Origin of the sequence: Nonomuraea sp. 3-1Str, assembly GCF_031570565.1 — a bacterium.
In the GTDB taxonomy this organism is placed as follows: domain Bacteria; phylum Actinomycetota; class Actinomycetes; order Streptosporangiales; family Streptosporangiaceae; genus Nonomuraea.
Genome location: NZ_JALHBK010000046.1, coordinates 1 through 44,997 on the forward strand (window position 1 = coordinate 1; position 44,997 = coordinate 44,997).

At 70.3% G+C, this 44,997-nt stretch carries 39 protein-coding genes and 1 pseudogene; 23 read left to right on the plus strand and 17 right to left on the minus strand.

Going from position 1 to position 44,997, the window contains the following annotated elements:
* Positions 1-307 precede the first annotated feature (307 nt).
* Both MTP10_RS40195 and MTP10_RS40200 read left to right on the plus strand, forming a co-directional pair.
* The gene (locus MTP10_RS40195) at positions 308-1,336 is read left to right on the plus strand and encodes a hypothetical protein (RefSeq protein ID WP_310717022.1); all 1,029 of its coding nucleotides are present in this window, start codon (positions 308-310) and stop codon (positions 1,334-1,336) included.
* 85 nt (positions 1,337-1,421) lie between these two features.
* Positions 1,422-1,565, plus strand: coding sequence for a hypothetical protein (locus MTP10_RS40200; RefSeq protein WP_310717024.1), 144 nt, complete (start codon positions 1,422-1,424; stop codon positions 1,563-1,565).
* 104 nt (positions 1,566-1,669) lie between these two features.
* On the opposite strand, the gene MTP10_RS40205 is transcribed toward MTP10_RS40200, so the two are convergent.
* The 7 genes from MTP10_RS40205 to MTP10_RS40235 form a co-directional block, all read right to left on the minus strand.
* Positions 1,670-2,083 (minus strand): hypothetical protein, encoded by a 414-nt coding sequence (locus MTP10_RS40205; RefSeq protein ID WP_310717026.1) that lies wholly within the window; start codon positions 2,081-2,083, stop codon positions 1,670-1,672.
* Between the two features lie 93 nt (positions 2,084-2,176).
* Positions 2,177-3,097: a sigma-70 family RNA polymerase sigma factor gene (locus MTP10_RS40210; RefSeq protein ID WP_310717028.1), complete on the minus strand. Its 921-nt coding sequence runs from the start codon at positions 3,095-3,097 to the stop codon at positions 2,177-2,179.
* A gap of 10 nt (positions 3,098-3,107) precedes the next feature.
* Entirely contained in the window at positions 3,108-3,494 is a 387-nt protein-coding gene (locus tag MTP10_RS40215; RefSeq protein WP_310717030.1) for an STAS domain-containing protein, read from the minus strand.
* A gap of 41 nt (positions 3,495-3,535) precedes the next feature.
* A complete protein-coding gene (locus tag MTP10_RS40220) occupies positions 3,536-4,510 on the minus strand; it encodes a phosphotriesterase-related protein (protein WP_310717032.1) in 975 nt (324 codons plus the stop codon).
* A 77-nt stretch (positions 4,511-4,587) separates the two neighbouring features.
* Complete coding sequence (locus MTP10_RS40225) at positions 4,588-6,060, minus strand: methionine--tRNA ligase (protein WP_310717033.1); 1,473 nt, start codon at positions 6,058-6,060, stop codon at positions 4,588-4,590.
* Between the two features lie 185 nt (positions 6,061-6,245).
* Positions 6,246-7,478 (minus strand): APC family permease, encoded by a 1,233-nt coding sequence (locus MTP10_RS40230; protein WP_310717035.1) that lies wholly within the window; start codon positions 7,476-7,478, stop codon positions 6,246-6,248.
* Between the two features lie 112 nt (positions 7,479-7,590).
* Positions 7,591-8,049 (minus strand): universal stress protein, encoded by a 459-nt coding sequence (locus MTP10_RS40235; protein WP_310717037.1) that lies wholly within the window; start codon positions 8,047-8,049, stop codon positions 7,591-7,593.
* 91 nt (positions 8,050-8,140) lie between these two features.
* Here MTP10_RS40235 and MTP10_RS40240 point away from each other — a divergent pair, with 91 nt between their 5' ends.
* The gene (locus MTP10_RS40240) at positions 8,141-8,506 is read left to right on the plus strand and encodes a hypothetical protein (RefSeq protein WP_310717040.1); all 366 of its coding nucleotides are present in this window, start codon (positions 8,141-8,143) and stop codon (positions 8,504-8,506) included.
* On the opposite strand, the gene MTP10_RS40245 is transcribed toward MTP10_RS40240, so the two are convergent.
* Together MTP10_RS40245 and MTP10_RS40250 are read right to left on the minus strand one after the other, a co-directional pair.
* On the minus strand, positions 8,467-9,132 hold the full coding sequence (locus tag MTP10_RS40245; protein WP_310717042.1) for a DUF998 domain-containing protein: 666 nt from the start codon (positions 9,130-9,132) through the stop codon (positions 8,467-8,469). The two genes, MTP10_RS40240 and MTP10_RS40245, sit on opposite strands and share 40 nt — an antisense overlap.
* Positions 9,133-9,324: 192 nt before the next feature.
* Positions 9,325-10,251, minus strand: coding sequence for an anti-sigma factor RsbA family regulatory protein (locus tag MTP10_RS40250; protein ID WP_310717044.1), 927 nt, complete (start codon positions 10,249-10,251; stop codon positions 9,325-9,327).
* A gap of 274 nt (positions 10,252-10,525) precedes the next feature.
* Between MTP10_RS40250 and MTP10_RS40255 the strand changes: the two genes are divergently transcribed.
* From MTP10_RS40255 to MTP10_RS40265, 3 genes are all read left to right on the plus strand, one after another.
* A complete protein-coding gene (locus MTP10_RS40255) occupies positions 10,526-10,906 on the plus strand; it encodes a hypothetical protein (protein ID WP_310717046.1) in 381 nt (126 codons plus the stop codon).
* A 127-nt stretch (positions 10,907-11,033) separates the two neighbouring features.
* Positions 11,034-12,521, plus strand: a complete 1,488-nt coding sequence (locus MTP10_RS40260) for a DUF2079 domain-containing protein (RefSeq protein ID WP_310717048.1) — start codon at positions 11,034-11,036, stop codon at positions 12,519-12,521.
* A gap of 136 nt (positions 12,522-12,657) precedes the next feature.
* On the plus strand, positions 12,658-13,725 hold the full coding sequence (locus MTP10_RS40265) for a transposase (RefSeq protein ID WP_310717099.1): 1,068 nt from the start codon (positions 12,658-12,660) through the stop codon (positions 13,723-13,725).
* 48 nt (positions 13,726-13,773) lie between these two features.
* Here the strand turns inward: MTP10_RS40265 and MTP10_RS40270 are convergent, their stop codons facing one another.
* Positions 13,774-14,910: a glycosyltransferase family 4 protein gene (locus MTP10_RS40270; protein ID WP_310717050.1), complete on the minus strand. Its 1,137-nt coding sequence runs from the start codon at positions 14,908-14,910 to the stop codon at positions 13,774-13,776.
* Between the two features lie 38 nt (positions 14,911-14,948).
* On the opposite strand from MTP10_RS40270, the gene MTP10_RS40275 reads away from it, so the two are divergent.
* Genes MTP10_RS40275 through MTP10_RS40285 form a run of 3 tightly spaced genes read left to right on the plus strand, consistent with a single transcriptional unit; the run spans position 14,949 to position 20,364 of the window.
* Entirely contained in the window at positions 14,949-15,767 is an 819-nt protein-coding gene (locus MTP10_RS40275) for a PIG-L family deacetylase (RefSeq protein ID WP_310717051.1), read from the plus strand.
* Between the two features lie 49 nt (positions 15,768-15,816).
* On the plus strand, positions 15,817-16,878 hold the full coding sequence (locus MTP10_RS40280) for a lysylphosphatidylglycerol synthase domain-containing protein (RefSeq protein ID WP_310717053.1): 1,062 nt from the start codon (positions 15,817-15,819) through the stop codon (positions 16,876-16,878).
* Positions 16,879-16,929: 51 nt separating this feature from the next.
* Positions 16,930-20,364 carry a BTAD domain-containing putative transcriptional regulator gene (locus tag MTP10_RS40285; protein ID WP_310717055.1) on the plus strand — a complete coding sequence of 1,145 codons (3,435 nt, stop codon included), beginning with the start codon at positions 16,930-16,932 and terminating at the stop codon, positions 20,362-20,364.
* An 8-nt stretch (positions 20,365-20,372) separates the two neighbouring features.
* On the opposite strand, the gene MTP10_RS40290 is transcribed toward MTP10_RS40285, so the two are convergent.
* Positions 20,373-20,639 (minus strand): hypothetical protein, encoded by a 267-nt coding sequence (locus MTP10_RS40290; protein ID WP_310717057.1) that lies wholly within the window; start codon positions 20,637-20,639, stop codon positions 20,373-20,375.
* Positions 20,640-20,847: 208 nt separating this feature from the next.
* Here MTP10_RS40290 and MTP10_RS40295 point away from each other — a divergent pair, with 208 nt between their 5' ends.
* Entirely contained in the window at positions 20,848-21,366 is a 519-nt protein-coding gene (locus MTP10_RS40295) for a VTT domain-containing protein (protein WP_310717060.1), read from the plus strand.
* A 91-nt stretch (positions 21,367-21,457) separates the two neighbouring features.
* On the opposite strand, the gene MTP10_RS40300 is transcribed toward MTP10_RS40295, so the two are convergent.
* Positions 21,458-21,649 (minus strand): DUF1508 domain-containing protein, encoded by a 192-nt coding sequence (locus MTP10_RS40300; protein WP_310717062.1) that lies wholly within the window; start codon positions 21,647-21,649, stop codon positions 21,458-21,460.
* Positions 21,650-21,765: 116 nt separating this feature from the next.
* Here MTP10_RS40300 and MTP10_RS40305 point away from each other — a divergent pair, with 116 nt between their 5' ends.
* The 4 genes from MTP10_RS40305 to MTP10_RS40320 all read left to right on the plus strand — a co-directional run bounded on the left by MTP10_RS40305 (position 21,766) and on the right by MTP10_RS40320 (position 26,498).
* The gene (locus MTP10_RS40305; RefSeq protein WP_310717065.1) at positions 21,766-22,656 is read left to right on the plus strand and encodes a serine hydrolase; all 891 of its coding nucleotides are present in this window, start codon (positions 21,766-21,768) and stop codon (positions 22,654-22,656) included.
* A gap of 107 nt (positions 22,657-22,763) precedes the next feature.
* Complete coding sequence (locus tag MTP10_RS40310; protein ID WP_310717066.1) at positions 22,764-24,152, plus strand: ATP-binding protein; 1,389 nt, start codon at positions 22,764-22,766, stop codon at positions 24,150-24,152.
* A complete protein-coding gene (locus MTP10_RS40315) occupies positions 24,149-25,345 on the plus strand; it encodes a tetratricopeptide repeat protein (protein ID WP_310717068.1) in 1,197 nt (398 codons plus the stop codon). The genes MTP10_RS40310 and MTP10_RS40315 overlap by 4 nt, the downstream gene beginning before the upstream one ends.
* 310 nt (positions 25,346-25,655) lie before the next feature.
* Positions 25,656-26,498 carry a hypothetical protein gene (locus tag MTP10_RS40320; RefSeq protein ID WP_310717069.1) on the plus strand — a complete coding sequence of 281 codons (843 nt, stop codon included), beginning with the start codon at positions 25,656-25,658 and terminating at the stop codon, positions 26,496-26,498.
* A gap of 60 nt (positions 26,499-26,558) precedes the next feature.
* Here the strand turns inward: MTP10_RS40320 and MTP10_RS40325 are convergent, their stop codons facing one another.
* On the minus strand, positions 26,559-26,816 hold the full coding sequence (locus MTP10_RS40325; protein ID WP_310717071.1) for a DUF4235 domain-containing protein: 258 nt from the start codon (positions 26,814-26,816) through the stop codon (positions 26,559-26,561).
* Between the two features lie 361 nt (positions 26,817-27,177).
* On the opposite strand from MTP10_RS40325, the gene MTP10_RS40330 reads away from it, so the two are divergent.
* From MTP10_RS40330 to MTP10_RS40350, 5 genes are all read left to right on the plus strand, one after another.
* On the plus strand, positions 27,178-28,641 hold the full coding sequence (locus tag MTP10_RS40330; RefSeq protein ID WP_310717072.1) for a multicopper oxidase family protein: 1,464 nt from the start codon (positions 27,178-27,180) through the stop codon (positions 28,639-28,641).
* A 43-nt stretch (positions 28,642-28,684) separates the two neighbouring features.
* Positions 28,685-29,335 (plus strand): NAD(P)-binding oxidoreductase, encoded by a 651-nt coding sequence (locus MTP10_RS40335; protein ID WP_310717075.1) that lies wholly within the window; start codon positions 28,685-28,687, stop codon positions 29,333-29,335.
* Positions 29,336-29,476: 141 nt separating this feature from the next.
* Entirely contained in the window at positions 29,477-29,977 is a 501-nt protein-coding gene (locus MTP10_RS40340) for a sigma-70 family RNA polymerase sigma factor (protein WP_310717077.1), read from the plus strand.
* Positions 29,970-30,971, plus strand: coding sequence for a hypothetical protein (locus MTP10_RS40345; protein ID WP_310717078.1), 1,002 nt, complete (start codon positions 29,970-29,972; stop codon positions 30,969-30,971). Before MTP10_RS40340 ends, MTP10_RS40345 begins: the two co-directional genes overlap by 8 nt.
* Before the next feature lie 90 nt (positions 30,972-31,061).
* Complete coding sequence (locus tag MTP10_RS40350) at positions 31,062-32,672, plus strand: hypothetical protein (protein WP_310717080.1); 1,611 nt, start codon at positions 31,062-31,064, stop codon at positions 32,670-32,672.
* A gap of 49 nt (positions 32,673-32,721) precedes the next feature.
* Here the strand turns inward: MTP10_RS40350 and MTP10_RS40355 are convergent, their stop codons facing one another.
* Positions 32,722-33,669 (minus strand): helix-turn-helix domain-containing protein, encoded by a 948-nt coding sequence (locus MTP10_RS40355; protein ID WP_310717082.1) that lies wholly within the window; start codon positions 33,667-33,669, stop codon positions 32,722-32,724.
* 102 nt (positions 33,670-33,771) lie between these two features.
* Between MTP10_RS40355 and MTP10_RS40360 the strand changes: the two genes are divergently transcribed.
* Positions 33,772-34,815 carry a saccharopine dehydrogenase NADP-binding domain-containing protein gene (locus tag MTP10_RS40360; RefSeq protein ID WP_310717084.1) on the plus strand — a complete coding sequence of 348 codons (1,044 nt, stop codon included), beginning with the start codon at positions 33,772-33,774 and terminating at the stop codon, positions 34,813-34,815.
* 147 nt (positions 34,816-34,962) lie between these two features.
* Here the strand turns inward: MTP10_RS40360 and MTP10_RS40365 are convergent, their stop codons facing one another.
* On the minus strand, positions 34,963-36,003 hold the full coding sequence (locus tag MTP10_RS40365; RefSeq protein WP_310717086.1) for an epimerase: 1,041 nt from the start codon (positions 36,001-36,003) through the stop codon (positions 34,963-34,965).
* Between the two features lie 159 nt (positions 36,004-36,162).
* Here MTP10_RS40365 and MTP10_RS40370 point away from each other — a divergent pair, with 159 nt between their 5' ends.
* On the plus strand, positions 36,163-36,870 hold the full coding sequence (locus MTP10_RS40370; protein ID WP_310717089.1) for a carbonic anhydrase: 708 nt from the start codon (positions 36,163-36,165) through the stop codon (positions 36,868-36,870).
* A 117-nt stretch (positions 36,871-36,987) separates the two neighbouring features.
* Here the strand turns inward: MTP10_RS40370 and MTP10_RS40375 are convergent.
* Positions 36,988-37,410, minus strand: a pseudogene (locus MTP10_RS40375) (TrmH family RNA methyltransferase); the annotation flags it as partial.
* A 52-nt stretch (positions 37,411-37,462) separates the two neighbouring features.
* On the opposite strand from MTP10_RS40375, the gene MTP10_RS40380 reads away from it, so the two are divergent.
* Together MTP10_RS40380 and MTP10_RS40385 are read left to right on the plus strand one after the other, a co-directional pair.
* On the plus strand, positions 37,463-38,944 hold the full coding sequence (locus tag MTP10_RS40380) for a recombinase family protein (protein WP_310717092.1): 1,482 nt from the start codon (positions 37,463-37,465) through the stop codon (positions 38,942-38,944).
* A gap of 551 nt (positions 38,945-39,495) precedes the next feature.
* Entirely contained in the window at positions 39,496-43,566 is a 4,071-nt protein-coding gene (locus MTP10_RS40385) for a hypothetical protein (RefSeq protein WP_310717095.1), read from the plus strand.
* 675 nt (positions 43,567-44,241) lie between these two features.
* Here the strand turns inward: MTP10_RS40385 and MTP10_RS40390 are convergent.
* A complete protein-coding gene (locus MTP10_RS40390; RefSeq protein WP_310717097.1) occupies positions 44,242-44,859 on the minus strand; it encodes a hypothetical protein in 618 nt (205 codons plus the stop codon).
* Between the last annotated feature and the right edge of the window lie 138 nt (positions 44,860-44,997).

Sequence of the window (44,997 nt, forward strand, 5' to 3'; positions counted from 1 at the left end):
CCAGGCCCGTGACGGGCGTGACGGCGGCGCTCGCGGCCGCGACGCCGGCCAGCGTGGCCGCGGCGGCCAGCGCCAGGACCGCCCCGCCCCCTCGGGCGCCATGGCCGAGGCCCTCCGCAAGGCCGGCCTCACGGGCGACAACCGCTGATGTACGGCCGGGGGCGGGTCCGACCACCCCCGGCCGGCCGTCCCGTACGAGCGGGCGGCCGAGACCCTCGCGCGACTGGTGGACCTCGCGCGACGGTCTCAGCCTGACCGTGGCCCCGCCCCGCGTCGGCCATGGAGATCCGTGGACTACGGTCGGAGGGTGAGCACTCCAGCGTTTACGACGGCGGTCACCCAGGCGCGTGATCTGCTCAGATGGCGTTCTCCCCTGCGCACCGAGCTGTGGGCGTCACGGCTCATGGGCGGGCTGGACCCCGCCGACGCGCGCGGGCTCGTGCGGGAGCTGGTGGAGGCGGGCACCCCGGAGGGCCGCCTCACGCTGGCCGCCCTCGCCGCCGTCGCGACCCCCGACGCCGTGGACGCGCAGGCGGATGCCGCGCCCGCCGGCGAGCCGCCCCTCGCCGACCTGTACGCCGCGCACGGCGCCGAGGCCAGGGACGCGTTGCCCGGCTGGGTGGCGCGGATGGGGCAGGTCGAGTGCGACGGAGCCTGGTACGGCAAAGCGGATCGCCACGGCCTGCAGGCGCTCGCCGCCCTGTCCTTCCACTACCGCTCCGGCAAGGAGCCGCACCTGCTCGTCGTCGCCGTCGACCAGGTCAACGGCGGCCTGGCGGTGGACGCGCTGGTGGAGGAGCGCAAGTTCCTCGACGACCTGAGCCTCGAACCGTCCGAGCCCCGCGCCGTGGCCGGGCGGATCCTGGACGCGGTGGAGCTCACGGACCGCGTCATGGGGGCGGCGGTCGCCGGCACGTTCCCGGGCATGCGGCCGTTCGCGCTGGCCCGCGCCCGTTCTGTCCCCGATCCGGTACGGCCGGCTCCCGACGACACGCTCTCCCGCTTCCACGACCTGCCCGCCCTGCCGGGAGCCGAGGAGGCGTTCGCGAAGCTGGTGGAGTTCATCGGGGATCGTCCCCTGTGGTGGAGTCCGGGGAGGGTGTCGCAGTTCCTCACGTCGTGGCTGCCCCGGGAGGCGATCCTGTCGCCTGACGCGATCGCCGCCATGCCGGACGTGGTGCGCGCCTGGAGCCGCTTCGCCGGCGCGGACCCGGAGGTCCTGCGCCAGGTGGACGCCGACGCCCCGCGTCTGGCGGCGCTGATGGCCGACGAGTCCCTGGCCGGACTGGGCAAGCGCCTGGCCCGGAGCCGTCCGCGCGACGACGACGAGGGCTGACCCCGGCCCTGTGGTCCGGTCCCCGTCTCCTCCCACCGGGCAGGCGCGGGGGCGGTGCTGGACGGAGTGGCGGGCGTGGGCGGCTATGCTGCGCAGTGACGTGTACGCCGCCCCCCGGGGCGTGATGAGGGAGATCCGCGCGATGTACAAGGAGTTCGCTGCCGAGGCCGTGGTCTGGGTGGTGCCGATCGTGGTGCTGATCGGCCTGGCCCTGCTCGTCACCTCCTGACATGACGGCCAGGGGCCGAGCCGGTCTCGGACCCCTGGCTTTCCCGCCCGGCCCTCGGACCAGGCCGGCGATATGGCCGGTCGGCCGCAGCGGTAGCACGCCTATCAGCGGTAGTACTCGTAGTGGACGACCGTGCCGGCGCGGGTGTCCCAGCGGATCTCGCCGTCGAGCCACCGGTTCCACATCGACGTCAGCTTGGCGGAGCGCACCGTGCAGCCCGCCCAGCGCTCGCGCTTGGCGCGGATGGTGCCCACATAGTCGTGGCACGAGCCGACCTTGGTCTTGTTGACCTTGAGCCGGGCGGTGAGCGAGACGTCGTACAGGGTCTTGCGCGAGATGTTGGTGATCTGGACCTTGATGCGGCATGTGTCCTTGCATCTGCCGAAGAAGATCTTGTAGCGGATCAGGTGCGCACTGGCGCCCGCATCCGCGGCCGCGGCCGGGACCGGTGCGGCGGACAGGAGCGTGGCGGACAGCAGCGTGGCCGATAAGAGCGTGGCCGAGAGACGGTTGCGCATGGCGCCCCCAGAGGCGACGAGCCCTCGCTTCCCCCGTCAGAAGCGACCTCAGGCCCTTCGATTAACCGTCACGGTCTCGACCGGGTCAACGCCTCACGACGCCCACGCCGTCACCGGGCTCCTCCGCCTGAGCCGCTTCAGCGCCTGCCGCTCCAGCTGGCGGACACGCTCGCGGGTCAGCCCCAGGTGGTCCGCGATCGTCCCGTACGTGGCGGCCTCGCTGCCCGCCAGGCCGTACCGCTGCCGGATGACGAACGCCTCACGGGGCGGGAGCGCGGTGACCAGCGCGCGCAGCTCCGCGCTGAGCGCCCGTTGCTCGGTGAGCTCCTGCACCTGCGGGCCGTTCTCGTCGACGATCATGTCGCCGAGGCTGCTCTCGCTGTTCTCGCCGACCGGCAGGTCGAGGCTGACGGTGTCCCGGGCCAGGCGGCGCAGCGTGGTGACCTCGGCCACCGTGCGCCCGGCGACCTCGGCCAGCTCGGCGTCGCGCGGCTCGCGGCCCAGCTCGACGGCGAGCCGCCGGTCCAGCCGGGCCAGGCGCGACAGCTCCTCGCCGACGTGCGTGGGCAGCCGGACGGTACGACCCTTGTCGTGGATGCCGCGCTCGATGGCCTGACGGATCCACCACATCCCGTACGTCGAGAACTTGTAGCCGCGCCTGTAGTCGAACTTCTCCACGGCCCGGATCAGCCCGACATTGCCCTCCTGGATGACGTCGAGGAGGGGCAGCCCGCGCTGGGCGTAACGCCGGGCGGCCGCCACCACGAGGCGCAGGTTGGACCGGATGAGCACGTCCTTGGCGCGCAGCCCCTCGTCCCGGATCTCGCACAGCTCGGCGAGGCTCACCGCCTCGTACGCGCCGTCCCGGTGCGGGCGACGGGTGATGAGGTACCCGGCGTACAGGCCGGCCTCGACGCGCCGGGCGAGCTCGACCTCGTCGGCGGCGGTCAGCAGCGGGATACCGCCGATCTGCTCCAGGTAGACACCAAGAAGGTCGGGCTCATGGGCCGGCATGCCATCGCGACTACCCCGTGAACGGCGGTGAATTCCCCGGTTCGCTGAGTTCGGCGATGGCCAGCTCGGCCGTGCTGCGGATGTCGAAGAACTTGTCCAGCGCGGTGATCGCGAACAGGTGCTTGCACCTGCCGTTCAGCCCGGCCAGCAGCAGCCGGCCGCCGGACGCGGTGACGGCCTTGTGCACGTAGACGAGCACCGACAGGCCGGACGAGTCGCACACCTCGACGCCCTGCATGTCGATGACCAGCATCGGCGGCTGCGTGAGATCGAGCGCCTTGGTGACGCGATCGCGCACTTCGGCGGCTGAGGCGAAATCGAAGTCTCCTGTGAGCCTCGCGATGACGCATGGGCCTTGGAGCCCCAAGCTGATCGACAAGGCTTGCTCCGAGGTCACCCAGCTCCACCTACCCGCGTTGTGGTACCAATCCCGCTACTTTACGCAAAGTAGCTTCTCGGGTTATACACCAGCATTTGGTCGATATGCCGCTGCGCCACGCCCGATTCCAGCAACATTGCCAAGACCTGATCGTGAATGTGATCGTATCGCCAGTTCGGGGCGATGGTGGCCAGGGCGTCGTCCCAGGCCGCGCCGAAGTAGTCCATGAAGCACGCCGTGTCGTGGCTGAGCACCATCCGGTCGGCGTACCCGCGACGGCACAGCTCCGCGATGGTGGCCACGCGCTGCTCGGTCGAGTTGTACAGGTCCAGGCCGAACCGGTCCATGCCGAGCGTGGCGCCCGTGTCGGCCAGGCTCATGAGGTGGTCGAGGTCGTTGGAGTCGCCGGCGTGGCCCACGACCACCTTCGTCAGGTCCACGCCCTCCTTGGCGAACAGGTCGAGCGCGATCGTCCCGGTGCGCGCCCCGGCGTTCGTGTGCACGGTGATCGGCGCGCCCGTGCGCAGGTGCGCCTGGGCGACGGCCCGGCAGATGCGCTCGACGCCGGGCGTCAGCCCCTTCTCCTCGACCACGCACTTGAGGAACGCCGCCCGCACCCCGGTGTCGGCGATGCCCACGGTCAGGTCGCGCACGAAGTCGTCCACCATCGGGTCCGGGCCGTCCAGGAGCAGGCCGGGGCCGCGGTGCTCGTACTGGTGCGGCAGCTCCTCGAAGCAGTAGAGGCCGGTGGCGACGACGATGTGCAGGTCCGGCACGCCGGCGGCGACGCGCTGGATGCGCGGGATGTACCGGCCGAGGCCCCACACGGTCGGATCGACGATGGTCCGCACGCCCTTCGCGGCCAGCGCGTTGAGCTTGCGGATCGCGTCGGCCACGCGGAACTCCTCGTCCCACCAGACGCCCCGGCCGTAGTTCTCCAGGTGCTCGGGCGAGAGGACGAACACGTGCTCGTGCATCAGCGTCTGCCCGAGATCGACAGCCTCGACGGGGCCCCGCACGGTGGGGACGGGCATGGTCACCTCCATGCCGGCCGGCCGGTACGCGCTCACCCGAGCGCCGCCCACACCGTCCAGGCCGTGCAGGCGCCAACCTAGGCGCGTCCCGGGAGCCGGTCAACGTCCGAACCGGCGAGGCGGGGGAACAGCGGGCGGGGGGCGGGCAGCCGCTCGCCGCTCACGGCCGCCGCCACGCGCGCCGCCGCCGAGGGCAGGAAGGGCTCCAGCCGTACGGCCAGCGTCCGGCAGGCGGCCACCAGCGCGGCCAGCGACGCCTCCCGATCGGCCGGCTCCTGCTGCCACGGCCTGACCCGCTCGACGTACGCGTTCGCCGCCGCCACGATCTCCTGAACCGCCGCGGCGGCCCGCCGGAAGTCGAAGTCCTCCAGCGCCTCGTCCACGAGCGCGCCCGTCCGCTCCTCGACCTCCGCCAGCGTGCGCTCCGCCTCCCCGGCCAGGCCCGGCAGATCTTCCCGATCGGTCACGTGGCCGTCCTGGAAGCGATGGACCATCGTGACGACCCGGTTGACCAGGTTGCCGACGCCGTTGGCCAGGTCCTCGTCCGCGCGGGCGACCAGCCGTTCCTCGGTGAAGTCGGCGTCACCCACGCGCGGCACCTCCCGCAGCAGCCACCACCGCACGGCGTCGACGCCATAGGCCCGCACGAGCGCCACCGGGTCCACGGTGACCCCGGACGACTTGCTGATCTTGCGCCCGCCGGCCGTCAGGTAGTCGTGGACGACGATGTCGCTCGGCAGCGGCAACCCCGCCGACAGCAGCATCGCGGGCCAGTACACCGCGTGGAACCGGATGACGCCCTTGCCCACCAGGTGGATCTTGCGGGGCTCCCGCACCCACCAGCGGTCGTAGTCGTCCTCCAGGGCGGTGACGTAGTTGGCCAGGGCGTCCCACCACACGTACACCACCTGACCGGGATCGCCCGGCACGGGGATGCCCCAGCCGCGGGCGCGGGCGGCGGAGCGCGAGACGCTGAGGTCCTCCAGGCCGCCCCGCAGGAACGCCAGCACCTCGTTGCGCCGCGCGGCCGGCTCGACCCGCAGCCGCCCGCTCTCGACGAGGTCGATCAGCCGCTCGCCGTAACGGGACAGGCGGAAGAACCAGTTCTCCTCCGCCACCCGCTGCAACGGCGCCTCGTGCCCCTCCGGGCAGGGCCCTTCCGGGTAGAACTGCTCGCAGCCCACGCAGTAGAGGCCCTCGTAGGAGCGCCGGTAGAGGTCGTGGGAGACGGCCTTCCAGATCCGCTCGACGCCCGCCCGATGGCCGGGATGGCGGCTGGTCCTGACGAAGGCGTCGAACGACAGCTCCAGTGGCTCGCGCAGCGCCTCGAAGGCCGCCGCGTTGCGGTCCACCAGCTCCCGTACCGGCACCCCTTCGGCCTCGGCGGCCAGGACGTTCTTGAGCGAGTTGTCGTCGGTGCCGGTCTGGAACCGCACGGGCTCGCCCCGCCCGCGACGGTGGCGGGCGAGCACATCCGCCTGCACGATCTCCAGGGCGAACCCCAGGTGCGGGCGGGCGTTGACGTAGGGAATCGTGGTCGTGACGTACATCCGGAACCTCCCATGGGGCCGGACATGACGAAGGCCCCGGTCAGCGGGGCCTCGACAGGACGCGGACGATGGACCCCCTAGGGGGCGGTCATCACCGTGCGCAGCGTCATGCCGCCGATCCTAACGCCCCGCCCGCCGCGCCGGCTCGCCCTTTTTCCGGCCCGTGTACGTCGCGCGTCTCAGGCTCACGTGCGGCGGTGGACGAGCGCCCGGACGCCTGCCCCCACGGCGAAGACCGCCAGGCCCGCCGCCACGGAGACCGGCGGCAGGGTGGCGGCGAGCAGCAGGCACAGGAGGAGACCCGCCACGGGGACGATCCTGGGCGGGGCGCCCTCCTCCCGCGACAGGGTGAGGGCGGCGGCGTTGGCGATCGCGTAGTACACCAACACCCCGAACGAGGAGAAGCCGATCGCCCCGCGCAGGTCCGCCACCAGCACCAGCAGGACCACCGCGACGCCCACGGCGAGCTCGGCGCGCCGGGGCACCCGCCGTACCGGGTCGACCGCGGACAGCACGTGCGGCAGGTCGCGCTCGCGCGCCATGGCCAGCACCGTGCGGGAGACGCCGAGCACGAGGGCGAGCAGCGCCCCGAGCGCCGCCACCGCCGCGCCGGCCGTCACCACGGGCCGCAGCCCGCCGAAGCCCGCCGCCGTCACCACCTCCGCCAGCGGGGCGCCGGAGGCCGCCAGCCGCGCGTGGCCCAGGACGTGGAGGGCGGCCACGGCCACCAGGACGTAGACGGCGAGCGTGATGCCGAGGGCGATCCCGATCGCGCGGGGGATGGTCCGGCCCGGGTCGCGTACCTCCTCGCCCAGGGTGGCGATCCGGGCGTACCCGGCGAACGCGAAGAACAGCAGCCCGGCCCCCTGGAGCACCCCCCACAGGCCGGGCGTCATCGGGCTCTGCCCGCCCGGGGCAGGTGGGGCGGCGAGCAGGCCGGTGGCGATGACCGCCGCCAGGACGGCCAGCACGAACGCCACCATCACCCGCGCCGCCACGGCGGATCGTTGCACGCCGTACAGGTTGAGCACGGTGACCGCCACGACGGCGGCGACGGCGAGCGGTCTGGCGAGGCCCGGCGCCACGTAGGCGCCGAAGGTCAGCGCCATCGCGGCGCAGGAGGCCGTCTTGCCGACCGTGAAACCCCAACCGGCCAGGTAGCCCCACAGCGGGCCGAGCCGCCGCCGGCCGTAGACGTAGGTGCCCCCGGACTCGGGATGGAGGGCGGCCAGGCGGGCCGAGGACGTGGCGTTGCAATAGGCGACGACGGCGGCCAGAGCCAGCGCGGCGAGCAGCCACGGCCCGGCGGCGGCGGCCGCCGGCGCGAACGCGGCGAACACCCCCGCGCCGATCATCGCGCTCAGCCCGACGACGACCGCGTCCCCGGTGCCGAGCCGCCGCGCCAGCCCTTCCGCCACGTCGCTCCTCCCTCGACGGGAGCCGCTCCGCCCCACGCCGCCTCCGGCCCACGCCGCCTCCAGCCCACGCCGCCGACATTCTCGCATCGGCACAGGACCGGCGGCGGGCGGGTCAGGAGTCCGTGTGCGGGGACGGGACCACCAGGACGGGCCTGGTGGCGTGGTGCAGCACGCGGTCCGACGTGCTGCCCAGCAGCAGCGACCGGATCCCGCCCATGCCCCGCGTGCCCGTCACGATGAGCGTGGCGCCGATGTCCTCGGCCACGTCCACGATCGCCGACCACACGGACAGCGCGTCGGTCGCCACCCGGTGCGTGGCCTCCAGTCCCGCCTCCCGCGCGAGCCTGGCCCCCTCGGCCGCCAGCTCCGTCATGGACTGCTCGATCGCGTCGTCCTCGGCGCTCGTGTCTCCCACCGCGACCACAAGCCCCGCCGACGCGCGCGCCGACGTCATCGCCGCCCGCTCCCACACGGTCAGCACCACGGCCGGCTGCCCCTTCAGCAACGTCCCGGCGAAGGCGATCGCGGCCTTGGCGTCCTCGGACCCGTCATAGGCGATCAGCACGCTCATCTCGACATCTCCTCATCAGATCCGTTCGGTCGGACCGTGCTTCTACCGCTGGGCGGCCGTTTCACGCCTGCCGGGCGGGTAGCTCCTCGTCATGACGGTGACGAGGTTCCAGGATCTGCCGCTGGCCGACCGCGACCGCGCGTGGGACGCCGCCGCGGCCGAGAAGCGGGTGCGGAAGTGGGCGGGCGCGGAGGACGCGCCGACCGACAAGTACCGGCAGGCGCACATCTGGTACGACGGCGACGACGCCGACGAGTTCGGCGCCTACAAGCTGCCGATCGCCGACGTCGTCGGGGGTGAGCTGAAGGTGGTGCCGCGGGCCGTCATCGCCGCGGCCGGGGTCGTGGACGGCGCCAGGGGCGGGGTCCGCCTGCCCGAGGAGGAGGTGTCCCGGGTCAAGGCGCACCTCGCCAAGTACTACGCCAAGATGGGCGACACGCCGCCCTGGGACCGCTGAACCGCCTGCTGGGCCGCCGTCCGGGCCGCCTGCTGGGGCAGTGCCCGCAGCATCGACAGGCCGGCCAGGGCGAGCACTCCCAGCTCGGAGACGACCACCACGCGCTGGGTCAGCCCGGCCGGGACCTCGTCGTCGGCCAGCGGGATCCCGCACATCCGCACCACGTAGGGGATCACGACGAGCAGGAGCGCGCCGAGCGCGATCGCGCTCAGCACCCGCACCGCCACCGCGTACCGGGCGCGGGTCCTGGCCCACAGCATCCCGGCCGCCGGCATGGCGAGGAACGCGGCGAAGGCGGCGTACCGGTGGATGCCGCCCGACAGCGACAGCGGCACGCCCGGCCGGTCCGTCGGGAACGCCCCGATGAGGAACATGCTGACCGCCCACGCCACCACCAGCACCACGACGCCGCCGTTAGCGCCGGCCCGGCGCAACCCTTCGGCGGTGAGCGCGCCGCCCACGGCGAACAGCGTCAGCGACGTGGGCAGCAGCCAGCCTCCCGGGGCGAAGGCGTACGAGCTGATCACGGTGTGCATCGGGTCGAGCCCGGTTCGCGCGTGCAGGGCCAGCATGGCGCCCGCCCCGGTGCCGATGGTGGAGAGTCCGCTCACAAGCAATGCCTTCATGCTTCAAAGCTCGTGGAATGCGGCGTTGCGGAACATCGGAGATCGGCCCGAACCGGCCCTGAACGTCCCCCTAATACCTTGGTCGGGGCGCCCCTGGGAGGGAGCCGGTGACCTGGGCGGACGTCACCCCGATGGGGAGGGCCTCCTCAGGGTCGGTAGGGCGGGCCTCACCCGGGACGCCCCACCCGGGGATCAGCGGGCCGGGACGTCGAAGTAGGTGCGGATCGTGGTGCCGCCGGCCCGTGTGTGGAGCCGTACGAGATCGCTCAGCAGGTTGACGATGAGCAGCCCACGCGAGCCCGCGACGCGTGGATCGACCGGCCGGCGGCCGGCCAGCGGGTCGGTGATGTGCCCGGCGTCGCTGACCTCGCACACCAGCCGGCCGTCCTCGACCCAGACCCGGATGTCGCCCGCGCCGCCGCCGTAGTCGAGGCTGTTGGCGCCCAGCTCGGCGACGACCAGGCGGATGTCGTCCAGGCGGGTGCCGTCGAAGCCCAGCTCGGCCGCGCGGCCGGCGGCGAGGTTGCGGGCCGCCGCGAAGTTGTCGCGGTCGAAGCGGAGGGCGGCGAAGTCGGCGGGCTCGTCGAAGGGCCGGTTGTGCTCGCGCACGACGTGGTCGGGGTCGTAGGCGGCGCTGGCCCGCTCACCGTCGCCGTCCTGGAGCACCGGGTGGGTCAGCTCGGCCTCGCGCAGAACCTGGGGGTCGAGCCGCTCGGCGTCGTAGGGGCACAGGATCGTGACGTTCCGCCCGGTGAAGGCATGGTTGATCAGCGCCTCGTGCTGCGCGCAGGCGGGGTACTCGGTGGCGCTGCGCCCGGCCCAGATCGGCTCGCCGATGATCCGCACGTGCCTGTCGGTGTGGCGGTCGGCGAAGGAGCGCAGCACCGAGGGGATGATGCGGCCGGGGTTGCGGCCCGCCTCCTCCATGTCGAGGAGCAGCACGTCGGCCGCGTCGGAGCCGAGCCCGCCCTCGATGAGCTTGAGATTGGCGGCGGGGACCGCGACGGCCACCGGCTCGTCCGCGGCCAGACCCGCGCGGATGAAGGCCGTGGTGGCAGCGACGTACTCCCGGTCGCCTCGGTAGTAGAGGGCCGGGTGCACGAATGGATCTGCCAGCATCACCTGTCACGGTACCCGCTCATGAGGAGTTCAAGGCACTCCGATGGGTATCCCTCGGTTGTGAAGAGAGCCCAGATCGTGCAACGCCCCCGTCCGGCACAGCAGCCGGCCCCCCTCGACCTGCGCACTCCATCCGGCCGGAGGCTGCCGTTCTGAGGCCGGAGCCATGTCGGTGACAGGCCTCGGGATGCAGGCGGTGACAGCGGTGTGCAAGCGGTGATCAAGGCAGGGCCCATACTTTCGCTTTATCCGCAAAAGCAAAGAAGGGCCTGAAATGAACACCCCTCGCCGTCGCATCGCTCTCATGGTCGCGACGCTCTCCCTTGCCGGCCTCACCACCGCCTGTGGCGCGATCGGCAACGCTGTCGACTGCAACCAGGTCGGCAACGATGTCACCAAGATCATGAATGACTTCAGCGGCTCGATGACCAAGGTCGCGACCGACCCGAAGGCGCTCGAGACCGCCGGCGACGAGGCCGCCTCCAAGGTGAAGACCCTCGCCGGCAACTACGACGGAGAGCTCGCCGCCGCCCTGAACGACCTGGCCAGCGGCCTGGACGGGCTCAAGATCGACTCCGAGAACCCGACCGCGACCATGGAGTCGGTGCAGAAGATGCAGGGCTTCGTCACGAAGATCCAGAGCGCCTGCTCCTGATCCGGCCTCCGGCCGTCGCGACGCCTGCGGGGGGCAGTGCGATCGCGGCGGCCGGTCCGTTTCCGCACGGGTATGGAGCCGCGGCGACCGCCGCATGTCCCGAAAAATCCGTCTACTCTTGCTGCCCGTGACGGGCGACGCGCCGGCGGGCGAGACCGAGGCGGCCCCCGCCACCCCCTCCCTCTGGAAGCTGTGGCTGAGCGATCACCGGCTCGGTGTGGGCCTGATCGCCCTGCTGTCCGCCACCGCCTACGCGGCCGTCGGCCTGGTCAAGCTGGCCACCTTCCGCGCCTCCGTCTTCGACCTGGTCATCTTCGATCAGACGGTGCGCAACTACGCGCACTTCCGGCCCCCGTACGCGCCGGCGGTCGGCGCCATCCACGGCCGGGGGCTCGACTACCTGCAGCTCGCCGACCACTTCTCCCCCGCGTACGCGCTGCTCGCGCCGTTCTACTGGGTCCACGACGGGCCCGAGTCGCTCGTCGTCGCGCAGGCGCTGCTGTTCGCCGCGGCGATCCCGTTCGTCTGGCTGTTCACCCGCCGAGTGCTCGGCACCGGCCCCGCCTACCTCGTCGCCGTCGCGTACGCGCTGTCCTGGCCCGTGGCGCAGGCGATCGCGTTCGACGTGCACGAGGTGATGTTCGTCCCGCTGCTCACCTCGATCATGATCGAGCGCTACCACGCGGGCCGGTCGCTGCCGGCGTTCGCGGCGATGGGCGGGCTCCTCCTGGTCAAGGAGGACATGGGCCTGATGGTGATCGGGTTCGCCCTCTACCTGTTCGTCACCGGCGACCGCTTCCGCGGGGTGTGCTGCGCGGCGATCGGCGTCGGCGGCGTGCTCCTCGCGCGCGGGGCGCTCATCCCCATGCTGGGCGGCAGCGCCGACGACTTCTGGGCGTACGGCCACCTCGGCCCGGACGTGCCGGGCGCCCTGCTGACGCTGCTGCGGGACCCCGTCGCCGCGATCCTGCTGCCGTTCAGCGACGAGGCGAAGGTGGACACGCTCTTCCTGATGGCCTGGCCGACGCTCCTGCTGTGCCTGCTGTCGCCCCTGTCGCTGGTCGCGCTGCCGCACGTGCTCGAACGCATGCTGGCGGACCGGGCCCTGTGGTGGCAGGCGGACTTCCAGTACAACGCGTTCACCGTGGTCATCCTGCTCTGCGCGGGCGTGGACGGGCTGGCCAGGCTGCTGCGCCGGCTCCGGCGGCCCGACGACCGGCCGCTGCGGCTGGCCTGGGCGTTCGGCGCCTGCGTGGTCGCCGTGACGCTCGTCCCCCGCTTCGCGCTGGACCAGCTCTACCATCCCGACTTCTACCGGGGCGACCAGGTCAAGGTGGCCGCGGCCCGGGAGGCGGTGGCGAAGGTGCCGGCCGGCGTCGTCGTGGAGGCCGCCAACTCGGTCGGGCCCGCGCTCAGCGCCCGCACCACCGTCCTGCTGTGGACCGGGCAGCCGCACGGCGCCCCGTGGGTGGTGGCGGACACGGCCCGCTGGGAGTTCCCGTTCGGCTCGGCCGAGGAGCAGGCGGCGCAGGTGGGGCGGCTGGAGGCCGAGGGCTACCGGAGGGTGTTCGAGCGCGACGGCTACGTGGTGCTCCGGTCTTCAGGGCGGGGGTGAAGCCGACAAGCCCGCGTAGCGGGGCAGGAACAGCCGATCCCATGATCTCTTCCATGCGGGTCAGGTGGGTGTCGGTGAAGACGCGGTGCCGGAACTTCGTCACGAAAACCAAATGGGCGTGGAGCAGGAAAACACAATGCCGATACAGCGAATCGCGCTGGCACGGGCGTTCGGGTGCGCACGGGTGGTGTTCAACGACGCGCTCACGGCCCGCCGTCAAGCGCGCGCCGACGGCCTGCCGTTCATCAGTGACGGGGACCTGTCCAAGCGCGTCATCACCGAGGCCAAGCAGCGCCCGGATCGGGTGTGGCTGGGGGAGGTGTCGGCGGTCGTGCTCCAGCAGGCCCTGGCCGACGCCTGCATGGCCTACCGCAACTTCTTCGCCAGTCTCAGCGGGAAGCGCAAGGGGCCGAAGATCGCCGCGCCTCGGTTGCGGTCCCGCAGGGACCAGCGGCAGGCGATCCGGTTCACCAGGAACGCCCGGTTCAGGGTGGGGGAGAAGCTGACCTTGCCGAAGATCGGCGAGGTGGCGGTGCGCTGGTCGCGCCGCCTGCCGTCGGTCCCGTCCAGCGTGACGGTGATCAAGGACGCGGCGGGCCGGTACTTCGCCTCGTTCGTCGTCGAGGTGACCGAACGCCCCTTGCCGCCGGTGGAGGCCGAGACCGCGCTCGATCTGGGGCTGGGGCACTTCGCCGTGCTGGCCGACGGGCGGAAGATCGACTCGCCCCGGTTCCTGCGCCGGGCGGAGAAGAAACTCCGCAAGCTGCACAAGGCACTGTCGCGCAAGGAGAAGGGATCGAACAACCGGGCCAAGGCCCGCCTCAAAGTCGCCCGCGCGCACGCACGGGTCGCCGACGCGCGGCGCGAGTTCCACCACCAGGAATCCACCAGGATAGTTCGCGAGAACCAAGCGATCTTCGTGGAGGACCTGGCGGTCGGCAGGACCTTCGCCAAGGTCAGCCGATGGTTTCCTTCCTCCAAGCTGTGTTCAGCGTGCGCGGCCGTAGCCGAGGCGATGCCTCTGCGGGTCCGGGAATGGACCTGCGCGTGTGGCGCGGTTCACGACCGCGACATCAACGCTGCGATCAACATCCTGGCCGCCGGACGGGCGGACAGGCTGAACGCCTGTGGAGGGCCGGTCAGACCATCCTTGGCGATGGCACAGCCCCGCGAAGCAGGAAGCCACGGAAGTGCCGCCACGTGAACGGGGCGGCACAGGCCAGAATCTTCGGGCTTCAGCCCGGAGAGCGCGTCAAGTGGTGCTGAACCGTCCCTGAGCGGCCTCCGCGTACGCGCGGTCGAACCCCTCCAGGACGGCGGGCCAGGTGCCCGCCGTCGGCGGGGTGGCGCGGTTGTGCGCGGTGATCCGGTCGCGCAGGCCCGCGTCGGCGCACAGGCGGGCCACCGCCGCCGCCATCTCGCCGAGGTCGCGGCCGAGCAGTCCCTCCGTGCCGTTCCGGACGAAGTCGGCCACCCCGCTCTGCGCCCGCGCCACCACCGGCAGACCGGCGGCGCGGGCCTCCAGCGCGGCGATGCCGAACGACTCCCGTGGCGCCGGCGCCACGAACACGTCGGCCGACTCCAGCACCTTGGCGATCTGCTCGCGCGTGTGGCGGCCGGGCAGCGACACCCAGCCGGTCATGCCGTGCCGGGTGAGGTAGCGCTCCATGGAGCCGCGCGCCGGCCCGTCGCCGATCACGGTGGCGCGCAGCGGGACGGCCGCCGGGACCAGGGCGCGCACGCGGCCGAGCAGCCGCAGCAGCCGCACCGGCTGCTTGCGCGGCGCCAGCCGGCCCACCGCGACGATGTGCACCTCATCGTGCTTCCCGAGGCCCGCGCCCGCCTCGCCGAGGTCCGCCTCGGGCTCGATGACGGCCGTGCCGGACCGCCACGCCGACAGGTCGAGGCCGTTGGAGACGACGTGCACGGGCACGCGGCCGCCCGCGACCGCGCGGATCGGCGCCGCCGCGGCGTTGCTCACCGTCGTGGCCACCAGGCCCCAGCGCTGCCAGCCGTACGCCAGACGCAGCAGCCGGTACGCGGCCCGCGTGAGCGGGTCCCACATGCTGTGCACGGTCACCACGCACGGCAGCCCGGCGCGCACGGCCGCGCGCACGCCCATCCAGGCGAACGGCGAGACCGCCCCCGTGTGGACGTGCACCACGTCGGGCCGCGACGCCGTCATCCGCCGCGTGAGATGCCCCACCCCCGCCGGGTGCACGGGCAGGTCGAAGGGCATCGGGGCGACGATCCGGTGGACGCCGGGCAGCGCCTCGCCCCGGGTGGCGGTGGCCACCTCGACCTCGTGGCCGGCCCGCCGCTGCATCCGCACCAGATCGGCGACCTGAACCTCGATCCCCCCGAGCCGCGGCAGGTAACAGTCACTCACGTGAAAGATCCGCACCCCTCCCAGACTAATCTGGGCCTGTGCCTCCACGTACCGCTGTGTTCTTCCACGCCCATCCCGACGACGAGGCCCTGCTGACGGCGGGCACGATGGCGATGCTCGCGGCCGAGGGTCACCGCGTGGTGCTCGTGGTGGCGACCGCCGGCGAGCGCGGCCTGGCCGAGATGGAGCCCGGCGACGAGCTGGGCCGCACCCGGATGGAGGAGCTGTACGAGTCCGCCGCGCTGCTCGGGTGCGCCCGCGTGGAGTGCCTGGGCTACGGCGACTCGGGCCTCAGCCCCAAGGGCGGCGTGGCCGACGAACGGCCCGACAACGCCTTCATCGACGCCGACTCCGAGGAGGCCGCCGGCAAGCTCGCCGCGATCCTCCGGGAGGAGGAGGCCGACCTGCTGTCGATCTACGATCCGGCGGGCGGCTACGGCCATCCCGACCACGTGCAGGTCCACCGGGTGGGGCGGCGGGCCGCGGAGATCGCGGGCACGCGGATCGTGCTGGAGGCGACGGTCAACCGCGACCCGCTGGTCAGGCTGCTGCGCCTGGCGGGCAAGGTCTACCGGTTCCCGCCGGAGTTCGACGTGCGCACGTTCGAGAGCGCGTACTCGCCCGGCGAGGCCATCACCCACCGGGTCAACGTCCGGAAGTACACGAGACAGAAGCGGGCGGCCATGGCCGCGCACGCCTCCCAGGCGAGCGGCGGCGACGGCGACCGCACCCTGGCCGTGCTGCTGAAGGTCCCCGGCCCGCTCTACCGCCTCGTGTTCGGCACGGAGTGGTACGTCCGCCGCGACGTCCCGGCCGGCACCCGCCTGCGTCATCCTCTGGACCCGTGGCCGAGTTGACACCCGCGGATGATCCGGGTCGCGTCCCCTACCGGCAGACTGGGGTGCGATGAAGAACAAGTGGCTCCAGATCGCCCTGTCCACGCTCTCGCTGGCGCTGGCCGTGGTGCTCGTCGTGTACCTCCCGCAGATCGTCCGCGCGCTGACCGGCAAGCCGGTGTCCTGGCGCGAGATCGGCGCGCTGTTCGCCACGCTCAGCCCCGGCATGATCGCGCTGATGACCGCGCTGTGGCTGCTGAGCCTGCTCGCCTACACGTTCGTGCTGACCAACTCGCTGCCCGGCCTCGGCCACACGCGGGCGCTCACGCTGAACGCGGCCGGGAGCGCGGTGAGCAACCTGCTGCCGTTCGGCGGCGCGGCCGGGGTGGCGCTGACCTTCGCGATGACCCGCGGCTGGGGGTTCGCCAACCGCCCGATCGTGGTGATGACGCTGGTCAGCGGCATCTGGAACACCTTGTTCAGGTTCATCCTGCCGGCGGTCGGCATCATCGCACTGCTCATGGCGGGCGAGGTGCCCAACCACACCGTGGCGCGGGCCGGCTGGGTGGGCGCGGTGTCGATCCTGGTGCTGTGCGCGGTCGTGGCGGCCGCCCTCTACTGGGACCGCGCCGCCGACCTGCTCGGGCGCGGCCTGGACGCGCTGGTCCGCCTGCTGCGGCTGCGCTTCCACGCCTCCGAGGCGCTGCATCGGCTGCGCGCCGACACCGCGGACATCGTCCGCACCCGCTGGCTCGGCCTGTCGGTGGGCATGGTGTTCTTCCTCGGGTTCCAGTGGGCGATCATGGCCGTGTGCATGCTGGCCACCGGCGCCTACCCCGGCCTGGCCCAGTCGATCGCCGTCTTCGCCCTGTCGCGCGTGCTCACCAGCGCGCTGATCACCCCCAGCGGGGCGGGCATCATGGAGGGCGGCGTGGTGCTCCTGCTCACCAGTGCCTTCGGGGTGGATGCGGCTCCGGCCACCGCGACCGCACTGCTGTTCGGCTTCTGGACTTACACTGTCGAGATCCCGTTCGGTGGTCTCGCCCTGGGCGCGTGGGCGCTGCTGCGCAGGCGTGACGGCCGAGGCACCGCCACGGAGCCCCCGTCCACGATCTCGAAGGCCTCCCCGTGACCATCCGAAACGAAACAAAGACCTTGTGCGTGATTCGGAAGCATGCATAGCGTGGCGGCTGACATGGTGGCGTTCCGGGTTCTGGGGCCAGTCGAGGCGTACGAAGACGACGAACTCGACCTCGGCGGGTTGCGGCAGCGGGCCGTCCTCGCCCGGCTTCTCGTGGTTAGAGGTCAGGTCGTCCCCGTCGACACGTTGCTGTACGACCTCTGGGATGACGACACGGCCAAGGGAGCCCAGTCAGGGCTCCAGGTTTACATCTCGCGGCTGCGCCGCGTGCTGGAGCCGGGCCGTCCCCGTGGCGGACCCAACCGGCTGCTGGTGACCGTCGCCTCCGGCTACGCGCTGCGGGTGGCGCCCGACCAGGTGGACGCGCTCACCTTCGAGCGGCTCGTCCGCGCCGCCGGCGAGCACCTGGAGGAGGCCGACCCGCAGTCGGCGCGCGGCCGGCTGCAGAAGGCCCTCGGGCTGTGGCGCGGCACCCCCTACTCCGACTTCGCCGACCAGCCGTGGGCCGAGGCCGAGGTCCACCGGCTGACCGAGCTGCGCCTGGTTGCCCGCGAGCGCCACGCCGACACCGGCCTGCGCCTCGGCCTGCACGCCGAGACCGTGCCCGACCTGGAGGCGCTCACCACCGAGCACCCGCTGCGCGAGGAGGGCTGGCGGCTGCTCGCCCTCGGCCTCTACCGCTGCGGCCGGCAGGGCGACGCGCTCGCGGCTCTGCGCCGGGCCCGCGGCATCCTTGCCGACGAGCTGGGCATCGACCCGGGGCCGGCGCTGCGCAAGCTGGAGTCCGACATCCTCGCCCAGTCCCCCGAGCTGGAGCTCGCCACGGTAGCCCGGCCGCCGCGGCCCGTGCCGGTCGGCGACACCTGGCCGCCCCGGCCCGCCGCCGCGGTCGAGCCTCCGCCGCTGGAGCCCGAGCCGTTCGTCGGCCGCGACGCCGAGCTGGCCCGGCTGACCACCGCCGCCGGCCGTACGGGCCGGTTCCAGGTGGCGATCGTCACCGGCGTCGCGGGGGCGGGCAAGACGACGCTGCTGCGCCAGCTGGAGAGCCGGCTCGCCGGCGACGGCTGGATGACGGCCTCGGGCGCCTGCCCCGACTCCAGCGCGACGCCGCCCGGCTGGGCGTGGGTGGAGATCCTGCGCTCGCTGGTCGGCCGCACCGGCGCGGGTGAGTACTCCCAGCTTCTCGCCCCGCTGCTCGACGACGCCGCGCCCGATCCCGACGACGACGAGGTGTCCGGCGGCTTCCGCCTGCACCGGGCGGTCGGCGGCTACCTCGCCGGGGTGGCGCGGCGCGCGCCGATGCTGCTGACGCTGGAGGACCTGCACTGGGCCGACGACCAGACGCTCGCCCTGCTGCGCGCGCTGCCCAGCCTCCTGGCCACCAGCCGGGTGATGCTGGTCGTGACGTGCCGTGAGAGCGAGCTCGACGACGGACAGTCCGACGTGCTGGCCTCGCTGGCCCGGCTGGGCCCACTGCGCGTGCAGCTCTCGGGGCTAGACCCGAAGGCCGTGGCCGAGCTGGTGAGGGCGACGTGCGTACGCGAGATCGACGAGGACGCGGTCGAGTCGATCGTGGAGCGCACCGCCGGCAACCCCTTCTTCGTCCGCGAGACCGTCCGGCTGCTCGACTCCGAGGCCGCCGCCGACCGGGCCAGCGCGACCGAGGTGCTGTCGCGGGTGCCGTCCGGCGTGCGCGACGTGCTGCGGCGGCGCATCTCGCGCCTGCCCGCCGGGGCGCAGCAGATCCTGCTGCAGGCCGCGGTGATCGGCCGGGACGTGGACGTCGACGTGCTGGTCGACGTGGCCGGCGACATCGAGCGCAGGAGCTCGCGAGGAGAGGGCGACGGAGGAGCCGGCGACGAGCGCGGCGGGCGCGGTGACAGCACGGACGCCGTCGTGGAGGCCGTCGAGGCGGCGTTGCTCGCCGGGCTGGTCACCGAGCCGGGCCCGGGGCTGCTGCGGTTCGACCACGACCTCGTACGCGACACGATCTACTCCGACGCGTCGCGGCTGCGCCGCACCCGGCTGCACGCGGCGGTCGCGGCCGTCATCGAGCGGCGGACGCCGTCCGACGTGGCCGCGCTCGCCCACCACTACTTCCTGGCCGACGCCTCGGAGAAGGCCGTGCACTACGCCGGGCTGGCCGCCGAGCAAGCCGAGCGCCGCTTCGCCCACCGGGAGGCGGCGACGCTGTGGAAGCAGGCCATCGCCGCCTTCAACCGCACCGGCGGTGACACGCGCGACCGGCTGCTGCTCATGCTCCACCGGATCAAGGCGCTGGCGCTGTGCGGCGACATGACGGCCGCCCGGCTGCTGCGCCGCGAGGCCATGGACGCCGCGCTGCCGCTGGGCGATCTGGAGATCACCGCCCGGGTGGCGGCCTCGCTGGCCGTCCCGCACAAGGGCATGGCGCGCGACTTCACGCGCACCGCGTGGGAGATCGTGGACGTCACCGAGAAGGCGCTCATGGAGCTGCCCGAGGGTGAGCAGACCCTGCGCGCCAGCCTTCTCACGACCCTCGCGCTGGAGCTGGAGGGGTCCTCCTCGCCCGAGCGCGGGCGGCAGGCCTCGCTGGAGGCGCTGGAGCTGGCCCGCCAGAGCGGGGACCCGGTGCTGCTGGCCGCCGCGCTGAGCGGGCGGCTGCGCCAGTCGTACGACATCCCGGCGGTCGACACCCGCGAGAGCATCGGCAGGGAGCTGCTGGAGGTGGCCCAGCGCTCCGGCCAGATGGCCACGCAGGCGCTCGCCCACCTGGTGCTGCTGGAGTGCGCGGCGGCGCGCGGCGAGTTCGCCGTGGCCGACGAGCACGCCGCCGCCGCCGACCGGCTGGCGCGGCAGTACGACCTGTCGGCGCCCGCCGCGGTGTGCGCCTGGTACTCCGGGCAGCGGATGATGATCGCCGGCGACTACGCGGGGGCCGAGCGGACCTACCGCGAGGCGGCCCGGATGACGGCGCGCGCCGGCATGCTGGAGGGCCGCCAGGACCTGCCGCTGATCACCACGTTCTGCCTGCACCTGGTCGACGGCCGCGCGGCCGAGACCGTCGAGCTGCTGTCCGAGGCGCACCAGCGGGGCGCCAAGTGGACGCTCGACGCGTACGCGCTGGCGCTCGCCTCCGCCGGGCACCAGGCCGACGCCAAGGCGGTGGCCGCCGTCCGGCCGCCGGTCCGGCCGGACTTCCTGTACGAGCTGGCGATGACGTGGCGGGCGCTGGCCGGGATGCTGCTCGACGACCGGGAGCGGATGGTCGACTGCTACGACAAGCTCGTGCCGTTCGCCGACCGGATCGCCGGGGCGGGCACCGGCGTGGTGGCGCTGTGGCCGGTCGCGCTGACGCTCGGCGACCTGGCGCTGCGGCTGGGGCAGCCGGAGGCGGCGCGCGACCACTACGTCAAGGCGCTGGAGGTCGCGGAGCGGGTCGGCGTGCGGCGCTGGGTCGAGGCGGCCCGCCGGTCGGTCGACGGCTCGGGCGTCTGACCGGCTCGTCAGCGGGCCGGCGGCGCCGGTGTGATCCCGCCACTCGCCCGCTCGTCGCCCGGGCCGGTGATCGGCCCGGTGACAGGTGTCGCGCGGGCCGACAGGGTCACGGTCTGCTCGCCCCGGGCGGTGGCGCTCGGGGTGTCGTGGGCCGCGAATCCCACGTACGCGGCGGTGAAGGCGAGGGTCGCCACGAACAGCTTGGCCGTGTGCGCCGCCCCGCTGAGCAGGACCGCGGCACTTGTCTTCCACGTGATCGTGACTCCTGTTCGCACACTACAGGTGTACGCGCGAGCGATTGAGGAGTGGTTGCCGATGGCTTGCACCTTCTGCACGGCCGGAGTCGCCCGTGGGCGCGCGGCGGGCAGGCCGATGTGGCAGGGTCGGAGAGGGTGGCGGCCGGGACCGCTTGTGGCGGGCACGGCGGAGCGTGAACTAAGGTTAGCCTGACCTTTGTACAGTCTGGGATGGTGATGTTCCGCTATGTCGCGTCCGGCGCTCGCCGTCCCCTCCCCCACCGAGCCGTTCTGGCTCGGCCTGCCGTACTGGCTGGTGGGAGCCATCCTGATCGCGGCCCTCTTCGGGGCGTTCCAGGTCTACTACTGGGTCGGGCGCAGGCTCGGCGAGCGGCTGTACGACTCGCGGATCGGCGTGCGGTTGGGCCGCGAGCGCATCGCGAAGGTGGAGCGGATCGTCGAGCGGTGGGGCGCGCTGGCCGTGTTCGGCTGCTTCTGGGTGCCGATGCTGCGGCACACGCTGCCGTGGGTGGCCGGGGCGCTGCGCGTGTCGTATCCGTGGTACCTGGTGGCGAGCGCGCTGGGGTGCCTGACATGGGCGCCGATGTGGTGGTTCGGGCTGACGGCGCTGGTGTGGGGCTGGCTGCGACTGGCCGCCGCGTCGCCGGTGACGGCCGTGGTGGTGGCCGTGCTGGCGGTGGCGGGCGTCGTCGCCTTCACGCTCCGGCGTCGCAGGAAGCGCGCCGCCAAGGCCCTCGTGTCCTGAGCCCGCACGTGTCCTGAGCCGCACGTGTCCTGAGCCGCACGTCGCCGGGGCCCTGCGTCAGGCGGGGCCCTGCGTCAGGCGGGGGCGTGCGTCAGGCGGGGGCGTGGGTGCGGTCCTCGACCGTGGCGTCCGGGGCGATCCGGCGGACCGACTCGATCCCGTTCACGCAGGCGGCCTTCGTCGCGAACCCCTCCCCGACCGCGACCGTCTGCCCGTTCCCCGCGACCAGCGCGAAGCGGAATCCGCCCGTCTCGTCCCTGCTGATGACATACCTGCCCGCCATGACGCCCCCGTTCGCCATCGTCCGTAACGGCGGTTTACCCGTCACTGGTCCTTGTTGTCGCGTCTTTGAGACCTGGTTCGGCAAACGGAGCATTGATCACCTGGGACCATATCGCCATGCGTATTGGGGGTTTCATCGGCTCTGCCGCTCTCGTTCTCGCCCTGGGGGCCACCTCTCCCGCGCCCGCGGGCGCCCTGCCGGCGTCCGCGGTGCGGCCCGCGGCCATGGTCAGTACCGTGGCCGTGTCCGTGCCGAAGGTGGGGGCCAAGACGGCGTACGTGGTGGACTCAGCCGGAACGGTGCACTTCGGTAAGCGCCAGACCAGCCGGGTCCCGGTGGCCAGCCTGGTCAAGGTCATGACCGCGTACGTGGTGCTGCGCGAGGCGCAACTGACCGACACGATCGAGATCACCGCGACCGACGTGCGCCACGCCACGAGCAACGGCGCCACCACGGCCGCGTTGAAGAAGGGCGAGCGGCTGACGGTCCGCGACCTGTTGTACGGGCTGATGCTGCCGTCGGGGGCGGACGCGGCCAACGCGCTGGCGCGCAGGTACGGCCCGGGGACGACCGCGTTCGTGGCCAAGATGAACGCCCAGGCCAAGAGGCTCGGCCTCCAGAACACCCGCTACACCAACCCCGACGGCCTGCCCACCCCGTCGAAGGGCGGCTACTCCACGGCCGTGGACCAGGTGAAGCTCGCGGAGACGGCGCTCGACGACGCCACGTTCAGGACGGTCGTGGGCAGCGCGGTGCACCGGGTGGCCAAGTCCGCCGTGCACCGGGCGCACACCTGGCGCAACACCAACAAGCTGCTCCAGCGGGCCGACGGGGTGCTCGGTGTCAAGACCGGCTACACGGACGCCGCGGGGTTCTGCCTGCTGTTCGCCGGGGAGCGCAGCGGCCGCGAGGTGGTCGGCGTGCTGCTCGGCGACCAGGACGCCCGCCGCTTCACCACGGCGGAGCAGCTGCTCGACTACGCGGGCGAGCAGATCGCCGGCGGCTGACCGGCCCCCGCTGATTCGTCCCACGTGGTCCGGTGATCGGTGGGTTCGGTAGCCTGACGTGCTCAAGGCATCCCGGACGCAGACGATCGACAGAAGGGACCGCGCGCGTGCTCGACGACGCCGGACTCCAGGCGCTCCGCGAAGCGGCGCGTTTCTCGCCGGACAACCTTCCTCTGCGAAGGCACCTCGCCGACCAGCTCCTGGGCAAGGGGTACCTCGCGGAGGCGGAGGCCGAGTACCGGGCGGCCCTGGTGCTGGCGCCCGGGGACCCGGCGATCGCGGCCGGGCTGGCCGAGGCGTTCGTCCGGCAGAGCGCGTACGGGCCGGCGCTGTCCGTGCTGGAGCCGTTCCTCTCGACGCCCGGACACGCGCCCCGGCTGGGCGTGATCGCGGCCAGGGCGCTGCTCGGCGAGGGCGACGCGCACGGCGCGGCCCGCCGCTACCACGAGGCCGTCTCCCGCGACGCCTCGCTGGCCGACGCCGACCTCGCGGCCCGGCTGACGCCTCAGCCGGCAGCCCCGGCGGGGAACCCGGTGGGGACGTCGTGGGGCGGCCCTCCGGCCGGGCCCGCGCACCAGCCCGTGCAGCCCCTGCAGCAGCCCGTGGACGGGCCGGACGCGGCGCAGGTCGAGCGGTCCGCGATCTCCTTCGCCGACGTGGCCGGCATGGAGGCCGTCAAGGAGGCGCTGCGCGTCAAGCTGCTGCTGCCGATCCAGCAGCCCGAGCTGTTCAAGGCGTTCGGCAAGCGGGCCGGCGGCGGCGTGCTGCTGTACGGCCCGCCGGGCGCCGGCAAGACCCACCTGGCGCGGGCCGCCGCCGGCGAGCTCGGCGCGGCGTTCGTGAACGTCGGCCTGTCCGACGTCCTCGACATGTACATCGGCTCCAGCGAGCGCAACCTGCGCGGCATGTTCGACCTGGCCCGCCGGCACCGGCCGTGCGTGCTGTTCTTCGACGAGGTCGACGCGCTGGCGGCGCGCCGCTCCGACATGCGACAGGCGCACACCCGCCAGCTCGTCAACCAGTTCCTGGCCGAGCTCGACGGCGTGGACCAGCACGCCAACGAGGGCGTCCTCGTGCTGGCCGCGACGAACGCCCCCTGGTACATCGACGTGGCCTTCCGCCGCCCGGGCCGCTTCGACCAGCTCGTGTTCGTGCCGCCGCCGGACCTGGCGGCCCGTGCCGCGATCCTGCGGATCCTGTGCCGCGACAAGCCGCTGGCGGAGATGGACTTCGAGGCGGTGGCGCGGGTCACGGACCTGTTCGCCGGCGCCGACCTCAAGGGCGTGGTGGACCGGGCGGTGGAGGCCAAGCTGCACCAGTCGATCAGCGCGGGCCGGCCCATCCCGCTGTCCACCGCCGACCTGCTGGCCGCCGCGCAGGCGGTCAGGCCGGCGGCCGTGCGCGAGTGGCTGGGAACCGCCCGCAACTACGTGATGCACGCCAACGACTCGGGCGCCTGGGACGAGCTGATGCCATGGATCAAGCAGGTCCGATGACCATGCCGTCCGCGCCCGTCGCGGGCGCGATCCAGCGGGCCCGGGCCCTGCTGGAGCTGTCCCGCCCCGCGGACGCCGAGCGGGAGCTGCGCGGCGTCCTGGCCGAGGCCCCGGAGCACGCGACCGCGCACGCCTACCTCGCCGTCGCGCTCGACGCGCAGAACAGGGGGGCCGAGGCGGTCGCGGAGGCGCACGAGGCCGTGCGGCTGGCGCCGGAGCACTGGTTCACGCACTACATCGCCGCCCAGGTTCACCGGGGCGCGAACCGGCTGCCCGAGGCGGTCGCGGCGGCGCGGGCGTCCCTGGCCCTCTCCCCCGAGGAGGCGCTGACCTGGGAGGTGCTGGCGCGGGCGCACCTGCAGGCCGGCCAGTGGCGGGAGGCGGCCGAGGCGGCCGGGCGCGGGCTGGCCGTCGCCCCCGAGGAGTCCGATCTCGCGAGCCTGCTGTCGCTCGCCCTCAGCTCGCTCGGCGACGCCGCCCAGGCGCGGGAGACCGCCTCGCGGGCCGTGGCGCTGAGCCCCGAGAGCCCGCTCGCCCACCTGGCGTACGGGCAGGCGGCGCTGGCCGCCGGCGATCCGGGGGAAGCGGCGTCGGCCTTCCGGGAGGTGCTCCGCCTTAATCCTGCCTTCGACACCGCCCGCGGGCTGCTGCTGACCGCGCTCAAGCAGCGCAACCCCGTGTACCGGGTCCTGTCGCGGCTGCGGGAGAGGTTCTTCGGCCGGGGGTGGCTGGTGCTGCTGCTCCCGGCGATGCCGGGGCTCATCGCCGCGTTCGTCCTCATCGCGCTGCTGCACTGGGGGGCGTGGGTGGCCGAGGCGTTCACCACGTTGCGCCTGGCGCGAGGCAAGACGACGAGGCTGCTGTTCGCGAGCGGCGACGTGCGGCTGGCGGCGCTGTGCTGCGGCCTGCCGGTCGCCGGCGCGGTGGTGCTGACGCTCGGGGCGGTGACGGGCCTGGAGGCGGTGGCGACGGCGGGCGGCGCGGTCATGGCGCTGGTCACCCCGGTCCAGGAGGCCGGGCACACCGGCTCACGGCGCGCCCGCAAGCTCCTGTACGGCTGGTCGGCGCTGCTCGCCGTGGCCGTCGCCGCGTCCGTGCCGCTGTCGTCGGCCCCGATGGCGCTGCTGACGGCGTACGCGGCTCTGGCGACGATCTGGATCGCGGCCGGAGTGCGACGCTTTCTCGGCACGTGACGGGAAATTCCACCCTTCACCCTTTATTCCGTTTTTAGGGCCCGCAAAGGCGCACCACGAATGCCGTCAATCGGGCATTGCGCGTCACGCAATACCGGCAATGACAGGATGCGCCGCCCGTTGACGCTTTTTCACCTTTACTTTCCCTGTACGGGGAATTCCGATTCGGCGTGGCGGCATGGGATGGCTCGCGGCAACTGTAAGCATCTTTACCATCACGCTGAGATGTCTCAGCGTGCGCAAGTGGGCCTTTCCGGCCAATGGATTGTCCGCGGCCATCCGCCGCGTTCCGAGAGGAACGGTACCTCTGATGTTCACCAGTTCCCGAACCACCGAGACCGCCACCCGGCCGGTCAAGGCGCTGTTGATGCTCGCCACGGCCGGAAGCCTGTCCGTGGTGCTCGCCGCCGGCCTGTCCGTCCCGGCGCTGGCGTCACCGCCGAAGGACAAGCTCAAGAAAGCCGTCAGGCACGCCGTGTCGTCGCATCAGCACAGCAAGCGCGGGACCACCGACACGGTGGACTCGGACGGCTCGGACCCCGCGGTCACCACGTTCACCACGGACGACGATGACGACGACGATGACGACGCCGACGACAACACGTCGACCACCACCACGACGCCCATCAAAAGGCATCTCAATCGCCATCTCCACCTCGCCGGAGCCGGGGACGACTGCAACCGGGGCACCTTCTTCAAGATCCACTCTCTGGAGCCGAGGCACTTCTACATCCCGCGCACCCGCTTCGTCGACGGCCCCGGCGGCTCGATGACGGTGAGCGTCCACCGGGAGCACGAGGTGCTCGCGTTCGTCGAGGCGGACTTCATCAAGCTCAGGCAGTTCAACAGGACGATCACGCCGGACACGGTGATCCGCGCGCTCACCAGGATCTCCAGGCCGCACCTGGAGAAGCGGCACATGGTCTTCACCGGCCACGACTACACGCAGGACATCAGCAAGGGCAAGTACGGCAACATGTGGTACCGCGTCTTCGGTTACCGCGTCCACTTCGGCGTCCGCGCCCGGCTCGACAGTTGCAAGGTGCTCAACGTCACCAACGGAATCGCCGACATCCCGTCCCGCGTGGAGGGCTGGCGGTACTGGGAGACGGACAAGCCCAAGTTCCACGGCCACGTCCTGTCGCAGAAGTAACCGGTCCTCACAGCGACCAGCCGGCCGCGCTCCCAGGACGGGGGCGCGGCCGGCGCTCTGTCAGCCCTTCCCCTCGACCGCCCTGTGCCGGAAGGTCTGCGCGCCGGCGCGATGCACGGCGGCCTTGACCAGGCCGAAGATGGCGCCCTGAATCGCGGCGGCGGCGAGGACCTCCGTCCAGCCGCGGGCAAGGTCGCCCGCGTCCGGTGCGTCCTCCTGACCCGACGCCAGCTTCCACACGCGCTTGAACAGCCCGGCGGCCAGGGCTCCACTGAGCATGCCCATTCCGAGCGATGTGGCTTTCTCCACAGGTTTCATGTCATCTCCTCCCGACGGTGTCTGCCTGTGCCCCGTGTCACGGTCCTAAACGCGCGTACGCCCCCTCCTGGACACGCTCGGCCCGGCAGGGAGCCGAACCATTGATGGCGCAATTCCCGGTCAACCTCGATGAGCCGCTCCCCGCCGTGCCGTACCCGGAACTACTCCCGGCGGCGTAGCCGAGGCCACCGGATGATCCCTGTGAGGTAGCGGGAGAAGACCTCGCTGTGGGATGCCCCCAGCCGATGGCCGGACGACGATATCGGGTCATGGGACCTCCATTCCGATATGTCCACGGGGCCACGTGGCCGGCCACCGGGCTGCTCGCCGTCGTTTCCCGCCGTGCCGAAACGGCGCCCGCATGACGATGACCCGACGGCAGGCGCTGCGGCTGCTCGGCCTGGGCGCGGCGGCGCTGACCGTCCCGGGCTGCTCGCTGCTGGGCCGTACGCCGTCGCCCAGGCTGCTGGTCGGCGGCGCGCCGCTGCCCGAGCCGTACACGGTGCCGCTGCCGCTGCCCGCGGCGGCCAGGCCGCACAGGACCGACGCGACCACCGACTACTACGAGCTCGTGCAGCGGCCGGCCGAGGTGGAGATCCTGCCCGGCCTGCGCACCCCGATCTGGGGGTACGACGGGCAGTTCCCCGGGCCCACCATCCGGGCGCGCAGCGGACGCCGGACCGTCGTCCGCGTCACCAACAGACTCGGCGTCCCGACCGTCACCCATCTGCACGGCGGCCACACCCCGCCGGAGTCCGACGGGTATCCCACCGACCTGGTCCAGCCGGGCGCCCACCGCGACCACACCTTCCCGCTGGAGCAGCGGGCCGCCACGCTCTGGTACCACGACCACCGCATGGACCACACCGGGCCGCAGGTCTGGCGGGGGCTGGCCGGGTTCTTCCTGGTGGGCGACGAGGAGGAGGCGGCGCTGCCGCTGCCCGCGGGCGAGCGGGACCTGCCCCTGATGATCTGCGACCGCTCCTTCGCCACCGACGGCACCATGCCCTACCCCACCCGCGGCGACGCGCCCGGCGCCCGGGAGGCGTTCATGGGCGGTGTGCTCGGCGACGTCATCCTGGTCAACGGCGCGCCCTGGCCGCGGCTCGGGGTGGACCGTGCCCGGTACCGGCTGCGGCTGCTCAACGGCTCCAACGCCCGCACGTACGAGCTGGGTCTGTCGCCGGGCGGCACGCTGACGCAGATCGGCAGCGACGGGGGGCTGCTCGCCGCGCCCCGCTCCCTGCGGCGAGTACGGCTGGCGCCGGGCGAGCGGGCGGACGTGGTCGTCGACTTCGCCGCCCACCGCGTCGGCGACCACGTCGAGCTGCGCAACCTCCTGGAAGAGGGGCCGCAGGCGCGCGTGATGCGCTTCACCGTCGAACGGGACGCCCGCGACGACTCGGCCGTGCCGAAGACGCTGTCACGCGTCGAGCCGCTGGACCCGGCCAAGGCCGCGGTGACCCGCGACTTCACGTTCACCAGCGGCAGCATGCACGGCGGCACCGGCTGGCTGATCAACGACAAGCCCTTCGACGCCCGCCGCGTCGACGCCCGCCCCAAGCTCGGCCAGACCGAGATCTGGCGGCTCACCAGCGACGTCTCCCACCCCGTCCACCTGCACCTGTCTCCCTTCCAGGTGCTCTCCGCCGGCGGCGAGCGCCCCGCCGGGCCGACCGAATGGAAGGACACCGTCGAGCTGCGGGAGGCGCAGACCGTGGAGATCATCACCCGCTTCACCGGCTACCGCGGCCGGTACGTCCTGCACTGCCACAATCTCGAACACGAGGACATGGCCATGATGAGTACCTTCGAGGTGATCTGATGCCCGACGTCCACGCCCTCCTGACCATCCGGACGGTGCAGCCGTGAAAATCGCGATCATCGGCTCCACCGGGCGTACCGGCCGGCACGTCCTGGCCGAGGCGCTCCGGCGCGGCCATCAGGTCACCGCGTTCACCCGTGACGCCACCGCCCTGGCGGGGAAGCCGGAGCCGCACGCCGTCGTCGAGGGCGACGGCCGCGACCCGGACAAGGTCCGCGTCGAGGGCGACGGCCGCGACCCGGACAAGGTCCGCGCGGCCGTGGACGGCGTCGACGCGGTGATCTCCATCATCAACGGCGGCGACAAGCGTGACCCGCACCGGGCGGCCCAGGCCACCCGGACCATCATGCGGGCCATGGCCGAGACGGGGACACGACGGCTGGTCGTCACCACGCCCTACCCGAACGTCGCCCGCCGGCCGTACCTGGTCCTCTGGCTGCTGCGCCGCCTGCTGGCCACGCCCTACGCCGACGCCCGCGACCTCGAACAGGCGGTCGCCGCGAGCGACCTGGACTGGACCATCGCCAGGCTGACCAGGCTGACCGACGGCCCCGCCGCCGGCTCCGGGCTGGTCAGCCACGGCCTGCTCGCCAAGCCGCGAGCACTGACCCGGGCGGACGTGGCCACGACCCTGCTGGACATCGTGCACGACCCCGGCCTGAGCCGCGCGGCCGTCAACATCTGCGGCCGCTGAGCCGCGGAGGGGGCGGGTCGAGGCGTCGATCCGGTCACGCGCGCCCGGCTCGGTGACCGCTGGGGTGTGCCGGGGACGAAAATGTCACGCGTGCTGTCAACGGGCCAGGCGTCCATGTGTCCCTGAGGTGTGACTGACGCCATGACGGAGCGCCGCGAGTACGCCGGCTTGGCCGAGCTGTTCTCGGCACACTACCTGGGGATGGTGCGGCTCGCCGGGCTGCTGGGCGCCGACGATCCCGAGGACATCGCGCAGGAGGCGTTCGCCCGGCTGCACGCGCGGCGATCCCTTCTCCGGGATGACGGCGCGGCCATCGCCTACGTGCGTTCCATCGTCTGCAACCAGACCCGCAACCGGCTACGGCACCTCCGCCTGGCTCGGCTGCGCCGCACCGACCCGCCACCTGACGCGGCGAGCAGCGAGCACCACGTCCTGGTGGCCGAACGTCACCGCGAGCTGCTCGCGAGCCTGGACCGGCTGCCTCGGCGGCAGCGCGAGGCGCTGGTCCTGCGCTACTGGCTCGACCTGTCCGAGCAGGAGATCGCCGACGCCATGGGGATCTCTCCCGGCTCGGTCAAGACGCACGCCAGCCGCGGCATGGCTGCGCTGTCCAAGGCACTCAAGGAGGACCACGATGCTTGAGGACCGCCTCCGCGAGGCACTCGACGCCAAGGCGGAGATCTACGAGCCCGATCCGCGGGCCTGGACCAAGGTCGGGGACAAGGCCGCGCGCAGGCAACGGGCGCACCGGTTCTGGACGGTGGCGTTGCCCGCCGCGGCGGCCGTGGTCATCATGGGCGCCGTCACGCTCGTCGGCGGGCTGCTCCGGACGGACCACGCGCCGCCGGCCGGCCCCGCCGGCGAGGTCGTCACCGATGGCGACCTGAAGCTGTGGTTCGGCAAGGCCACCCTGTCGGACGGCAAGACCTGGGACGCGCTGTGCATCCGGACGCCGACGACGAGCCGGTGCCAGCCGTACATGCCGCCGAAGGACGCGTCGTCCGTGCGCCGGCTGCTCGACCTGAAGGGCGACCCGGTGATCTCCATCGGGATCGCGGGCCACGACGTCACCTCGGTCGCGGGCATCGACGGGGAGTCGGACAAGAAGCTTGCCCAGGGCGAGGTCTACACGCTCAAAGGCGCGCCGGCGAAGATCTGGGTCATGCGCCACGCCCCGAGTGACCGGCTGCAGTTCGAGTTCCGCGACACGCGCGGCCGGCGTCACACGATCGGCGGCGACGTGGACAGGTGCAGCCCTCTGCCTCCCGAGGGCGCCGTGGCCGAGCTGGGCCACGGGGCGGGCGCCACACTCCAGGAGGGTTGCCTGATCTGGTGGATCGACGGCGAGAAGGTCCAGTGGGTCGAGGTGGGGTCCCCATCGGACTTCGCCGAGAACGTCAATCTGGGCCGGCTGGCGTTCATGGGTTACGACAAGTACTGGTACGGCGCCACCAGAGGGGGAACCGCACGGATCGAGATGGTCCACCACGACGGGAAGCGCTTGTCCACCGTCGCCAAGCCGGATCTCTGGGGCCTCGGGATCGCGCTGTTCGCCGTTCCCGCCGACCATGCCGAGGTGGGTGACGTGGTCATCGGTTACGACGCCACCGGCAAGGAGATCTGGCGTGACGAATGATCCGGCGCCGAGCCCGGCCGTGGATCGACCGGGCGAGCAGCCCGTTCGGAGTGAGCCGATCGTCGCGCCCGCCTAGGGCATGATGGCCGCATGGCGGTGACATCGACCAAGGGCGGCGCCGTACAGCCGAGTGCCGAGACCGCGAGGCGGCTTCGTGACGCCTTCGCCGCGGGTGACCTGCTTGATCTGCGCGTCGGCGACCGGACGAGCTCCGGTGACCATGACCCTGGGACATGGTCACCGGCCAGGGTCGTCGCCGCTGACGTCATCACCTCCTTGCTGCTCGGGAAGGTGGACGCCGAGCCGGGGCAGGTCCCCCAGCTGTTCCTGGCCGGGGCGCACATCGTGGGCCGGCTCGACCTTGACGGCGCCGAGGTCGTCCACCGGCTGCACCTGATCGACTGCGTGCTGGAGCAGGAGCTGCTGCTCAACGACGCACGCACCCGCACGATCGTCCTGGACGGGTGCCGGCTGCCGGCGTTGAACGCCGAGATGGCGAGGATCGACGGGAACCTGGTGCTCGCCAGATGCGTGGCCTCCAAGCTCGCTCTGCTCGGCGCGCGGGTGGATGGGATTCTCGCGCTCAGCGGGTCGAGGATCGAGGGCGTCGACGGGGTCGCGATACAGGCGGACGGGCTGACCGTCTCCAACGATCTTTTCCTGCGCGAGGGGTTCCGAGCCGCCGGGCGGGTGTGCATGCCGGGCGCCGTCATCGGCGGAGACCTCGCGCTGTCGGATGCGGAGCTGACCGGGCCGGACACCTCTCTGAACGCCGGCACCGCACAGGTCAAGGGCCACCTCTGGCTGGGGCCCACGCTCACCGTCGCGGGTGAGGTCACTCTGCACTACGCGGCCGTCGAAGGGCGGGTCCACATCGAGGAAGCCAGGCTGGGCGGGTTCGGAGCCACTCGCGCGCGGTTCGGGACCGACCTGTTCGTGGCCGCGCACGCGCGATGTGGCGGCGCGCTCACGCTGACGGGGGCGAGCGCGGTGGGCCGGATCGACCTCGAACTCCTGGAGCTCACCGACGGGGCGGCCCTGCTGTGCCAGGAGATCCAGGCGGGAGTGCTGGAGCTGCCGCGCCGCATGACCGGGCCGCTCGACCTGACGAATGCCCGGATCGGCGTCCTGAAGGGCGTGCGCCCGCCGTGGCCGGACAGGGTGTCCATCGGCGGTCTCACCTATGACTCCATCGACCCGGTCCACCCGGCCTCGAAGCAGATCGACTGGTTACGCCGCAATCCGTCGGGCTACCAGCCGCAGTCGTACGAACAGCTCGCCGCCATGTACCGGCGGATCGGGCACGAGAGGGACGCCCGTGCGGTCCTCCTGGCCAAGCAGCGCGACCGCCGCAGGACATTGCCATGGGTCGAGCGCGCGGCCGGGTTCGTCCACGACATCACCGCCGGGTACGGCTACCGCTCCTGGCTGGCGGCCCTCTGGCTGATCGCGTTCCTCGCGGCGGGCACGGCCTACTTCCTCGGATCTCCTCCGCCGCCGCTCAAGGCCGGCGAACATCCCGACTTCAACGCCCTGGCCTACTGTCTCGACCTGATCATCCCCGTGATCGACCTCGGCCAGGCCAAGGCATGGAATCCGCACGGCCTCGACCAGCTCGTCTCCTACGTGCTCACCCTGGTCGGCTGGCTGCTCACCGTGTCGGTCGTCGCGGGCGTCACCAGGGTCCTGGTCCGGGACTGACGCACTTACGTGACGTTTGCACAGTGAGGAAGGGTTTTCGCCCGCGGCCTCACGCCCGGAACGTCCGGCGGTAGGCGTCCGGTGGTACGCCGATCGTGCGGTGGAAGTGGCGGCGCAGCGTCGTCGCCGTGCCCATGCCCGCGGCCGAGGCGATGGTGTCGACGCTGTCGTCCGTGGTCTCCAGCAGCTCCTGCGCGCGGCGGATCCGCTGCGTCAGCAGCCACTGCAGCGGGGTGGTGCCGGTCACCGAGCGGAAGTGGCGGGCCAGGTGGCGCGAGCTCATGTTCGCCTGGCGGGCCAGGTCCTCCACGGTGAGCGGCTGGTCCAGCCGCCGCATCACCCAGGGGAGCAGCTCGGCGAGGGGATGGCCGTCCTGGGCGGGCACCGGTGTGGTGACGAACTGGGCCTGGCCGCCGGCCCGGTGGGGCGGCACGACCAGGCGGCGGGCGACCACGTTGGCGATCGCCGAGCCGTGGTCGCGGCGGACCAGATGCAGGCACAGGTCCATGGCCGCGGCCTTGCCCGCGGAGGTGAGCACGCTGCCGTTGTCGACGTAGAGCACGTCCGGGTCGACCTGCACCCGGGGATGGCGCGCGGCCAGCTCCTCGGTGTGGGCCCAGTGCGTGGTCGCGCGCAGCCCGTCCAGCAGGCCGGCGGCGGCGAGCACGAACGCGCCCGTGCACAGGGAGACCACTCGCGCGCCTGACTCGTGGGCCGCCCGCACCGCCTGGACAAGGTCGGCCGGCGGGTCCTCGTCGACGTCCGCCAGGGCGGGGACGATCACGGTGCCGGCGCGCGTGAGCCGGTCGAGCCCGCAGTCCGGCTCCAGCAGGAACCGGCCGACCCGGACGGCGTGCGCGCCGCACACCGTGACGTCGTACCAGGGCCCCGGCAGGGCGGCCGGGGCGGAGCCGAAGACCTCGTAGGCCAGGGCCAGCTCGAAGTGCAGCATCCCGTCGGTAGCGGCGACCGCAACGGAGCGCGGGAAAGAGCTCATGTCGGAAATTGTACGGGTCATGTCGTTCCGGACACTGGGCCCCGATGGGTCAACGGGGACAGGATTTCCCCCGTGACAACGTCGAGCACGCGGGGAGCAGACATGGGATCGGTTCGGAACGTGGCGGTGTTCGGCGCCTACGGGCACACCGGGCGGTTCGTGGTCGCGGAGTTGCGAGAGCGCGGATACGTCCCGCTGCTCCTCGGCCGGGACCAGGACAAGCTGCTGGCGCTGGCGCAGGCCTGGCCGGGGCTCGAGGCGCGGCGCGCGTCGGCCGAGGATCCGGCCTCGCTCGACCGCGCGCTGGACGGCGCGGTCGCCGTGATCAACTGCGCCGGGCCCTTCGCCACGACCGCCGCCCCGCTGGTCGAGGCGGCGCTGCGCGCCGGCATCCCGTATGTCGACGTGGCGGCCGAGATCGAGGCGAACCTTGACACGTTCGATCACTTCGCGGAGCGCGCCCGCGCCGCGGGCACCGTGGTGGTCCCGGCGATGGCCTTCTACGGCGGCCTCGGCGACCTGTTGGTCACCACCGCGATGGGCGACTGGACGGCGGCGGACGAGGCGCACATCGCCTACGGCCTGAGCAGTTGGCACCCCACTGCCGGAACGCTCGCTTCGGGCGCGATCTCGGGGCAGCGACGGGGTGGCCGCCGTGTCCGCTACACCAGCGGACGGCTGGAGTACCACGACGCCGCTCTGCCGACCCTGGAGTGGCCCTTCCCGGCTCCGCTCGGCCCCCAGAGCGTCATAGGGGAGTTCACCATGGCCGACGTCGTCACCGTTCCGAGCCACCTGGCCGTCCCGGAGGTGCGCACCTACATGACCGCCAAGGCGGCCGCGGACCTGTTCGCTCCCGACGCCTCGGCACCTGCCGCCGTCGACGGGCGCGGCCGCTCCGCGCAGACCTTCGTCGTCGACGTCCTCGTCCGCTCCGGCGGCAAGGAACGCCGCGTGGCCGCCGCCGGTCAGGACATCTACGCCATCAGCGCGCCGCTCGCGGTGGAGGCCGTCGACCGCATCCTCACCGGCCGGACCAGGACCACCGGCGTCGCCTCCGCAGGCGCGGCCTTCGACGCCCCGGACTTCCTCCGCGCCCTGTCCTCGCACCTCTCGCTGCACGTCCCGCTCGACACACACGGCTGACCGGCGGCGCTGCTGAAGGAACTGGACGACCTCGGCCTGTGACGAGAGCCACAACCGGGCGCCGCTCCGCATCAGGCCTTGGCGATGGCGGCGGCCGGTGGCCACCACGTTGAGCGAGTCCACCCCCGCCGTCCATCGCCCGGGACCTCATCGGCGGGCGGCGGGAGGCCGTCGCGTGCTGCCATGTGAGGTCTGGCCAGTGGGGCCGAGAAGGCCGAGGAGCTCCTTCTCCCGGGCCGCGCTGAGCCCCGCCCGACGGTCTCGGTTCAGTCCCTGGTCGCGTTCCCACGCCAGCACGTCCGTGAGCAGGTCGGCCCGAGGACGGTGGTGCAGGCCGGCGGCGAGTGCGGCCGCTCCGGAACGGGCGGACCAGCCTTCCCATCCGGGCTCGACGAGCCACATCGGCAGCGACTCAGGCCCCATGTACTGGGCGACACCCTGCTCCAGCAGCCAGGCCGGGTCAGCCCGGACCACCGGCCCGGTGTGCCCGGCGATGGTGCGGCTCAGCTCGATCCACTCGCCGAACGGCACCACCGGCCCGACCGCGTCGAAGGTGCCGGCCGTCCCGCTCCCGGCGCAGTCGAGCAGCCAGGTGGCCAGGTCACGCACGTCGATCGCCTGGGTGGGGAGGTCCATGGAGTCGGGGACGAGCATCGGGCCGTGCGGGCCGCGTGCCGCCCGCGCCACCCAGTAGCCCGTGCGCCCGCTGTGGTCGCCGGGCCCGCCGATCAGGCCGGCGCGCGCGATGAGCAGCCGGTCCCCCACGGACTCGGCCGAGGCCCGCTCGCAGGCGACCTTCGCCTCGCCGTACAGCTCCTGGTCCACCTCGTCGCGGTCGGTGGGTTCCAGCAGCGGCGAGCTCTCGTCGGCGCCGGGCACGCCGTGGGCGGCGTAGGCGTTGCCCGAGGACACGTACGCCCAGTGCTTCGCCCGCTCCCCCAACGCCGCCAGCGCGCCGCGCACCAGGCCCGGCTGCCACGACACCTCCACGACGGCATCCCAATCCTGGTGCCGCACCTCCTCGTACGCCCCCGCCGACCGCCGGTCGGCGGCCACCAGCGCCGCGCCGTCGGCCACCCGGCCGCTCTCACCACGGGCCAGGCACGTCACCGCGTGCCCCCGCCCGACCGCCTGCCGCGCCACCTCACGGCCCAGCCATGCCGTCCCGCCCAGGATGAGAACATTCATGAACGCACTCAACCACCTGCCACGGCATCTTCCGGGGCTGATTCGCAGGGGGCGTAACGGACGCCGGACGCGAACACGGCGTGCCTGAATGTGATCACTGTTACATGTTCTGGCGCGGCGCCCCGGGTCGGCGCATACTCCTGTTCCATGCCAAATCACATGATCAACCGTCGGGCGCTGCTGCGCGCCGGCATCATGGCCGGCGGCCTCCTGGCCGGTGCGACGTCCGCGGGCACCGCCGTCCTCGCCCAGACCGCTCAGCGGTCGCACGACACCGCTCCGGACCGGCGGCCGTCCACTCCGGATCAAGCGTGGGCGACCCTGCGCGAGGGCAACCGCCGCTGGGTGGCCGGCACCACGACCCACCCGCACCAGGACGCCGCCCGGCGCAAGGAGGTGGCGCAGAAGCAGGACCCGTTCGCGGTCGTGTTCTCGTGCATCGACTCGCGCGTCGCTCCCGAGTTAGTCTTCGACACCGGACTGGGCGACCTGTTCGTGGTACGGACGGCCGGGCAGACCATTGACCCGCTGGTGACAGGCGCCGCCGAGTACGGGCCGGCGGAGCTCGGCACCCCCCTTGTCGTCGTGCTCGGCCACCAGCGCTGCGGGGCGGTCACGGCCGCCGCGGAGTCCCTGCACGAGCACAAGAAGCTGCCCGGCGAGCTGAGCACGATCGCTTCATCGCTGCGGTCGGCATACACGCGTTCGGGCGGCGACGTCGACAAGATGATCCGCATCAACACCGTCGACGTCGTGAACCGGCTCAAGAAGGACAAGCTCTTCGCTCCTCGCATCGCCAAGGGCAAGCTCAAAGTCGTCGGCGCGTACTACTCGATCGACACCGGCGAAGTCACCCGCCTCGTCTGACGTGCATCTCCGGCGCCGCATCCTTCGGGGCGATCAGTCGCGGGCCGGCGGGAGGGCGTGGACGACCTCGGCGGAGCGGCGTGGCCGCGCCATGGCGTACAGGGCACAGCATGCGCGTTATGCCCGCATCAGGCCGTGGCAGGCGATCGCGGCCGCGGCCACCACGTTGAGGGAGTCCACCCCCGCCTCCATCGCCCGGGAGCTCATCGGGATGCACACCGCCTCGTCCGCCTCGGTCAACCAGCGCGACGACAATCCGTCCCCCTCCGACCCCAGCAGCAGCGCCACCCGATCGGCCATCTTCACCTCATCGAGCGAGGTGACCGACTGGTCGGGCGTCAGGGCCAGCGTCCGGTAACCCGCCTTCCGGATCACCTCCAGCCCGGTGAACCAGTTGTCCATCCGCGCGTACGGGATCGAGAACACCGCCCCCATCGACACCTTCACGGCACGGCGGTAGAGCGGATCGGCGCACCGGGGCGACAGCACGATCCCGTCCACCCCCAGAGCGGCGGCGCACCGGAAGATCGCGCCGACGTTTGTAGAGTGCGCTAAAGGACACACTCCCCCATGGCGCACGCAGGTGATGCAGATGCCTCTCAGCCCGCGATCCTCCGACTCCCCCATCATCGCCGTCGGCTACACCCGCGTCTCAACGAAACGCGAAGAGATGATCAGCCCTGAGCTGCAAGAACACGAACAGGACGTGTACGCGGCCAGGCACGGCATCCGGATCGTCGAGCGCGTCCGAGACCTGGATCTGTCAGGACGGGAGTTCGCCAAGCGATCCGTCGACTACATCGTCCGCGGGATCCGGGAAGGCCGGTGGAACACCGTGCTCCTGTGGAAGTGGTCGCGGTGGGGGCGCAACCTGCTCCAGTCACGGCTGTACCTGGCGGAGGTGGAGCAGGCCGGCGGACGCGTCATCGCCGTGACCGAGGACTTCGACACCACGACGAGCGTGGGACGGTTCACCCGCGACCAGATGTTGACGATCGCCGAGTTGCAGTCCGACCAGATGTCGGAGAGCTGGAAGGAGACCCAGGCCCGCCGCAGACGCAACGGCTTGCCCCACACAGGCGCCGCCCGCTTCGGCTACCGCTACGACAGAGCGACCGGATACACCGTCGATCCAGCAACCGCACCGGCCCTGAAGACCTGCTACGAACGGTTCGTAGCGGGCACGGGCATGCGAGCCTTAGCCCTGGAACTCAACGCCAACGGCTATCGCACCCTTCGAGGTGGCCTCTTCACCGCCACAGCGCTGGGGCGACTCATGGACACCGGCTTCGCCGCAGGTTTGATCAGAGAACGCTCGAACCCGCCTAACGACGGAACCAACTCACGCAAGCTCATGTCCTTCGACGTATGGCGCCAGGGAGCGCACGAACCCATCATCTCGATGGAGCTGTGGGAGACGTACCGCGAGAAGCGCCTCGCCAACGCGCTGAAGGCACCTCGCCTACGGGTCGTGACGCACACGCTGTCCGGACTCGTGGTCTGCAAAGCGTGCGGCCTCACGATGTTCAGTGCCCGCAACGGCGAGCGGCAGTACCACGTCTGGCGCTGCCGCAAGCGGCAGGAGACCAAGTCCTGTCCGGGGGCGGTCGTCAGCAACAAGCGCCTCGAAGCCATGGTGCGCGAGTGGGTCACCACCAACGCCAAGGGCGGTGAGACCGTCGAGGCGGACGCACAGCGCATCCTGGCGGCACAGAAGGCCACGACTGACGTGAAGGCATGTGAGGCCACCATCAGTCGTCTGAAGGCCAAGCGGAGACGGTTGGCCGACGGGTACGCGGCCGGCGATATCGAGCACGAGGACTACACCGCGCTGAAGGCTGAGATCACGAAACAACTCGACGCGGCGGAGACGGCCCTCAAGACAGCGTGTGCGCTGGAGGCAGAGATGGGCACAGATCTCAAGGCCACCTTCACAACGCTCGCGGATCTCTGGGACGACGCCACGGCTCAGGAGCGTCACGAACTTCTGACAAGGGTGATCAAGCGCATCGACATCGAGCCCGGCACGTGGAACAACCCAAACAAGGCAATCATCGTTCCTCGCTGGGCCTAGAACTCCCTGCTCAAGGACGCAGCGTTGGGACGAGCAGCGCCCGTGGTCCCAAGGCTCAGTTGGAGGTTCCCCGCTGGAATGCGTGTAGGAGAGATGGGATCTGGAATCGTCGGACTTTGGCGCCGTCCTGGGCGATAATGGTTGGATGGGTCTAGGTCGTGTGACGCTCGTCCTGACATGCTTGCTCGTGGCTGGACTTGCCGCAGCCTTCGCAATCATACAGTGGGATCAGGCGAACAAATTGGCCACCTCGATATCAGCCTTAGGAGCCGTGGCAGCGGTTGGAGTTGCAGTCTGGGCGGCAGTACGGCAGCCAGCTACAAGCATCCGCGTATCGAACACGGGCAATGCAGTAGCAGGCTCCAAGGGCAAAGCTGTGAGCGGGCTAGATAGTCCAGCCAAATTGACGGGTGAAGTCATAGTTGAAGGCACTGGCGACGCCGATGCTTCCGATGGCGGGCAGGCTACCAGTGGAAGCAAGTTCAGTTAAATAACCACCATACGACTCCAGGCGAAAAGGCCGATAATAAACGGTGAAAGAGCGACGTAGGATGGCCGTCCGCGACAGCGGCACTGCCACAGCCAGCGCGAGCGGCTTCGCCAACAGCGGAATCGTTGAGGGAGACGTCTACCAGATTCTGCCCCAGCCAGTAGCACGATCGGCTTACTTGCACACGGTGCAGCGCATTGCTCCGGCCAAGCTAATCGATCGCGATACAGAACTGATTGAGCTGACGAGATTTTGTGCCACTACGGATGGATCTCGTTATCTCTATTGGCAGGCACCAGCTTGGGCTGGCAAATCAGCGCTGCTGTCATGGTTTGTAATGCACCCACCCGCCGGGATGCAAATAGCATCCTTTTTCATAACCGCCCGCTTCTCTGGGCAGAGCGACCGCAGAGCATTCATCCGAGTCGTAGCGGAACAGTTGGCTGAAGTAGCTATGCAGCCCATGCCGGTCCTTACGGACGCTACCGAGGAAGCGCATTTCCTGGAGATGCTTAAGCAAGCCGCAGCGATCTGCCATCAGGAAAGGCGACGTTTAATACTCGTAGTCGATGGCCTGGACGAGGATCGAGGAGTCATCCTAGGCCCAGAGGCGCATAGCATCGCAGCATTAATGCCCGCTCAGCTACCTGACAATGTGCGAGTGATAATCGCAGGTCGGCCAGACCCACCAATACCGTCTGATGTACCAGATGATCATCCACTACGCGATATCAGCATTGTAAGGAGACTAGATGCTTCGCCGCGGGCCCAGGTGATCCGCGCCGACGCTGAGAGAGAATTACGCAGGCTGCTGCATGGCACTGTGGCACAGCAAGATCTATTGGGTCTAGTAACAGCGGCTGGTGGCGGACTAAGCAGCCGAGATCTCGCTGAGCTCACCGACCTAGATCCCTGGGAAATTGAAGAACACTTACATACGGTTTCAGGTAGGACCTTCGCCACTCGTGAGAGTTTATGGCGTTCCGAAGTTGTGTATGTGCTTGCACACGAGGAACTACAAAAGACGTCCACCCACTATCTGGCCGGCACCAGGCTACAGAATTACCGACAGCGGCTCCACGCATGGGCGGACCGATATCAGCAGGAGAGCTGGCCCGTTGGCACGCCTGAATATCTTCTAGGCGGATACTTCAAGCTCTTAAACGAAGTCGGTGAGCACGACCGCCTGGTGATATGCGCCCTCGACCGATCACGGCATAACCGCATGCTAGATGTCACAGGGGGTGACGCCGATGCCCTAAACGAGATAACCACAGTTCAACGCATTGTTGCTTCTCAAACATCTCCTGATATGCTCACCTCGCTTCGGCTAGCCGTGGCTCGCCATCATTTGAAAGACCGGAACCAGCATATCCCAGCGAATCTACCAGCAGTATGGGCCAAGCTTGGGTACCTCACACGGGGCGAGGCATTGGCTCGATCGATCACCGATCCCTATCATCAAACCCGGGCGTTCGTACGCTTGATCCATATTGCAGCTCAAGCCGAAAAGATGGACCAAGCTCGTCAATTCGCTGAGCATGCCGAACAAATCGCTCATGCCGTCACTAACGCGCATCAGCAGGCCCAGGTCATGGCTGAATTGGCGAAGACCCTAGCCCACGTTCACAGCCTAGACTGGGCTGAACAGATTGCCTGCACCATCGCGAATCCGTACCAGCGAGCACAAGCCTTAGCTGATCTCGCGAACACTGCTGCCGACATCGGGGAGTTAGACTGTTCTGAACGGATTACAGCGTCCATTGCTGACGCTGAGCAACAGGTAAGGGCCCTAATACACCTGGCAAAGGCACAAGCCAAGACTGGGGCTATAGAGCGCGGTTGCCACCTCGCCCGCCAAACTCAGCGAATCGTGGATACTATTTCCGACTCCCATCTGCGAGTACAAGCCTTGAGCGAATTAGCGGAGATAGCGATAGGCGCCGATCAATCAACCTGGGCTCGTGACCTCATCCAGCAAGCAGAGAACATAGTCGAGCTTGTGCGTCATGCCGATCAGAAGGTATGGGCTCTGGCATGTCTAGTAAGGGCGCACTGGGAGATTGGCAATGCGAATCAGGCGTACAGTCTCACAATCGAAGCAGAGAAGACAGCTCGCTTTATACCGAATACCTATGAACAAGTCTGGGCTTTAGCGCATTTAGCGATGGCCATAGTGAAGCTCGGCAGAGTAGACAGAGCCGAAAAGATCTGCAGGAAGATAGCTAACACAAAACAGCAAGCTCAAGTGATGGCTGGCTTGGCGAGCTTTTTAGCCAACGCTGGAGATATCGACGGATCTCTAAAGATCGTTAGATTGATCTCTCAACCCGAACATAAAATAGACGCACTAGGGCACCTTGCTGAGGTTACAGCCGGCGTAGGGAATATTGATGTTGCCCGCCACCTCAGTTACGAGGCCGAAGAGATAGCCCGCACTATCACTAATCCCAAGCAGCAAGCACAAGCCCTAGCTGGCCTTGCCGATCTAGCGGCCGATACGGGAGAGATGGATCGAGCTTACCGTCTCAATGACGAAGCGGAGCAGATTGCCCGCACTATAACAAATATTAAACAGCAAGCACATGCGTTGGCCGAATTGGCAGAAGCGGTAGCGGTCAATGGAGAACTGCACCACGCAGAGCTACTTGCCCACACGATTACTAACCCCACCAGAAAGGCTTGGGCCCTAGGCGGCCTAGTGAAAATAGCCGTCGAGAGGGGGGATTTTGCGCGCGCTGAGCAACTCGCTTATGCGATCCGAAATCTGCACTACCATTACCACGTTGAGGTACTCGCTAACTTGGCGGAGGCGATAGCCAGGGCCGGAGACCTGGTCCGCGCCGAGCAGATCTCCCGTACAATCGCTGATATCGATCAACAAATACGAGCCCTGGGCCTCCTCGCGAGAACGGCAAACGACGCGGAGGACTTCGAGCGCGCTCGCCACTTCATTGACCAAGGCGAACTGCTACTTTGTAACGACACAGATGCACGTGAATGGGCCGTAGCCAATCTGGCGGAGACGGCCATCTGCGTTGGCGATGTCGAACGCGCGATACGACTCGCCTTTACCATTATCGACATCGACCAGCAGGCGTGGGCCTTGGGCAACATTGCAAAGATCGCTTCGGATATCGGGGAATGGGCTGCTGCCGAACAAGTCGCTAGCGCAATCAGTGATACGTATCGACAGGCGCGAGCCTTGGCTCAAATGTCAAGCGTTGCCATTGAGCAAGGCGAGACTGACCGAGCCTACAGACTAACTGACCAGGCCGAACAGATCGCACATACCCTCACCTACACATACCAGCAGGCATTGATCCTGGATGAACTAGCAAAGATAGTTGCGAGCATGGGGGAACTGGACCGCGCTGAGCTAATGGCGCGCACCATTCCCGAAGGGCGGGATGGAACCTTGGCCGACATAGCGCAGATAGCAATTAATCTCGATAATATAGAGAGGGCCGAGCAAATCGTCAATACTATTGCCGACCCTCAAGAAAAGTCACGCGCGATATCATTTTTGGTTAGACGGGCGGCACAGCTTGGCGATATTGATGGGGCTGGCCAGCTTGCCGACAAGGCTCAGCATGCTGCCGAGGCTATTGCCAAGCCATACGCACAGGCTTGGGCTTTAACCGACCTGGCAGAGGTGGCCGCAGATACAGGTGACATGGATCGGACCTACCGTCTGATTGACAGGGCAGAGCTTGTCGCGAGCACCATCGAGGACACAGATGACCGAGCACGCGCTCTCGCTAGCCTTGCAAAGTCAGTGGCCGAAATCGGAGACCTGGATCGGGCGGAGGAAATTGCCCGCACTGTCGCCGACGCGAATCAACAGACATCGGCCCTGGCCGATATAGCAAAGACCGCGGCGAGAATCGGAGACATTCATCGCGCCGAAAAAGTTGCCCAAACTATTCCCAACGCGTTCCTACAGATGCGGGCATTAGTTGATATCACAGAGTATGCCGACCCTATTCGCGCACGTCGAATAATCGCGAGTGGACTTGTCGAGGGCTCTTGGTGGTTACCCCTCCGCGCTCTAGCGACGATCGCACCGGATGCTCTAAACGTATTGGCCGATGACTTACTAATAGGCACTCGTCCTGCACTTCCGACATGACCGGCCATAATGGGCTGGAGACCTCTACCTCAACCGAGTTGGGGGCAACATCGCAGACCATGGCGAAAGGGGCCCAACTAAATCGTTCAGCCGGACCCCTGATACTTATTTCGTCTGCTCCTCACCACGTCGGGCGTGGCGACGTTGTTCGATATTGGCCAGCACATAGGCCGCTGCATTCCAGAATTCTTCCCAGCAATGCGCCTCGCTGAGGGTCTCGTCTGATTGACGCAGGTCAGGGCTTTGCGTTGGGCCTCACCCCCTTTCGGCCAATGACAGGGTCACCGCGTGCCGTCGCGGTACAGATCGCGCGCTTGGTTCCAGAGGCGGCGACCGATACGGAGACGTAGGCCAGCGCCGTTGCAGCGAGGGCAGAAGCGCCAGCCTCGACCGATCAGATGGGCGACACGGCCGGCGCCTCGGCACCGGCTGCACTCGCGGAATGGTCGGGTGTAGCACGCGCATGCGTAACTGAGTGCGATCAGGATGGGTAGGGCGATTGCTGCGGCGGCAGCAAGCATGTGTGGGGGCATGAAACCACCTCCTCGGGTTGATTTCAGGTGGCCGGCCGATTGGGCTGCTACCTGCTACAGGGCTGGTCAGTGGGCATCTTCGGGTGCTAGCGGGGGTGCTTCCGGAAGCAGCCGGGACTGCTTCCGGAAGCACCCGTGAGCGCTAGTCGGTGGGTAGGTTTCGGTCACGTTCCGCGATGACTTGGGCGAGGCTGGACCGGCGGATGCCACGGCGGGTGTACTTCTTGCCGTTGATGCGCCGGCCGATGTCGCCGACCTTGACGCCATGAGGCTTCAAGGCGCTGGTGAGCTGTTCGGACTGCCAGCCGTCGTACACCTCAGGCCGGAGTTCGGCGAGCCTGACGCACAGCGCTTCGTTCCATGCCTTGTCCTGTCCTGCGGGCCACACTCGTGTGAGGTCGGCGAGCAGGTCATAGGCCGGCGCGTCCGCTCGGGTCTGTTCATCGGGAGCGGGCATGGTGCCCGCCTTGACACGCAGTTCGATCGCTCGTGCGATCACCTGCTTGGCCTGGTCGGTATCGACCTCGAAGCCGCGCCGGGCACCGGGCTTGCCCAGGCCGACCACGATGCCCCAGCCAGCTTCGGCCACCGGCTCGAACACCGTCGCGCGGTAGCCCATGCGGTACATCGACGTACCCAGGATCATGTCGTTGGCCACCTGGTCGGCCACCGACATGCAGATTCGGGTGTTGACGTTGCGCGTGATCCCGGTGGGCAGGCTGTCCTTGTCAGGGATCTGCGTGTCGATGAGCAGGATCACGCCCAACGCGCGACCTAGTGCTGTGACCGGAAATGATCGCCGGGTTGGGTGAGGTTCAGGCTGCGGGTGCGAGGGGTCGGCCGCCCCAGCGGATGCCTTTCTCGCTGCGGATGCGGGCGCGTTCGCGGCGTTGAGCGG

Bases quoted from the DNA above. Each gene is read 5' to 3' on its own strand.
- MTP10_RS40355 (WP_310717082.1), bottom strand. From the start codon at position 33,669: ATGAGCTCTTTCCCGCGCTCCGTTGCGGTCGCCGCTACCGACGGGATG.
- MTP10_RS40205 (WP_310717026.1), bottom strand. From the start codon at position 2,083: ATGCGCAACCGTCTCTCGGCCACGCTCTTATCGGCCACGCTGCTGTCC.
- MTP10_RS40305 (WP_310717065.1), top strand. From the start codon at position 21,766: ATGCGTATTGGGGGTTTCATCGGCTCTGCCGCTCTCGTTCTCGCCCTG.
- MTP10_RS40325 (WP_310717071.1), bottom strand. From the start codon at position 26,816: ATGAAACCTGTGGAGAAAGCCACATCGCTCGGAATGGGCATGCTCAGT.
- MTP10_RS40255 (WP_310717046.1), top strand. From the start codon at position 10,526: ATGAACACCCCTCGCCGTCGCATCGCTCTCATGGTCGCGACGCTCTCC.
- MTP10_RS40280 (WP_310717053.1), top strand. From the start codon at position 15,817: ATGAAGAACAAGTGGCTCCAGATCGCCCTGTCCACGCTCTCGCTGGCG.
- MTP10_RS40245 (WP_310717042.1), bottom strand. From the start codon at position 9,132: ATGAAGGCATTGCTTGTGAGCGGACTCTCCACCATCGGCACCGGGGCG.
- MTP10_RS40295 (WP_310717060.1), top strand. From the start codon at position 20,848: ATGTCGCGTCCGGCGCTCGCCGTCCCCTCCCCCACCGAGCCGTTCTGG.
- MTP10_RS40345 (WP_310717078.1), top strand. From the start codon at position 29,970: ATGCTTGAGGACCGCCTCCGCGAGGCACTCGACGCCAAGGCGGAGATC.
- MTP10_RS40220 (WP_310717032.1), bottom strand. From the start codon at position 4,510: ATGCCCGTCCCCACCGTGCGGGGCCCCGTCGAGGCTGTCGATCTCGGG.
- MTP10_RS40200 (WP_310717024.1), top strand. From the start codon at position 1,422: ATGCTGCGCAGTGACGTGTACGCCGCCCCCCGGGGCGTGATGAGGGAG.
- MTP10_RS40265 (WP_310717099.1), top strand. From the start codon at position 12,658: ATGCCGATACAGCGAATCGCGCTGGCACGGGCGTTCGGGTGCGCACGG.
- MTP10_RS40210 (WP_310717028.1), bottom strand. From the start codon at position 3,097: ATGCCGGCCCATGAGCCCGACCTTCTTGGTGTCTACCTGGAGCAGATC.
- MTP10_RS40315 (WP_310717068.1), top strand. From the start codon at position 24,149: ATGACCATGCCGTCCGCGCCCGTCGCGGGCGCGATCCAGCGGGCCCGG.
- MTP10_RS40300 (WP_310717062.1), bottom strand. From the start codon at position 21,649: ATGGCGGGCAGGTATGTCATCAGCAGGGACGAGACGGGCGGATTCCGC.
- MTP10_RS40385 (WP_310717095.1), top strand. From the start codon at position 39,496: ATGGCCGTCCGCGACAGCGGCACTGCCACAGCCAGCGCGAGCGGCTTC.
- MTP10_RS40380 (WP_310717092.1), top strand. From the start codon at position 37,463: ATGCCTCTCAGCCCGCGATCCTCCGACTCCCCCATCATCGCCGTCGGC.
- MTP10_RS40320 (WP_310717069.1), top strand. From the start codon at position 25,656: ATGTTCACCAGTTCCCGAACCACCGAGACCGCCACCCGGCCGGTCAAG.
- MTP10_RS40350 (WP_310717080.1), top strand. From the start codon at position 31,062: ATGGCGGTGACATCGACCAAGGGCGGCGCCGTACAGCCGAGTGCCGAG.
- MTP10_RS40240 (WP_310717040.1), top strand. From the start codon at position 8,141: ATGACGGTGACGAGGTTCCAGGATCTGCCGCTGGCCGACCGCGACCGC.
- MTP10_RS40340 (WP_310717077.1), top strand. From the start codon at position 29,477: ATGACGGAGCGCCGCGAGTACGCCGGCTTGGCCGAGCTGTTCTCGGCA.
- MTP10_RS40360 (WP_310717084.1), top strand. From the start codon at position 33,772: ATGGGATCGGTTCGGAACGTGGCGGTGTTCGGCGCCTACGGGCACACC.
- MTP10_RS40365 (WP_310717086.1), bottom strand. From the start codon at position 36,003: ATGAATGTTCTCATCCTGGGCGGGACGGCATGGCTGGGCCGTGAGGTG.
- MTP10_RS40370 (WP_310717089.1), top strand. From the start codon at position 36,163: ATGATCAACCGTCGGGCGCTGCTGCGCGCCGGCATCATGGCCGGCGGC.
- MTP10_RS40330 (WP_310717072.1), top strand. From the start codon at position 27,178: ATGACGATGACCCGACGGCAGGCGCTGCGGCTGCTCGGCCTGGGCGCG.
- MTP10_RS40250 (WP_310717044.1), bottom strand. From the start codon at position 10,251: ATGCTGGCAGATCCATTCGTGCACCCGGCCCTCTACTACCGAGGCGAC.
- MTP10_RS40225 (WP_310717033.1), bottom strand. From the start codon at position 6,060: ATGTACGTCACGACCACGATTCCCTACGTCAACGCCCGCCCGCACCTG.
- MTP10_RS40235 (WP_310717037.1), bottom strand. From the start codon at position 8,049: ATGAGCGTGCTGATCGCCTATGACGGGTCCGAGGACGCCAAGGCCGCG.